Genomic DNA, 55982 nt, shown 5'->3' with positions numbered 1-55982 from the left:
GTTCGGAAGAACAAAGCGTGCGACAGCGCTCGTGACGCGGAACCCAGCATCGCCGCCCGTTTGCCTTGCGCCTCGAAGCCATCGCATATCGCGCACAACCTGAGCAATCCTTTTTCGGTAAGCCGTTCGGCTCCGACGATCGGCGGTAGCCTATCGCGGATCCCGAACGCGAGCAGGACACGATGTGCCAGAACGCTCTGCCTGTCAGCATCGCCGCTGCTCCTGTAGTCCACGACGAAGCCGGCGGACACCTGTCGTATCGCGACGACTCGGCCGGCGATTATCGGCACCGGGTAGCAATCGACCTGTCGACGCATCTTGACGATGAGTTCCTTGCCGCTGATGCCGCCTTCAAAACCAGCAAGGTTACGCACGATCGGGATCCGCGACGCTCTGCTCTGACCGGCATCGATAACCAGGGTCGAGCGCCTGAACCGGGCAAGATAGAGTGCAGCGGTCAACCCAGCCGGACCGCCGCCGATAACAACACAGTCAAAAGCCTGATCCATCATCGATTCCTTCTTGCACAACCGACATAGCCGAATCAACACGGTGCGCGGTTCATTAACAAGCCTTCGTGGCAGGGTTGAGCAATTCCGATTCCCAAAAGTCCCATGTTGGAACCCGACAATCAAAGTGATCGCGACAGTGCGTACGGGTCGCAAGCACCCGACCCGTCGAGCCACGCTGCCGATTCGACATGCCCGGAGTTAGCAAGCGGGTCTCGTGCGCGGCAGCCCAGGCAGCCGTCGACTTCGTCGAAAAGCCAATCTCGTCTTTCGTTTCAGTCTCAGGTCGAGGCACCGAAAGAGCGCTTCGTGGGAAGGACACCGACGTTCGCGCGGGCAGCGCCGCCGCCCGCTTGTGGGTGGGATGATCGCGACGCCAGATCAACCAGCAATCAGAACGGGTGCGCGGTTCGGTGGCCAAAGGCAACCCGCCGTCCGCCTGTCACAGCGTTCCGACCGACTGTGTTTCACACTGAACGGTGCACCGATGTTCGGACATTGTGTCGCGAGCCGGTCGGCCAACCGTCTGTGGATCGGTGGCCGTGCAACTTTCAGCACGCGTCTTGAATATAAGAGGCCGGGTTCACTTCTTGAAACAGCGGCAGGCTGACGCCGGTCGCCTTGTCATCCGCGAGCGCTCTGCTGCCCGGCAGACCCTCGGTGTTCGGATCGCGCGGTTTGTGGACGCCCGCGTTTGTACTTCCGCGTTGACGTTCCGCTTCCTCGCATTTCGTACATGCGCGCTGAGTCGTGACGCGCGGCAGTGCCCGTGACAATGAGCACGTACCTGTGGTGAAACCAGTCGAACATGCCGAAAGCCAACATCACTATTCGAACCATGACAGCGGAGCCGCTTCCCGAGCACGACCTGATAACCGCACTGATGCAGCGCCACGTCGCCGTTCTCGATGCCCGCGTCGCACCCGATGGCATCAACTTCGTTTGCGAGGCCGACGTCGGCGCGCTCAGGCGCTGCGCCGAGCATCTCGCGTCGCTTTCCTTCGTCGGCGGCGTCTCGCTTCAACTGTGTCAGGCCGCGGCATCGCCCGGCGGCAGCGGAACATGAATCCGGCGCTCGCGCAGCACTTCCTGCTCTACGGCGTGCTTCCGTTGTGGCTCGCCGCCGGCACCGCGGACGCGCTTTGTCACCGCTGGGCGAATCTTCCCGAGACTGCCGGCGTGCGCGAATCGCTGATGCATATCGCCCAGCTAACCGAAGGCGCCGGTGTCGTGCTGTGCGCGTTGTTCCTGCAAATCAACGCGTTCGCGATCGTTGCGATGGCCGCGCTCATCGTCGTCCACCATCTCACCGTGTATGCGGATCTGCGCTACGCATCCGCGACGCGCGTCATTACACCCGTCGAGCAAATGGTACATAGCGTTCTTGAGATGGCGCCGATCGTCGGGCTAGCCATCATTTGTCTCGCCCATCCCGATGTCTTCGCCAGACTGTTCGATAACGCCGCTGGTTACACGCCCGCATGGCGCGATCCTCCGTTGTCCTCGACGACCGTCACAGCCGTGCTGATGCTCTGCGCGATATTCGGCGCCGTGCCGTACGCGATGGAACTCGCAGCGTCTATCCGCGCTTCGCGCAAGCGGCAACGGCGGAAGACGGATGCCGCCAGCGAGTCCGTCATGCGCTAGGCACGCGCCATGCGCAGACCGAGTCGTGCAGCGAGAAACGACGACTTGGAGCAAGCATGCAGAACGCCGAAGGCAACCCGACCCAGGCCCAGCAGAACGAGATGGCGGCAAAAAGCCCCGCCAAGACACCAGCGACAGGCACCGCATCGCCCGATGCCGCCACGCAGGCAGCGGAGTTCGGCCGCGACCGCAATGCTGGCTCGGCCGAGCCCGGGCAGCGCAATGACCCGTCGCCGCTGCCCGACATCGACCATGCTTCGATCGCGCGGGATTCCGGCGATCCGGTGCAGCGGGCGAACAGCCGCATCGTCGGCGTGGATTCGCAAGGCATGGGCTCGACGGACGATACCGTGGACGCGGACGCCAAGTCGATCGAGGCGCGCCGCGATCTGTCGGGCTGGCACGACAACGTCATCACATCGAACGCGACGCTCGAAAACAACGTGCCGGCGCCGGCCGCAGGACTGGGCGGCATCGATAGCCGCGTGACGGGCAATCTCCCTTCCATCTTGCCGAAGCCGGGCTATCGGGTCGTCGTTACGGAAACGGTGTACGCCGAAGAGCGCAACGGTTCACGCGCATCGCACGTGTTCAGGCTGGAGCGCGAATAGCCCGGGCCGCACCCCGAGGAGCAAGCGATGAGTTTCTTGCAGCGTCTCTTTCATCGGCGCGAGCACGCCGTCAAGACCGATCTCTATGTGTCGGACTTCGAGCAGTTTCTGAATCGGCTCAAGCACGATCATCCCGAACTGGATCGCGAACAGATGCTCGGACGCGCGCTGCTGTGGGACAAGCTTCCACAGTTTCCGAACTCCGGCGATGTTGCCGGGAAGGAAGGCGAGCTGAGACAACCTTCGTATGTTTATTACAGCCGGACGGATTGAACTGCGTGCCTAGAGCGTCTTCGTGACCATCAGCCAGAAGATGCCGACGAACGCGACGAACGCCATCACGCCGAGCGCGATCCATGCGGACATGAGGCGCCAGTAGCGCCTCGACAGCCCGGCGTCGGATACGGCGCAGGCTTGCGCCTCGGCGGCGAGGCGCATCTGCAGCCACACGACGGGCAGCCAGCACGCGATCGCGAAAACGTAGAGGCCGATCGACCAGGCGAGCCAGGGACTCGAAACGGGAAAGCCCGTGAGCCGCATCATCAGATAGCCGGTGAGCGGCTGAACGATGGCGGTCGGCGTCGTGAAAAGCCAGTCGGCCAGCACCACGAGCCGCGACACGCGCGCGACGGTCCGTGCATCGCGTCCGATGCTCGCGGCGAGCAGATAGAACGCGGAGCCGATTCCGGTGCCGAACAGGATCGTCGACGAGATCACATGGATCCACTTGATCGTCAGATAAGTCACGTCGAGCCCTTTCCATCAATGTTCATCAGCAGTAAGAGTGCGGCGATCATCGGCAGATTCTTCGACAGCGGGCCATACGGATGCAGCCAGAACTCCGGCAAGCGCCAGGTAATCAGCACCGAATAGACGACGATCAACCCGATCTGCGCCCACCAGAGACGGCGTCGCGGTCCGAGCCGCGCGGGCCACGCGAAGCACAGCACGCCCAATAGCAGGTCCAGCAGCGCGGCCGAATACAGCAGGAAGAGGCGCGTGCCTTCGGGCGCGCCGACTCGCGCCAGCAAGTCGAGGCTCGCCGCTCGCGGATAGAGCCAGGCGGACACGATCGCGGTCCATATCCACACCGCGCCGATGGCGCCCGCCAGCAGCGGCGCGAGCCACGCGAGCTTCGCACGCAGGCCAAGCGTGGCGCGTTTCGACGGCTCGTCGCCGAGCGATCGGGGCGGCCTGCCGAGCCATCGCTGCATGCCATCCGCCGATGCCGCGTTGCCCCGTTCCAGCATCGCGAGTGCATCGGGGCTCATCAGCGCGCCGGGCAAGCGCGCGCATAACGCGGCAGCCGTCTTGACGAGCGGCATCGGCACCGGCATGAACAAGGGCGCACCGGCGGAGCAAAGCCGATTCAGCAGACGCAAGTATTCCTTCATCGTCACAGGTCTCGGACCGACAGCCGCCACCGTCTCGCTCGCGGGGGCTGCGCTTGCGCGCGTCAACGCGCCGCGCGTCACGAGTTCGACCACATCGTCCACATGAACCGGCTGCACGACCTGCGCGCCCGACCCCGGCAGCGGCACGACCGGCAACGTCGACCACGCGGCGAAGAACTGCGTGCTGCGTCCGTCTTCGGCGAACACGAGCGAAGGCTGCACGATCAACGACGAGATGGGCAACGCGCGCAACGCGTCGTCGGCGGCTTTCTTGGAGCGGTGATAAGGCGTCTGTGCGCCCGCATCCGCGCCAAGCGCCGATATCTGCACGATGCGGCCCACGCCTGCCATCACGGCCGCCTGGAACAGCGCGATCGGCGAACGCGTATGGATGCGCGAGAAGTCGTGTCCGGTCCGGTCCTCGAAGATGCCGGCGGCATTGATGACCACATCGACGCCTTCGAGCAGCGGCATCACGCTTGCTGGGTCGAGTTCATCGCTCAAATCGAGCGCCACGAAACGGCAGCCTCTCACGGCGCCTTCGCCGCCAGGCGCATGGCGCGCGGCGCACCTCACCGCGTGTCCTTGCGCAACCAGCGCCGCCGCGATGCGCGAGCCGAGGAGCCCCGTGGCGCCTGTCAGAAAAACGACCATGACTGAAGACATCGACCCTGTGACGGATATCCTGATTCCCGGCTCCGTTGCCGGACTGTTATCGACGGCGGCCCTTGCGATCTGTGGGCGTCTGCACGGCAAACGCGCAAGCGCGCCGATCAGCGCCGTCAGCCACTGGTTATGGCCGCAAGAAGCAAACCAGACCGCGCGGCCGGAATGGCGCCATCTGCTTGCCGGTCTCGCCATTCACCAGTCGATGTCGATCGGCTGGGCCGCCTGCAATGCGCTGGCTGTCGCGGCCGCGCGCACATCGCCGAGACTGCGCGGCGGTGCCGCGCCGACTCACGGACAACGCGTCGCACTCGCCGCAGCGACGACGCTTGCCGCAGCGGCCGGCGATTATATCGTCGTCCCCAAGCGCTTCACGCCCGGCTTCGAATATCACCTGCCCGCGGCGCACATCGCCGCTGTCTATTTGGCGTTCGGCGCGGGACTGGTTGTGCCCTTTCTGTCGAAGCGCCGCTGAATGCGCAGCCTCGCTCGCTGCAATCCGCGTCGTGGACTCGACGTATCCGCTCGCGCGTGCAACCGACGCGCATCGGCGGATGGAATCGTCGACGAATGTCGGCAAGATCATTCTGTCAGCGGCTACGGCAATCAGTCAGGCGTGATCTCGCCATCCTCTTCGCCCATCCAGTAGTGAATGCGCTCGGCGCGAACCTTGATGAGTACGATCCCCGGCGTTTCGAAGCCTTCCGAGAACCACTTCTCGATGTCTTCGTTCCAGTGATCCTTCATCGCCGGTTTCTCGCGAATGAGCTCCGCGCGGCCCTCGACGGCCACGAAAAGCGGCGGCGCGCCGTCCGGGTTCGCGCTGCTCGTGAAAGTCAGCGCCACGGTCGCATCGGCCTTGATCTCCTGCACCGTATGCGTTTCTTCGAGTGTGAAGAAGTAGCTGTCGCCGTCGTATTCGACATCGCGGTTATTGCTCATCGGCCGCGCGGCGATCTTGCCGTTCAGCGAGCGCGTCGAAAGCATCGCGAAGTCGATCTCCGCCATCTTGGTTGCGAGATCGTGCAAAGTCAGTTGGCTCATGGTGCTCTCCGTGGGTTGATCGCGTATCTTCCGCAACCCGCGTGCCGGTTCGCATCGGAGAGCCGCCGGATGGACCAAGCGTGTACAGCCGGACCGGTGATCACTATCGCCTTGCAGGTCTGCTCAGTCCGCCGAACGGTGATAGCGCGCCACGTAGCGCGCCTGGCCGATGACTTTCCCATGCATCTGATAGGCGACAAGCGCGGGACTTGAATCCGCTTTGACATCGAGGCTCGAAACGGTCAAAGCCGAAGCCGTCACGATGTATCGATGCGCTTTGCCCGGCGGCGGGCACGGTCCGCCATACGCCGAAGCACCGAAATCGGTCAGCGTCTCGATTGCACCTATCGGTAGCACTCGGGCATTGCCCGACGCGCCTTTTTCAATCGATGTTTGCGACGGCGGAATGTTTGCCACTTGCCAGTGCGTCCAGCCCAAACCGCCGGTGGGTGCATCCGGGTCGTAGATGGTGATGACGATGCTCTTCGTGCCGGCCGGAACATGCGACCACGAAATGCGCGGAGAGACGTTTTCGCCATGACAGCCGAATTGACCGTACACCTGTTCATTTTCGAACCGACCGCGATTCAGCCCATCGACCTTGACAGTGAAGGAATCTGCAACCGCAATGGCGGGTACTGTTGCAAGCAAAGCCGTGCAGCACACGGCTGGCAGGAGACCGTTGAGTTCCATATCGTGTCCGTTGTATAGAACCAGTAGAAGAAGGCCGCTCACTGACTATCATTGCCAGTGACGCGGATGTCCTCGAATCCAACTCGCAATGCGCCGCGAAGTATCGATCAATAGTCCCACTGCACCGGCACGAAGCGGTAACGCTCACCGCTCTTTGCAACATGACCGATCGACGGAAACGCGACGTGCGCAGCAGCGAGCAGCGTGCCGGTGTCAGCGGCGGCGTCGAGCAGCGCAATACGCACGTCCACACAGGCTTCGGGATCATGTTCGAAGCCATTCTGCCAATCGGGGTTGTCGAAGTTGACTTCGAAAATGGCGTCGCCGACGAACGTCAGCTTCTCCCCGTTCGATGCGACATCCACGACGCAGTGCCCCGGCGTGTGGCCACCCGTCACCCGCGCCGACACGCCCCGTGCGACTTCAACTGTCTGATCGAACTGCACGATGTTCTCGCTGTAGCGTTTCGCGAACTTCGCAGCAGCCTCGCGGAGCGCCGGAGGAACCGCTTCGGGCATCACCGTCTTGCTGAAGTCCGGATTCTTCCAGAACGCGATTTCAGCGGCGGACACATGAATGCGCACGTCGGGACGCAGCTTCGCCTTGACGCCATCGACGTTCAGCCCGCCGACGTGATCCATGTGCATATGCGTAATCACGATATCGGTGATGGCAGCCAGGTCGATACCGGCCGATTCCAGGCGCATTACCGACTGACCGGCGCGCGAGAAGTATTCGAACCCATCGCCTACGCCCGAGTCGATCAGGATCAGGCGTTCGCCGCTGCGCACGAGCGCGATATTCAACGCCCAGTCGAACGTGTCCCGTTGCAGGAAACGGCCATCGAACCATTCGTTGCGATCGGCTTCGCTCACGTTCGTGGACATGGTGGAGGTCGGCAGCGGCAGCACGCCGTCGCTGATCAGCACGACATCGATATCGCCTATGCGAACTGCGTATCGGGAAGACACGAGCTCGCCCGATCCTTCTTTGCCGAGCTTGGCGATAACGGGCTGCACATTGCGGGTTGTCTGGCTCATCTTCGATAGTCCTGGAAATTTGATGGCGTGAGCGCGCGTTGCGCTTCCTTTCGCTCGCGTTCGACCGAGCGTGTGACGGATTGTAGGAAGCGGTAGCGAAGGCCAGTAGGGTCGCGAGTGCATACACCGTGTTGCCTGAGTGGCGACAATGGACGGTCGCGACGGCCGTCATCCGGTGAGTCCAGACTGAACGGAAGATGCCGGAACCGGCATGTGAGGCGCTATCGAAGATGTGAGGCCGCGTCGCCGCGGCCATGTCACGCTCAGATCTTGAAGCTTTCCAGCGTCGCGGGATGAAAGAGTTCCTCGGGCTGCAGCAGCCGGCTGGACAAGCCTTCCTGATGATGCCGCTCAAGGAACCGCGACAACACGTGCCGGTTCGGCTCGAAGCCATACGACCAGAAATCGTGGCCCATGAGACGCCGCGCATTGCGCAACTGTTCTTCGACGAACGGCAGCGTCACCTTGGTCGCGGACGTATCGCTGAGTCTGGCGAGCGCCAGCGCCTTGCTCTTCTCGAACGCCTTCGCCACCGCGCCGGGCAGCCACGGATGCTGCTCGGCGAGCGTGCGCCGCACGCCCAGCAGATGCATGATCGGGAACAGTTTCGTGCGCGTGTACCAGTCGGCGGCGGCCTTTTGCGGATCGTCGAAAAGGTATTTGACGTTCGGATGCCCGTTCGCGAAGCACGACGGCGCGCGCGGGCCGATGAGCGCATCGATCTCGCCGGATGCGAGCATGCCCGAGATCGTCTGGTTCTCCGGTGCGTTTTCGAGCCTCACGTCGCCGGGCAGCTTGAGACTGATCTTTTCGAGCCGGCCGGCTTCCTCATAGCCGCCGCGAACCCACGTGACGTCCGACGGCTTCAGACCGTGATCTTCCTCGAGAAAGAGCCGCGCCCACACGTTCGCCGTCAGCTGATATTCCGGCACGCCGATGCGCTTGCCCTTCAAGTCGGCAGGCGATTCGATGCCGCGATCGTTGCGCACATAGATCGACGTATGCCGGAACGCGCGCGACGGAAAAATCGGCACGCCGATATACGGGCTCGTGCCCGCCGCCGTCTTCACGCTATAGCTCGACAGCGACAGTTCGCAGATATCGTAGTCGGCGTGGCGAAACGCGCGAAAGAAGATCTCTTCCGGATCCTGCAGCATGAAGATCGGATCGACGCCGTCGATCTGCGCTTCGCCATCGACCAGCGGCCGCATGCGATCGTAGTTCCCCACCGCGACCGACAGATTGAGCTTGCCCATATTCAACTTTCCTTTGTGATTGACGTTTCGCCGCCGATGAGCACGTCGCGCTGTTCGGCGCTCGAACGCAGCATCGCGAGGCAGATCTTCAGCGTGCCGCGCGCCCAGACGCCATCGTGCAGCGGAGCGGTCTCGCCGTGCACGGCGGCCATGAGTTCGTCGATGACTTCCGCGCGCGGCACCTCGGGCGCATCGAGCTCGATGCGCTCGCGCCGTTCGTCTCCATACACGACGATGCTATCGGGCATCGGCCGGAGATCGCCGCGCTCGCACGACACGATCAGCGGCCCGAAGTGCTGATGCCTGCGGGTATGGGCTGTCTTGGCGGCGGGCGCATAGGCGTTGCCGCCGTACGTGCCCGCAGCCTTGAGACGCGCCTCTTCTTCGCGCGACGCCACTTTCGCGAGCTTGCGCCGCGCGGCGCCATACTCGTCGGCGTTGCGCGTCTGACCCATTTCGCCGATCCAGCCGGTCCACTCGTCGGAATCGAAATGTCCATAGCCGTTGTAGGCAAGCGTCGCGAATGCGCCGTTCTCGAACCAGAGCGTCGCGGTGTACGCGCCTTCGGTCGGACGCGCCGTATCCCAGTTGCCGACGGCAGCCCGGATGCGCGTAGCACGGCTTCCGGCAAGCATTCGCACGATATCCACCTGATGCGCCGCCTGGCTGAAAACCGCGCCGCCGCCCTCTTCCGTTTTCAGTTCCTCCGGACGGCGCGGCCGGTAGAGATAGTCGGTGTAGTTGAGCGCCTGGATCATCTTCACGTCGCCGAACGCGCCCGATGCGATCAACTCGCGCGTTCGCAGATACGGCGTGTCGAAGCTATGGCAGTGACCGACGATGAGATGCACGTTCGCCTCGCGACATGCGGCGATCATGTCGTCGCACTCGGCGAGCGACAGCGCCATCGGCTTCTCGACGAGCACATGCTTGCCGTGCGCCGCCGCGATTCGCGTATGCGCCGCATGAAACTGATGCGGACTCGCGATGTAAAGCGCATCGATATCGGCGCGGCGCGCGAGCGCTTCGATGTCGTCGAAAGCGGGCGCGTCGAAATCCGCTTCGAACTGCGCGCGCGCCGTCTCGCGCGGATCGCACGCCCCGGCGAGTCGCACGCGCGCGTCGGCGAGAAACGTCGGCAGCATCAGCGAAAAGGCGCGGCCGAGGCCGACGATGCCGAGTCTGATCGTGGTCATCAGACCTGAACCTGATAGTTCGATTCGAGTTCCGGCGCTTCCTTGTCGACGGACTCCATCCAGACCGGATGCGCCGCGTATTGCTTCCAGTCCGTGTCCTTCGGCACCATCGCCTGGAACGAGCACACGCTGCGTGGAATGGCCTTCTCGCCGGTCCCGATGGCCGCCTCGCCGGACTTGAACGCCTCGAGCGCATCGAGCATGCGGCGGCGGAACTCGACCACGGCGACATCGCTCGCGCCGAGGCGCTCTTCGGTGCGATCCGCGATCGCGCCCATCGTCACCCACATGGCGATGTCCTGATTCGGGAAGCCCTTGATGCCGGTGAAGTTGCCGGCCTTCATGGCTTCGCGATCCTGCCAGAAACGGTTGTCGTGATTGCGCAGCGGCCGATAGTACTCGTCGAGATCGATGCCGACCTGCTGCCCCAGGAACTTGCGCCACGTCTCGGTTTCCGGCGTCTTGTCCGGATGGCCCCACGCCATGAAGTAGAACGCCGTGCTGTGGTCGTCGCAGGGCACGTTGATGTTCGCGACGTTGTAGAGGTTGTTCGGCGGGATCAGCGCGGTTGCCGGCGCGACGAACACGGTCGAGCGCACGTAGTCATGCGTAGCCGCGTTCTGTATCGGGCGGCGCAGCGCGGCATAGCGAAAGCCGTATTCGGTGCGATGCACCTGGAGGCGCGGCGCCTTGTCCGTCGATGGACGCAGCCAGTTCTTCGAGGTCGCTTCCGCGCCGCCCACACGCGCCGGCACGAAGTCCGACGAGTGCAGACTGGAGCTGTGCGCCGAATCGATCGCGCCTTCGAGAATCTGCGCCCAGTTGCACGGCAGGATCGCCTTGGCGATGCTCACGCGCGTGTCTTCGGTCGGCGCCCATGCCGGCGGCACGAACTCGGGAATGGCGTCCTGCGGGCCCATGTAAGCCCATACGAAGCCGCCCCACTCTTTCGTTTCATAGGCCTTGTGCTTGACCTTCTTCGTCATGTCGCTGCACGAAGGCTCCGAGACCATCTCGATCACATTGCCCTTCACGTCCATCTTCCAGCCGTGATAGAGACAGCGCAGACCGCAATCTTCGTTGCGTCCATAGACGAGCGACACCCGGCGATGCGGACAGTACTCGTCCATCACGCCGACATTGCCGTCGGTATCGCGGAAGACGACGAGATCCTCGCCGAACAGACGCGCCTTCACCGGCGCCCCGTCAGGTTCGCTGACTTCTTCGATGAGACACACCGGCGTCCAGTGACGGCGCATCAACTGACCCATCGGCGCATCGCCTTCGACGCGGCACAGCAATTCATTTTCTTCATGCGTGAGCATTTACGCTTCTCCTGACCAACCTATGCAGTGGGGAATGTTCTTCAGAGATCCAGCACCAGTTCTTCGCTCTTCGCACGCGATACGCAGATCATGATCTGATCGCGCTTCTCGTCCTCGCCGAGCACCATGTCGCGATGATCCGCTTCGCCCGCGCACAGCGTCGTGCGGCACGATCCGCAAGTGCCGCTTTCGCACGAGCTCGGCGCGCGGATGCCGTTGTCCCGCAAGATTTCGAGAATCGAGCGGTCCTTCGGAATCTCGAAAGAGCGGCCCGAGCGTTCCAGCTTCACGCTGAAAGGCGCGTTGTCGGCTGCGCGCGACTGATCGACGCCGAAGCTCTCGAAGTGCACGCTGCCGGTCGGCCAGTGCCCGGTCATGTCGCGCACGCCGTCCATCAACGCGCGCGGGCCGCAGCAATACACATGAGCGCCGCTCGCGGGCTTCTCGAACACGGGCCAGAAATCGAACGCTTGCGCGAGGTCGCCGTGGTCGTGATGAATGACCACATGCGGCTTCCATTCCGGGCCCGACAGTTCGTCGATGAAAGCGGTGGTCTCAGGGCTGCGCGAGACGTAGATGAGCTTGAAACGCGGGCCGTCGATGGCCTTCAGATAACGCATCATCGAGAGAATCGGCGTGATGCCGATGCCGCCCGCAACGAATACGAAACTGCGCGCGCGCTCGTTGAGCACGAATTCGTTGCGCGGCTCCGAGACGTCGATGCGATCGCCTTGCGCGAGGTCGTCCGCCATGCTGACCGAGCCGCCGCGACCCGCCGCGTCGCGCTTCACCGCGATCACATAGCGGTCCGTCTCGGCCGGATCATTGCACAGCGAATAGCTGCGATTCGCGCCGTTCGGCACGCGCACCGTCAGATGCGCGCCGGCCGTGAACGCAGGCAGCTCGCCGCCTGCGCCGTCACGCAACTCGAAACGGAAGATGCCTTCCGCCACCTGATCCTTCTTCGTCACCACGAGCGTCTTGAATGACAGTTCGTCGTTCATTGCACCGGCTCCCCTGCTTGTCGCCTCATTCGATCGAGCCTTCCCAGCGTCGATCACCATGACGTTTATATTAGATATCTAATCATTTATCGACAAGCGGGTTTTCCCTGAAGCGCGTCACCTCGTTACAAGAAAAAACGGCGCCTTCATGACGAAGGCGCCGCCGCTGCTGCGAGAATCGATGCTTACGAATGCTTTTCCGCGTGCTCGCGCAGCGTGTTGGCCGGCACGCCGATCAGCACGGCGAGTCCGCCCAGCATGACGATGGCCGCGATCGCCGATAGCCCGATGGCCAGACTGCCCGTCATCGTCTTGATCCAGCCGAGCGCGATGGGTCCGCAGAACGCGCCGACTTGCCCCAGGCAACTGATCGCGCCGATGCCCGCGGCGGCGGCGTCATCGGAGAGATAGGCCGGTGGAATCGACCAGATGATCGCGGCCGCGCCGAAGTACGAAATGGAGATCATGCCCAGACAGACGATGGCCGCTGTCGTATTGCCGGCCAGCACGGGCAGCAGGAAGCCGCCCAGCGCGCCCACCGCCGTACACAGGAAGAAATGCCAGCGGCGTTCCAGCGTCACGTCGGAACTGCGCGCGACCGCGAACATGCCGAGCGCGCCGATGATGTACGGCAGCGCGGACAGCAAACCGACGTTCAGCACGTCCGACACGCCCGCCTGACGGATGATGGTCGGCGTCCAGTAGTTGAGGATCGTGCCGCACAAAGGCACCGTGCCCCAGCCCGCCGCGAGGATATACACGCGCGGATCCTTGAGCGCCGCCAGCAACTGATGACGCGTATGTTTGGCGGGCTTTTTCTCGGCGCGGTCGGCGGCGAGCGCATCGAGGATGATCTTCTTCTGTTCCTCGTCGAGCCAGCGAGCGTCTTGCGGGCGATCGACGAGATAGAAGAACGCGACGATGCCCATCAGCAGCGCAGGCAGGCCTTCGAGAAAGAAGAGCCACTGCCAGTTCTTGTAGCCGAGCACGTCGACGAAGTTATGCAGGATCCAGCCCGAGAGCGGCCCGCCGATGATGCCCGCCGCGGCAATCGCCAGCAGGAAGCGCGATGTGATCCGCGCGCGCCGCGCGCCCGGATACCAGTACGTCAGATAGAGAATGATGCCGGGCCAGAACCCGGCCTCCGCCGCGCCGAGCAGGATGCGCGCGATATAAAACTGCGCCGGCGTGGTCATGAAGGCCATCGCGGTCGAGATGCCGCCCCACAGGATCATGATGCGGGAAATCGTGAGGCGTGCGCCGATCTTCTTGAGCCACAGCGTGCTCGGCACTTCCAGCAGGATATAGCCGATGAAGAACAGACTCACGCCGAGACCGTAAGCGGCGTCGGACAGACCGAGATCCTGCTTCAGATGCAGTTGCGCGAAGCTGACGTTCACGCGATCCAGATAATTGAGCACCCAGCAGACGAAGATGAACGACATCAGCCGCCAGGTGACCTTGTGATACGTGGCCTCTACACGCGCTGCCGCCGCGTCCGATTCCGATATGAATTGCGTGACTGTGGATTTGGCCACAAAGCGTCTCCGATTCCCATGCTCATGAGGACGATGCCCTGGCGCAGAAAGATGCCTCCCGCGACCCGGACATACTTATTTTTATTCGATATCTAATCATTATGGTAAGGAGACCGGCGCGCGCGGACAAGTTCGGGTTTGCACGGAGTTCTGCGCGCTTTGCAACGGATGCGGGCGCGACGGCTGCGCGGCTATGATGTCGGGAAGACCAACTGCATTCGGGAACGAACCGCCATGACACGAAAGAAGGCTGTGGAGGGCGCGCCCCGCGAGACCGCGGAGATGCTGCGCCATTGGCACGAATCGGTGCCCAACGATCGCCTCGCGCACCTTGTAAAGGACGCCACGCGCTCGATGGTGCGCGCACTGCAGATGCGGCTCGCCGAGCACTCGGTGTCGTTCGGGCACTGGACTTTCCTGCGCATTCTGTGGGAGAAAGACGGCCTGACGCAGCGCGAATTGAGCGAACAGGCCGGCGTGATGGCGCCGACGACCTTCGCCGCCGTCACTGCGATGGAGAAGCTGGGACTCGTCGAGCGTCAGCAGCGGCCGGACAACAAGAAGAACACGCATGTGTTCCTCACCGCCGAAGGGCGCGCGTTGAAAGACCAGCTCGTTCCGCTTGCCGAGGAAGTTAACGAGATCAGCGTGACGGGTTTGACTGACCGCGAAATCAAGACAGCGCGCAAGGTGCTGCTCACGATCATCGAGAATCTCGCGGATGATGAGTCGGGCTCGACCAATCCCATGCGACGCGTCTTATCGACGCGCGAACTGGGCAAGCTGATCGCCGAGCGCGGCGAGAGTTTTGAAGACGCGTGATGCGCCATAGCGCCTCCGCGCCGATCGCGTCATGCGACCTCGAACGGATCGATTGGGCGGTCATCCATCACGATTTCCGCATCGAGTTTTTGGGTGCTGATCGAGAAGCGCGCCTGGTGCGGGAATGACGTGCAAAGGGCGTTTTGGACGCTTGCTAATGGCCGGTCCCTTGCCGGTCACGATGGATTCGGCGGCGTCCGAGTGTTGCCGTCATCAGCCTCCGTCAACGGCAAATCCTGTTTCGGTTCGGCGGGCTTCGTATCGGGTTGCTTCGTCTTGTCGGTATCGACAACGTCAGTGCCGGGTTCGTTCTGCGGAATGGTCATGATCGGCTCCAATCGGTACGTGAATGTGAGCGCCTCGAGGCGCGCAACATCGACTGCAGCACGAAGAATGCCCAACGGCCGGAACACCGTTTGCTGTTCTTGAGAATCAAGACAACGATGGAGCCGATCATGTGCGCCGCACGAACGGAAAACAGCAAGCCGCCTCAGAATCCGATCGATTTCGACGGGCTCACCGATCTCGGTCCGGCACAGCCCAAGAACCCGCCCCACCGCGCTAACGAAGACGCTGAATTACGCGATCCTCCAAGTCCGGCCGGCGTGCCGTCCACTGGCGCGAATGAAGGACAACGTTGACGGCCGGCTCACGGAGGCTGGTCATGGTCCATCGTCGAATGCAAACGGCGGGCGCACCTGCTCGGGTGGGCGCACTCGATGCAGGTTCAGCGCGACATCCGCGGCATCGGCACGGCCCTCACGCGCGCACCGAGGCGGATGGTGAGTCCCAGCGACGGCCAGCCAGACGCATCGCGTAGTCGATTAAACGCGAGTCAGCATCCGGCCACCAGCCGCGCTCCATGCTCAGCGCCCTGCCGTCTACGCCGCCGTTCATGTAGAAACTACGCTCGAGCGCTTCTCGCAGAAGCCGAAAAAATCCTCTTGTGTCGCTTGCGAGCGACCAAGCAGAGCGCTCGCGCCATCATAGGGTTCTCTCGAAGATCGCGCCGAATCCGGATGTGTCCTTACCTGTCGGCGCGGCGCTGGCTAAAGGCGGCGCAATTTGAGCCAGCTTGTCTGCGAGCGCGGCTTCTGAAAACGGCTTCACGATATAGCCGCTCGCACCGGCGTTGATCGCGGCGAGCACGTTCTCGCGCCGCTTTTCGGCGGTCACCATCAATACCGGCAGTTCGGCCAGATCGGACTTGCGGATCTCCTGCAGGAGAGTCAGCCCGTCCATATTGGGCATGTTCCAATCAGTTATGACGAGATCGAACTGTTGCGTGCGCAACTTTTCGAGCGCTGACACTCCGTCCTCTGCTTCGTCGATGGTCGTATAACCGATCGCTCTCAGCATTTTCCGGATCAGATTGCGCATGGTGGCCATGTCATCGACCACCAACAAACGCGTGTGAGCATTTACCACCCTTTCCTTCTCCTTCATTTAAAGAAGCGCTCGCAAGTATTGGCTATCGCCCCTGCAAGATGCTTCGCACTATTGATTCACTACAACGGCCGCCTTTCGAGACGACGGTGTTGAGCGAGCCCAAGGACGTCCGATCGAGACAACGCGTCGAATTCGACGCAAGCCTTCGCCGCCGACTCAGGCCAAGGCATCGGCCGCCCGCCACGCTCAGAACGTCGACCAGTCGCCGTCAGCCGCCGCCGCGACTGCAACCGGCTTCTGCCCGCCCGAAGGCTTCGGCACGCGCGGCGTCGTCCCGCTCTTTTCGGCGAGTGCGGGTCGCGGCGTCTGAGGAGCGCGATGACTGATTGGCTTGACGGCGAGCGTCTGACCGGTGCGAAACACGCCTACGGCGGCGGTCAGTTGCTTCGCCTGATCCTCCATCGAACCTGCCGCGGCCGCTGCCTCTTCAACGAGCGCGGCGTTCTGCTGCGTCACCTCGTCCATCTGCGAGATAGCTTGATTCACTTGCTCGATGCCACGGCTTTGCTCGTTGGATGCGGAGGCGATCTCGCCCATGATGTCGGTGACTCGCTGGATCGCCGTGCCCACACGCTTCATCGTCTCGCCTGCCTGTGCGACGAGTACGGTCCCTTCTTGGACTCTTCCGCCTGACGTTTCGATGAGATCCTTGATCTCCCTGGCGGCCGTCGATGACCGCTGCGCAAGGTTGCGCACTTCGCTCGCAACGACGGCAAAGCCGCGGCCCTGCTCGCCGGCGCGTGCTGCTTCGACTGCAGCGTTGAGCGCCAGGATGTTGGTCTGGAATGCGATGCCTTCGATAATCCCGATGATTTCGGCGATCTTTTCGGAGCTCTGCTCGATGCCATCCATCGTCTGAATCACCTGACCGATGATGGCGCTTCCCTCGTTGGCGACCGCATTCGCGTTGTCCGCCAGTCCGCTCGCTTGCTGGGCGTTCTCCGAGTTTTGCTTAACCGTCGCCGTCAGTTCCTCCATGCTCGCGGCGGTTTCTTGCAGCGATGCCGCTTGCTGCTCTGTGCGACTCGAGAGGTCGGTATTGCCAGCCGCAATCTCAACAGCTCCAGATGATACGGATTCCGAACTTGTACGGATCGTGATAACCATGTCTTGCAGACCACGGCGCATGCTTTCGACTGCCGCGAGAAGGCTGCGGTCATCACCGTCCTTCAAGGGCGTTGGCGAACCGAGGTCGCCGCCTGCAATCTCCCGAACAACGCGCGCGGCAAACTCTGGTTCCCCGCCGAGGGCTCCGGTGACGCTGCGTATGATTTTCCACGCCAACGCAGCAATGACCAAGAGCGCTACGCCTATCAAGCCGGCAGTCTGAAGCGTCGTATGCAGGATGGTGGCGCTGATATCGTCGGTGAAGAATCCGGTGCCGATCCACCAGCCCCAAGGCTTGAACTCGACAATGCCGTTCATCTTGCCTGTCATGACGCCGGTCGATGGGTGGGCGGTGACCACCATCACCACGGGGATGTGCTCCTTGGCGAGCATCTCGCGATAGAACTCTGTGTCTGGCCGTCCGTCCGGCGCCTTGCCCAGCAGGATTTTGCCGATGTTCTCCTGTTTGCGATGAACGAGCGAGGTCCCATCCGGAAGGCGGGCCCAGAAGTAACTCTGATCGGAATGATTCATCCTGTTCAAAGCGGTCTTCGTTGCGGACTGCGCTTGCTCCGTAGTCATCGCACCGGCAACTTCCTGATTGTGATAATACTCAGCGAGGTGCTCGGCCATTTTCAACAGGTTGACTATCTCCGCCTGTTTCGCATCGAGCATTGCGCGTCGCTCGCTATAGACGCTGTATCCTCCGACTACGAGCAAAGCGATAAGCGCTGTGACGGCTAACAGTGTCAGCCGAGTAGAAACTTTCATTGCAGATTCCGTGTGCATGGTTGTGGTCGCGGCAATTCGCGGCGTCCTCCCTGCTAACGGCACTAACCGCAAGCACTTGAGTCGAGGATTGCGCCGGACATCCGGTTTTCGTCTGGCCGACCGCGGGACGCGCTGCGGACACGCTGCCGCGGTACGCGAGCGTTCCCCCGTCGGACGTGTTCAAAGGTCGACTTGACCCCTTTCAAGCCAAACTTCGTCTGCTCGGCCGGTATCGTGATGCCCAACCCCCGCTTGCGAACGCGTGGGCGGCACACCGAATGCTTCGAGTCTTTCCGCCGCGACGCCGTCGTCGCGGGGCCGCGTCAGACGGGTTCGGCGCTCGAGTCAGCCTTGCGAACGCGCGAGTCGTCCGGGCCGTGCTTCGTCGGCTGCCAATGAAGGCGGCACGCAAAGGAAAAGCGTTGCCGTTTTTCGGCCGGTGATTCTGATCTTGCCGAGCGCGAAAGGACTCAGATGATGCTACGTAACAGGCGTAAATCTGCCGACACGGAAACGCATGGTGCCGAGCGCGGACTCGACCGCTTCGAGGGATTCAGCGACGCGGTGTTCGCGATCGCGCTGACCCTGCTGATCGTCGAGATCAAGGTTCCCGGATCCCCGGAGGGCACGCATGACTACAGCGACCTGGCAAGCGCCATGGCGGAGCAGTGGCGCGAATATCTCGCGCTCGTTCTCTGCTATGTCGTGATCGGAGCCTACTGGCTGCAACACCATTATTCGGGTCGCATTTATGCAAAGAGCGATCACTGGTTCGGCGTAATCAACCTCCTGTTCCTGCTGGCGATCGTCGTCATTCCTTATCCGATCCGCGTGTGGTGCTTTCACCTCGGCACGGGCTTCGAGCCCGTCGCATCAGTAACCCTCGTTGCCGGTCTTGCCCTGACCGCCTGCACCTGGATGGCGAAGTGGTTCTATGCAATGCCAGGCCGCCGGCTGATGGACGAACGGCTCGCGCCGGATTTCCTCCAGCAGATGACGCGCCGCTACGGCGCTGCGACGCTGGTTCAGATCGCTGCAGTTCCCGTCGCGATCGCGGCGTGCCGCATCGGCGTGGCCATTGCACTGCTGTCCATCGCCTTCTTTCTGCTGCCACAGCCCACGCCGCGCTACAACCCCAGAGAGGAGCCGAGCGAGGCTGAGAAATTAGGCAAATAAAGGGGGCGCGCTGCCTCGAGCGGGATCGGCCAAATTCGGCCGTTTGCTCAATCCCGCTCGTCATTCCAGCAGAGTTCGACGGCTGCACGGGCGCCGGCCTCGATGCTTCGCCTCAAGCCGGCGAAGCATCGAGCGCCTCGTCCTGCCGCGCCCTGTTCCACAGCACCAATTCCTCGGCTGGGATCGCCGGTGCGAACAGGAAACCCTGCAACTCATCGCAGCCGATCTTGCGCAACACTTGCGCTTGATGGCCGGTTTCCACCCCTTCGGCCACCACGCGCAAACCAAGCTCATGCCCGAGATCGACGATCGCCTTGACGATGGCAAGATCGGCAGATGCGTCGAGCATGTCTCGCACGAACGCGCGGTCGATCTTCAGACGGTCGAGCGGAAACCGGTTCAGATAGCTGAGACTCGAGTAGCCGGTGCCGAAGTCGTCGAGCGAGAGCTTGACGCCTAGCCCGCGAATGGCGTGAATGGCTTGCGCGTAGTGTTCGGCGCCATCCATGAGAACCGTCTCGGTGATTTCGAGTTCCAGGCAATGCGGCGGCACGCCATGCGCGAGCAGACTCGTGCCAAGCGCCGCAACGAGCTCCGGCTCGCGTAGCTGGAGCGCCGAAATGTTGACGGACGCGCGTATTTCGAGGCCCTCTTCGTCGCGCCAGGCGGCAAGCTGCCGGCACGCTTCCTCGATCACCCACGCGCCAATGGCAACGATGAGGCGCGTGTCCTCCGCCACCGGGATAAACACAGCCGGACCGATTTCACCCAGTACCGCGCTCTTCCAGCGCAGCAGTCCTTCGACGCTCGCGAGCGCACCGGACCGCGCTTCGAGGCACGGCTGCCACTCGAGCCGCAACTCGCCGAACTCGATAGCCGTGCGCAAACACGTTTCCAGCGTGAGCCGATGCCTCGCCTGTTCGGCCATGTCGGCCGAGAAAAACTTGACCTGATTTCGTCCGGCAGACTTGGCCTGATACATCGCGGCGTCGGCGTTCTGCATCAACGTATCGATGTCTTCGCCATCATCCGGGTACAGTGCGACGCCGATGCTGCTCGCAACCTGCAGTGTCAGCCCGCTCACTTCATGCGCTTCGCGAAGCAGCGGGAGCAGCCGCTGTTCGATGCTGCGCGCCACTTCGCTCGCGTGACCGACTCCGTTGAGCAGCACCGTGAACTCGTCTCCGCCCAGGCGGCTCACGGTGTCGTGGGTGCCGACCGCATTGAGCAGGCGTCGCGACACGGACCGCAACAGGCCATCACCGATGTGATGTCCGAGCGAATCGTTGATGTTCTTGAAGCGGTCCAGATCGATGAACAGCACCGCGACGCGCTGCCGCGTTCGCTGCGCTGCTGCGATGGCAACGCCGAGTTTCGCGGCAAAGAGTGCACGGTTGGGCAGTTCGGTGAGCACGTCATGCTGCGCGAGAAACTGAATGCGCGCTTCGCTCTTCTTGCGGTCCGTGATGTCGATCAGCGTGCAGATGTAATGCGATACGGTGCCGCGCTTGTCGTGTACCGCGCTGATCATGAGCCACGCCGGATAATCACCGCCCTCGCGGCGGCTTATTTGCGCTTCGCCGTGCCAGGTGCTGCTGCGCCCGACGCGTTGCAAGAGGTTACCCAGCGGACCGTTTTCGTCTTCCTGCGCCTGCGTGTCGATGAAGGCCGGCGGCTTGCCCGCCACGTCGTCCATCCGATAACCGGTTGCGCGAAAGAACGAAGGATTCGCAGTGAGCAGACGCGCCTCGGCGTTCAGGATGACGATCGCCTCGGACGATGCCTCGAACACCTTGCCCCACAGTTCCAGCCGCTGCTCCATGAGCTTGATCTGATTGATCGGCGTGAAGGCGGTGAGAATGGCGTCGCGTCCCTGGAAGTCGAGACGGCGCGCCGACAGCATCGCCCAGCTCGGCTGCGAGGTCGCTTTCCAGTGAACTTCGAATTCGTCGATGGCTTCGCGGTCGGAAAGTTGCTGAAAGAAGCGCGCGCGGGTCGCGGAGTCGAGACCCTGAGCCCACGGGTCGGTGCTGCTCCCATTGAGCCAGAAGAGTCCAGGCGCATTGGCGTGCAATACCTCGTGGCCGGGAATGGCGGTGACGACCATCGGCACGGGCGTGGCTTCCACGAGCGCTGATTGCGCGGCCGACGCGCGGGCGGTCGCCGCCAATTCCTTCTGCACGACGCGTTCGCGATCCAGTTGCGCAAGCATTTCGTTGAAGCCGCGCACGAGTTGGCCGATCTCGTCCTGACTGTCCCAGTCGGCGCGCTTCGTGTGATCGCCGGTGCGGCGCACCACATCCATCACGCGCGCGAGTTTGCGTAGCGGCGACGAAATCTGCTGCGCGACGCAATAAACCAGTGTCAGGATGGCGCAGAGCAGGAAAAGCGCCGTGCCCAAATGCAGCCACATGCGCGAAAACAGGGCTTGCACGCGTGCATGCAGCAGGCCGTCTAGCTGCTCGCCGGTATCGCGCCAGAGGCCGTCTACGCTTTGAACGAGCGCTTGCTGCGCGCTGTCGACGATCATCAGCACAGCTGCATCCGGCGCCACGTTGTCGTCCACCACCACGCGCGCCGCATGCCTGAATGCCTCGACGGCAATGCGCATTCGATCGAACGACGGGCTGAGTGTGCGCTCGAATTGACGATTGGCCGCCCCCGCCTCGGCGTAGTCCGACCGCAAACCTTGCATGACCCCGTCGAGTTGCCCTTCGAGGACCAGATAACGCGAACGCACTTCCTCTCGCGAGCGCGCGTGAGCGCCGTCGTGCAGATGGCGCCCGATGCTGTTCACCGCGGTCAGCAGCGCGGGATAGCGCAAGATCGAGAGCGACATCGCGTAGTAGCTGTCGAGATCCGGGTCGAGAATCAGGTTCGACTGATTACCGATGCGCGTTATCAGATCGCGGGAGGCGGTCAGCGCCTGGTCCGTCGACGCGATCCCGACCTCGCGTTCGTGCGCCATCGTCTGCAGAGCGGTCCGCAGCGCGTTGCTGGGCTCCGCGCTTCCCATTTGCGCGCCGTATTGCTGCTCGGCACGAACGAGCCTGTCGATCTCGGCATCGAGCTGCGCCGCCGTCGGCGGTTTGCCCGCGCCCGCCATCGCGATGGACGTGATGCCATGTTCGACCTCGTGAACATACGCGTTGCCGACAATCTCCTTGTTCGAAAAATCGATCGCCAGATACTTTTCGTGAATCAGAATCCCGCTGATGTAGATCACCGCGCTGAGATCGAGCAGGTAGATGAGCAGCAACTTGTGCCCCACGCGCAAACGCGCGAGCAGCTTGAAGAAAGGATTCCGTTTCATGGGCGAGACGTTTGGAAACGTGCAAGAAGAGTCATGCAGGCGGGCGCTCACAGGGCAGCGAATGGCCGCCGGCGATCGTGTTCGCCCACCTATCTATTACGCCTCTTACGGCTCGCCAAAATTAACCTTTAATTAAAGTCTTAGTGCGCCGCTTTAGCCCCGAAGAAGTGCATGGCCATGCACGCGTTTAGTGCCGGAAAAGTCACGCTCAGCGCATCATCCCGCGTGGCGAGTCTCTTCAGACCGCACTGAGCGACTCTTGCTTGTTCATCGATCTGAACCGGTTGCGGTAATCGACCGGACTGATCTGCAGACGGCGCAGGAAGGTGCGGCGGAATTTGTCGGTGTCCTCGAAGCCGCATCGGTGTGCGATGACTCTCAGCGGCAAGTCCGTGGCTTCCAGGTAGCGCCGCGCGGCATCGATGCGCGCATTGGCGAGGTAAGTCATCGGCGTGATGCCGCAATCCTTGGCGAAGATGCGCGAGAGATTGCGCGCGCTCATATGCACGCGTTCCGCGAGCGACGCGACCGTATGATCCACATGCAGGTTATCCAGCATGAATTGCTGGACTTCGATAGTCTGCGAACCCGGCGAAGCCTGCGTTTCCAGCAGCGGGCTGAACTGCGACTGCCCGCCCGAGCGCCGCAGATAGACGATCAGATACTTGGCGACATCGAGCGCCATTTGCCGGCCGAAGTCGTCTTCGATCATCGCGAGCGAGAGGTCGATGCCCGCCGTGACACCGGCCGTCGTGTAGATGCTGCCGTCGCGAACGAAGATATGATCCGGCTCGATGCGCGCCTTCGGAAAAGTGCTGGCGAGCCGGGGCACGTCCATCCAGTGAGTCGTCACCAGTTTGTTGTCGAGCAGCCCCGCCGAGCCGAGGGCGAACAACCCGTTGCAGATAGCGGACACGCGGCGGCACTGCCGATGCTGCGCGCGCAGCCAGTTGCTCAGCGCCGGATCGTCGAAGGCGTCGAAGATGCCGAGCCCGCCCGGCACGATGATGGTGTCGAACTCCGGGCACGGATCGAAGATCGTACGATCCGGCACGGTAGTCAGGCCGCTCGACGATTGCACCGTGCCCCGCGTCGTGCCGACCATCATCATTTCGTACTCGCACTCGCCTGAACTCAGCACCTTGACTTCGGCGAACGCATCCTTCGGCCCGGCGATGTCGAGCAGCTGAAATCCAGGAAAGACGAGCATTCCGACCTTGATGCGTTTCATCGCGGATATCCGGATCCTCTGAGAACAGACTTGCTCATGGGCATGCCTCGACGCACGCGCGCAGCGCCGGGCAACGCCATGCGCTCCGCCGCCACGCCGAACGCAGCGCCGATGACCGTCCAGATGATCGCCTGCATGCCGATCGACGCCACCCGGAATTGCCACAGCAACGTGGCGGGAAACTCGGCGGGCACTTCGTCGATAGCCGGCAACAGCGCGAGCATCGCGGCGGCCATGATCGCGAAAGCCAGCAGACCGGCGAGCGTCGCGTTCGCATCACCCCATTTGCGCGACAGGGCTTGGCGCAAAGCTATCGACAGCAGTGTAATGGCGACGGAAATCCCCATGCATAAAAAATAAAGCGCGGTGCGCACGCCGATGGTTTCCGCCGCGCCCACCGAAGGCGGATTCGCCGGATATTTCAGCGCCGGCAGCACCACCAGGGCGGCGAAAGCCGCGAGCGCAAGCCATGCTGCAAGCGGCCGCGCGCCCATGCTTCCCGCGCGTCCCCACGCATAGGCGAAGCACAACGCGAAGAGCCCACCGAATGCAGCGCCGTACGCGAGTACGCCCGTCAGCAAGCCCACGCCCGCTTGCGTTTCACGACTGACGATTTCAGGCTCGGGCGCATCGCCGGCGTGAGCGTGCTCGTGCGCTTCATGGGCCTCGAAAGCGATCGCGCGTTCGACTTGCGGCTCGCCCGCCACCCGCGCGAAGCAGAACGCCAGCAGTCCCGCGATGAGGCCCGCGAGCATGCCGCGCATCAACAGTTTGCCGACCATCGTCGTCTCCTCGTCAGTGGCAGGGGAAGCCCAACAGATGGCGTCCGTCATGCACGAACTCGTGAATGGCGGTGCCCTGAAAGACCGCGGTAGCACCCTGCTCCGCGCCGACGAAATACAGCGCCAGCAGCATCAGCAATCCGCCGAAGATCGTCCACGGCAGCAGTTCGCGCAGTGGAATCGGTTCGAACGTGTCAGTGGAATGCAGGACAGCTTGATTCATGAAGTACCTCCAAAAGAGTCGGAAAAATGTTAACGGCTGCGCGCCGCGACGATCGCTTCGATCTCGCGGCGCGACAGCACGCCGCTCGTCTCGACCACGTTCAGCAGCGCTTCGAGAAAACGCTCGTAGTAGTCCCAGCGCGGCTGATTCGCGCATTCGATTGCTTCCCACTTCGCGATGGACGCGATCAGGCTCTGGCGAAAGTCCTCCCACTCGAAACATCCCGCCTTCGATAGCGAGAGCGCGAGGCCGAACACATCGCGCTCCCAGCGATTGGTGAACAGCAGCTTGCCGTCGAGACGCGGCGGAGAATCTGGTGCGCCGAGCATCGACGCGGCAGCGTATTCTTCGAAACGCGTGAACATGGCACGTTCCTCAGGCTGCGGGCGCTTCGACGAGTGCGACGCCCATCATCGACTCGGGCGTAACGAGCGCGGCGAGTTCTTCCTCACTCAGATGCTCCGTGTTCGCGGGGCGCTCGGGCACCACGAACCAGCGAATCTGCGCGCTGCTGTCCCACACCTTCACCTCCTTCGTGGCGGGCACCTGTACGCCGAATTCCTGCAGGACGGCGCGCGGTTCGCGCACGCCGCGCGCGCGAAATACAGGGTCCTTGTACCAATACGGCGGCAGGCCGAGCACCGGCCACGGATAACACGAACACAGCGTGCAGATGATGAGGTTATGCACGTTCGCGTCGTTTGCGACCGCCGCCATATGCTCGCCTTCCGCGCCCGCCATGCCGAGCGGAAGCGAGAGTTCGGCGATCGCCTTCGGTGTGTCTTCGACGAGACGTCTCGCGTAGTCGGGATCGACCCATGCGCGCGCGACGATCTTCGCGCCGTTGAACGGGCCGGCCATCGTCTCGAAGTGCTTGAGCACGACATCGACGGAGTCGGTGGCAATCACGCCTTTTTCGATCAGCAAGGCTTCCAGCGCACGCACTTTGGCGGCGCTCGATGCTTCGCGGTCGCCGGTAAATTCGAAGAGTTGGCTCATGGGTTCGCTCGGGGTTGGCTTATGTTCGAGTTCAATCGGCGGCCTGCACGTAGGCTTCGTACAGGTCGGCGTAAATGGTCGTGTTCGGCTCGCTTTTGCCGGCGCCCCAGATCGACGCGGCGTCGAAGGCAACGCGATACACAGGCATCGGCGCGCCGATACCGTCCACGCCCGTCGAGACGAAATAGGAGAACGCGCCGGGATAGACGAGATCCACCACGCCGGTCTTGTTGCGCAAATACCCCGGCAAGCGCGTGTGGTCCACCGCTTCGGGATCGGCGATACGCACGGCATCGCCCGCTCGAAAGCGCGCCGCGCCGTCGAGCGCGTGATAGCCCGAGTCGCCGTGCTGCAGATAGGCGTCGATCTGCGCCGCGAGTTCGGCATTGGGGCGATCGGGTAAAGGCGCGTCCGGGTGCGCGCTGTAGTGGGCGGTTTTCTCAGCGAGTTCCTCCGCCGACACATACCCCTGATCGACGAAAAACTGCGCAATGCCGCCGAGCCATTTCTCGTAGTAGCGATACTTGAAGTACTCGAACGGCTGCATGTCTTCGGCGCCGGTGCGCAGCGAGGCCCAGGTCCAGTTGCTCTTGAAGGCGGTGGGCAGCGTATCGACCGGATAGCGATGCGGCGTGTCCGACAGATGCGCGCTCTCCGCCATCATCACCGTATGAATGCCGAAGATGCGCTTCTCCCACGGCTCGACGAATACGCGCTTTTCAGTGCTGACCGGCCCCAAATTTTCGATGCCGCCGAGATGATGTTGCAGCTTCATGTTGTGCTCCGCTTGAATGGAAACGGTCTTATCCGAGCCGATGCTCGCGTCTGAATTGCAGGGCTTCGCCGACCACTTCCGAGACGAAGCCGAACACTGCGCCGGTAACGAGCGCGGCGGCCGCGACCAGCGCAGGATTGCCGATGCCCGCCGTGGTGATCGCCTTGCCCGTTGCGACCATCGTGCCGACCGTCGAGGCGAAGCCCCAGACGATCGCGGGCAACACATCGAGCAATTTGATCTTCGACGCCTGAACCATCGCCGCGCTGCCGATGCCAACCAGCACGGCCACCGCGATCGCGCCGCCGCTCGTCGTCGCAATGCAGAGCAAGGTAAGCGAAGCGATGACGAGTCCCGTGAGATTCGACGCCACGCTCTTGACGAAGCCCGCGCGCCCGCCGCCGAGCACGAAGAACGACGCCCACGCGATGAACGTCACCCAAACCGGAACCGGAAAGATCGTGCCGGTGAGCCATGTATCGACGACCGCCAATACGCCGATGCTCACCGTGTATGCCTCTGGCTTTTTCATGCGTAGCTCCTTGAAGAAGAAATGAATGAAGGCTTCAGTTCATGCAACTCAGAAGGCCGTCGCGCATTCGCGCGGCGTCGATGTTGCGGCCGATCATCACGAAACGGCTCTCTCGTGTTTCGTCGCGCATCCACGCACGGCCGAACGTGGTGTCGAGCAACATATGCACGCTATGGAAATGCAGGCGTCGCGGTTCGTCGTGCATGTTGAGCACGCCTTTCATGCGCAGAAGTTGTGTGCCTTGCGTTTGCACGAGCTGATTGATCCAGCGGTTGAAACGCGTCGCATCGATGCCGCCGGGCACCACGATCGCGCACGATGCGATGCTGTCGTCGTGTTCGTGATCGTGGCCGTCTTCGTCGAGCAGATTCGGCTCGATGGCGAGCAGGTTGTCGACCGAAAAGCTCCGCGTGCCGAAAAGCGCATGGGCGTCGATCCTCGAACGCTGCGCGTACTCGATGCGTGCAGTGGGATTGAGCCGGCGAATCCCGGCGACGAGCGCATCGACGGCATCGGTCGAAACGAGATCGGTCTTGTTGATGACGATGCGGTCCGCGAACACCACTTGCTCCCGCGCGATGTCGTCATGTAGCTGGGATTGCGCGTGCATTGCATCGACCACGGCGACGACCGATTCCAGTTCCACGAGCTCGCGCACGTCGGGATCGGCGAGAAAGGTCTGCAGCACCGGCGCGGGATCGGCGAGGCCCGACGTTTCGATGATGAGACGCGCGAGGCGATCGCCGAAGCGTATCAACATGTCGCGCACGCTGGCGACGAGATCGGTGCGGACCGTGCAGCAGACGCAGCCGTTGTTGATCTCGATCACGGCGCGTTCATCGGCGACGATCAACTGGCCGTCTATACCGACTTCGCCGAATTCGTTCACGACGATGCCGATCTGCATCGGCCGCGTGGATTCGAGCAGGTGATTCACGAGCGTGGTCTTGCCGGCTCCAAGGAAACCGGTAATGACAGTGGCAGGCACTTTGGCGGGTCGCATGAGGGTTATCCTTCGCGTGCGTCGATTAGGAACGCCTACCCTTTAGCGGCTTCCGTTCCGATTTCCCGCGCTTGGCCGCCATCGGGCGATACTTGGCGCGGCGTGCATGAGCGCATGTCCGTTCTGTTCCGAAGCGACACGGACGGACAAAAACGCACGTAAGGCGACGAAACACATTGGTGCGCGACGCGCATCGCCGAAGTGCAGGCGATGCCCTCTTCTCGCCCGCCGATACGAACGGACGCGACCCGGCATTCCCTTGGCGAGGGTTTCGTGAACGTTATGGATGGATGGACAGGCCGCTCGCTTCAGTCATGCAAGCGATGCGCGCGTGCGCGCGGATTGACAGGCTATGGATCGATGTCTTGATTCGCGTCGATCAACGCTTCTTGTAGTTCTTGAACACTTCCTTGCGGATCGAACCGTGTACGCCCCAATTCGCGTCGACCACCTGCGTCACGCCGAAGTCCGCCGCTACCGACATCAGCGCAATGGCTTCGTCTTCGCTCAAGCCGTGCACCGTCATCAGCAAGCGGCGCAGCTTGCGAAAGGCATCGCGCATGGCTTTGTCGAGGCTCGCATGCTGCGCCACTTCCACTTGCGCGTTCGTCCCGAGTTCGGCCAGATAGTTGGGGAACGTGAAGCCGTACACCGACCATTGCTGATCCGTTTCGAGCAGCGGATGCGTGAGCCCTTCGAGGAGCGTGCCTTCGAGATCCGCTTTCTTGTGCAGGATGAATTCGAAGTCCCCCGTCAAGGATGTTTCAATAGCGGTGCCGCCCAGTTCGCTGTCGCCCTGCGCGGCATGCGGGTCGCCCACCGAGAAAAGCGCGCCTTCGACCGCCACCGGGTAATACATGGTCGCGCCCCGGCCGATGCGCCAGTCGTCGATGTTGCCGCCCGTGTAGCTCGGCGGAATCGAACTGACATAGTCCGCTTCGGCGGGCGCGACGCCCATGGTGCCGAAATGCAGTCGCGCCGGCACGCGGATATCCGGCAAGATGTTTTCGCGCTTCGTCACGAGCCGGTGATCCACCTGCACGCCGGGATAATCGATCGTCGCGTGCACGATGCCATCCGGGTCGGTCTGCGGCGTCCACACATAGTTGTAGACCGCGCGCGCATACGGCTCGCCGGAAGTATCGAGTTCGAAGATGGTCACCACTTCGCGCGGCTTCGGCTCCTCGATCAGATCGTGATACTGAAAGCCCCACGACGCGGCCACGTTCGAGCCGAAGCACTTGCCCGCATGACACGCGCTGCAACTCGGCCGCGGCCTGACGTCGAGGATGCGCACTTCGAGCACGTCCCCGGGTTCGGCGCCTTCGATTGCCACCGGACCGGTGAGCAGATGCACGCCCACGCCTTCGCCAGCGCCGAGGCGGAACGGTCCTTCGGTCGGACCCGCGCCGCGCCGCGAAACGGCCTTGTGCTCGCGCGTCCATTCGAACACGCTCTGCGCGCCCGGATCGCCCGCGATCATGCGCTCGTGGTCGTCGTTCGCGTGATGCGTCAGCGTTTCGATGGTGGCGCGGTCGCCCGACTTGAGCGTGAGGCGCGGTTCTACCCGTTTGCTGAAGTATCCCCAATGCACGGTGGATGATGAAACGGGCAGCGTGTAATGCTTCATTGATTCGTCCTCGGCGAGTGGCTGTGTTATCGATGCGATTCAGTGCACGGTTTCGAGCGTGCTCCCCGCGCCCATCACGTTGAGAAAGCGCGCCGTCAACGGATGATGCGGCCGCGTCAAGACCTGATGCGCGGGTCCGTCCTCCACGACGCGCCCGCCGCTCAGGAACACGACGCGGTCGGCCACTTCATCGGCGAAGCGCAACTGATGCGTCGAAATGATCATCGTCAGGCCATCGTCGAGCGCGAGGCGGCGGATCACTTCGAGCACTTCGCCCACGAGTTCCGGATCGAGCGCGGAAGTCGGCTCGTCGAGCAGCAGCACGCGCGGATTCGGCGCGAGCGCACGCGCAATCGCCACGCGTTGTTGCTGGCCGCCCGACAGATGACGCGGCAACGCATCGGCGCGATGCGCGAGGCCCACGCGTTCGAGCAGGGCATCCGCGCGTCGGTTGGCATCGGCGAGCGTCGCGCCGTGCACCCAGACGAGCGGCAATGCAATGTTCTCGCGCGCCGTCAGATGGCCGAAAAGATTGAACTGCTGGAACACCATGGCGACGCCGAGACTCGCGCGCTCCTTCGCAAGCTCGCGCGGATTCATGCGCCGCCCGTCGTCACGAAAGCCCAGGCGCCGTCCGCCCACGCGTATCTCGCCTTGTTCCCACTGTTCCAGATGATTGATGCAGCGAAGCAGCGTGCTCTTGCCCGAGCCGCTCGGTCCGAGCAACGCGACGACTTCGCCCGAGCGGATGTCGAGATCGAAGCCATTGAGCACCGGCTGCTCGCCGTAGCGCTTGTGTACGCCATTGATCTGCACGGCGGTGCCGTTGCGAGACAGCGCGTCGTAGCGGCGTGCGCGGTCGCCGGGTGTCACGCGAGCCGGGACGAAGACCGGCGGCAGATCGGTCGGGCCTGCGGGCTTCGTCGATACGGGCGTGCTCCGGCGTCGTCCCCAGAAGCCGCCGCGCGAGCTGGCGCGGTCCAGATCGAGCGCGCGTTCGATCATCAGCTGAATGGCGGCGATCGCGCCCGTCAGACACAAATACAAGAGACCCGACGCAAAGAAGATCGAAAAGAAGTCGAACGTCGACGAAGCAAGCTGCGTGCTGCGCAAGGTCAGCTCGCCCACCGAGATGACCGAAGCCAGCGAAGAGTTCTTCAACGCGCTGACGGTTTCGTTTCCGAGCGCGGGAATCATCGAGCGAAGGGCCTGCGGCGCGATGATCCGGCGCATCAGCACGGAAGGCGTCATGCCGAGCGCCTGCCCCGCGAGCGTCTGTCCGCGATCCACGCCGAGCACGCCGGAGCGGAATATCTCCGCGATGAACGGCGCTTCGTTCGCGGCGAGCGCGAGGCCCGCCGCGCCGATGGCGCTCAGCTTGATGCCGATATGCGGCAGGGCGTCGTAGGCGAACACGAGTTGCAGAATCAGCGGCGTGCCGCGAAAAATCACCGTATAGCCGCGCGCGATGGCCGCGAGCGGTCCGATTCGGCTCAGTTGCATGGCGGCAAGGACGAGTCCCAGCACGAGCCCGCCCGCGAGTCCGAGCAAGGTGACGGTGATCGTGAAGCGGATGCCGTCGAGCAGATAAGGCAGGCCGAGATAGTGAAGGAACAGGTCCATATGCCGATGCTTCCGCGCTTACTTGGCAACGACGAGTTGCGGCGTCGCGAGATTCTCGACGCCGAGGCCCCACTTCTTCAGCAGTTCGGACTGCGCGCCGCTCTTCTGAATGGCGACGAGCGCGGCCATCACGGCATCGCGGAAATCGGGCTTGTCCTTCGGCACGCCGATGCCCACGAAGTACGGCAAGGTCACGGCGGTCGCTTTCTCCAGCTTGTCCGGATACGCCTTCACCGCCTGGTCGACCGTGTTCACGTCGTTGATGTACGTATCCGCGCGGCCCGCGAGAATGGCCTGGATGCAGTTGGCGTTGTTGTCGTAGAGCTGCACGGTGGCTTCGGGCTTGCCGGCCGCCTTGCATTGCGGCGCCAGTGCCTGAATCAGCGGCACTTCCACATAGCCCGTGTTTTCGGCGGCGGTCGTGCCGCACATCGACGTGTTGATGCCGGTGATCTTCTTCGGATTGCCCTTGGCGACGAGTACGCCGTCGAACACCTTCGAGTACGTGATGAAGTCGGCGGCCTTGGCGCGCTCCTCGGTCGCGTAGATATCGGAGATGACGATATCGGCCTGACCGCTCTGCAAGGTCGTGAGCAGCGCGGCGAAGGTCACGGGCTTGTAGGCCATCGTGAAGCCGAGGCATTGCGCGATCAACTCGCCCAGATCGATATCGAAGCCGATGTACTTGCTCGGATCGTTCGGGTCGAGCGCTTCATAGCCCGGCGTATGCGGATTGATCGCATTGGTGAGTGTCTTGCCCTTGAACTGCGGGTACTTCGCCTGCAACGCGCTGCATTCGGCGGGCGCGGCGGCGTGCGCCTGTCCCGCGAAGGCGAACAACACCGCGCACAGCGCGCCAAGTCCTGCGCGAGATAAACGGCCCACGAGATTCCTTTGCATCGATACGCTCCTGACGGCTGATGACGATTGACTTGCGATGCCCAGAGCGTAGGCGACCGAAATCCCGCGAACTTGACTGGCTGCGCACAACTGCTGGTATTGGCGTGCACGCTCGTCCAAGAACGCATGAGGCCGCGCGTCGGGTGATGCGCGCAAGTGCAGACGTGCGCCGCGATGGCGCATGTATGCACTGTCTTCGATACGCGATGCACCCGCCGCCGTAAGCATCGCGATGGCGCGAAGGTTGCTTTTGAAAAGCGCTTGCTGCTTCGCCTATCGTGGAGTTTTCGTTGAACCTGTCGCGCTTCACCACCGAGTCGTATCCCGAGTTCGAGCGCCGGCATGAATGGAACGCGGCGCTCGCACGTCTCGGATGGCGCGGCAAGATCGAAGGCGGCGAACGCGGTTTGCACGGCACGCTGACATCGCGCGTATCGGCGGGCGGGATCGAGTTCACGACCATCGCCTCGGCCGCGCAGACGCTGCAGATGAGCGCGGATCACGCGGACAGTCTCATGCTCGCGCTGCTGATCGATGGCGACGCCACGCTCGTCGCCGATGGTCTGCGCGAGCGCGTGAGCCCGCATGACATCGTCTATGCCGCGCCGGGCCAGAGCGCGTCGCTGGTTTTCGCGGGACGCTTTCGCGCGTTCATCGTGCGGGCGCCCAGGAGCGCCATCAACGCGCGTCTCATTTCGCCGCTCTCGCTGCGCGTGGCCTTGTTGCCGGGCGCGACGGGCATCGGCCACATCTTCTCGGGCTTTCTGCGTTCGGTCGTGGAAAGCCTCGAAACGCTGAGCGCGGAGGAGTTGCGTCCCACCGAACTCGCGCTCGCCGAAATGCTCGTGGCCTGTCTCGCCGGACAGGAACGCAAAGGTTCGTTCAACGGGCTGACGCCGCCGCAGTCGGCGTTGTTCGCGCGACTGTGCCGCTTCATCGAAACGCATCTCGCCGATTCGACCCTGAGCGTGGCCTCGCTCGCCAAAGACGAACGCGTGTCGCCGCGTTACGTGCAGAAGCTGTTCGAACTCGCCGGACAGAGTTTCTCGACGTATGTGCGCTCGCGCCGCCTCGAACGCTGCCGCGCGGAACTGGCCGATCCGCTCTCGGAGAAAGTCTCCATATCCGACATCTGCTTTCGCTGGGGCTTCAACGATCCGGCCCACTTCAGCCGCGTGTTCCGCGAGCGTTATGGCGCATCGCCGCGCACGTTCCGGCACGAAGCGAACCTGGAACTCGCGCGCCATCTCGTGCATTCGCTATCGCGCGGGCTGCCGGTGAACGCCGCGAGTCTGATCGCGCAGGCGCGCAGTGAAGAGACGGGCGACACGCTCGTCGCCGTGCGCGACGAAAGCGATGCCGTGCAAGCGCGGCCCGCGCGGACGGGCGGCAGGCCGCGGCATCATTTGCTGCGCGCAACGGCGAACACGGTGCACTGGGGCTATTTCAGCCACGATCTCAAGCCCGTGCTCGAAGTCGCGAGCGGCGATACGGTGACGGTCGAAGCGCTCACGCAGCATGCGTCGGATGACTGGGACCGCATGATCGCGGGCGATCCCGGCGCGGAGAGCGTGTTCCACTGGACAGCCGAACGCAAGAACGTGGACCGTCGCGGCGCGGGCCCGATGAACGCCTCCATCTATGGACGCGGCGCGGGCGAAGGCTTCGGCGTGCATATCTGCACCGGGCCGATTGCGGTGACAGGCGCGGAACCGGGCGATGTCCTGGAAGTGCGCATCGTCGATATTCATCCTCGCCGCTGCCGGAACCCGAAGTTCCACGGCCGCGCGTTCGGCAGCAACGTCGCGGCGTGGTGGGGCTTTCATTATCGCGAGCTGCTCACCGAACCGAAGCCGCGCGAAGTCGTGACCATCTACGAGATCCACACGGACGAAGCGCGCGACGACAGCGCCTATGCGCGCGCCGTCTACAACTACCGCTGGACGCCGCAGCGCGATCCTTTCGGCGTGCTGCATCCGATCATCGATTATCCGGGCGTGCCGGTGGATCACGCGAGCGTCGTCGAGAATCACGACGTGCTGAAGAACGTGACCATTCCCGTGCGACCGCACTTCGGCGTGATCGGCGTGGCGCCGCAGCAGAACGGTCTGATCGATTCGATTCCGCCTTCGGCCTTCGGCGGCAATCTCGACAACTGGCGCGTCGGTCCCGGTGCGAGCGTGTTTCTGCCGGTCGGCGTGGCCGGGGCGCTCTTGTCGATCGGCGACCCGCACGCGTCGCAAGGCGATTCCGAGTTGTGCGGCACGGCCATCGAATGCTCGCTCACCGGCGACTTCGAACTGATCCTGCACAAGAAGCACACGCTTGCCTCGCAGTCGTTCGCGGACCTCACGTATCCGCTCGTCGAAACCGCCGATGAATGGGTGCTGCACGGCTTCAGCCATCCCGACTATCTGGCCGAGTTCGGCACCAGCGCGCAAAGCGAGGTCTATCAGAAGTCCACGCTGGATCAGGCCATGCGCGATGCCTTCATCAAGACGCGGCGGTTTCTGATGTCCACCAAGGGACTCACCGAAGACGAAGCCATCTCGCTGATGTCGGTGGCGGTGGACTTCGGCGTCACGCAAGTCGTCGATGGCAACTGGGGCGTGCACGCGATCATCCGCAAGGCGTTGTTCACGGATTGAGCGCGGTCCCGCGCTTCGTGCAGGCCGGGCTTCTGCCCGCGTTCATCTGACCTCTACACGGTTACGCCCCGCCGCCTTCGCGTGATACAACGCCCGGTCCGCGCGGCGCATGAGCGCATCCACGTCGCGCTCGCCGGGCTCGCGTGTCACCACGCCGATGCTCACGGTGAAAGGAATCGCCTTGACGCGCCAGACATGCTCGACATCCTGCCGCTCCAGACGCTGGCGCAAGGCGTCCGCGATCCGCGGCGCGGCACTCGCGTCCGCGCCCGGCAGCGCCGCGACGAACTCCTCGCCGCCCCAGCGCGCGAACAGCATGGATTCGAGCGGGATCGACTTTCCGACATTCGCGAGCACGCGCAGCACTTCATCGCCGATATCGTGGCCGTAGTTATCGTTGATCGCCTTGAAGAAATCGATGTCGAGAATGAAGACGGACAGGATCTCGTCGGTCGCGAGCAGCTTTTCGACGAAGTCGATGAACTCGCGTCGGTTCGGCAGACCGGTGAGCGCATCGGTGACGGCCTGTTGCTTCAGCAGTTCCATGAGCCGCGCGCGCTCGGTGATGTCGCGAATGACCGCGGTGAACTCGACCACGCCGCCCACGTCGATCTTGGAGATGGCGATTTCCACCGGAATGATGGTGCCGTCGCGATGCCGCCCGAAAACGCTGTTGCTTTCGTCCATGCGCGGCGCGGTCATCGCGCGCAGGTTCGTCATCGGCGAATTCGCGAACTGCCGCACGTTGTCCGCGTGATGCGCACGCGCGCGCTCCGGCAGCAACATCTCGATGCGCCTCCCGAGCGCTTCTGCCGATGTGTAGCCGAACAGATTTTCGGCGGCCCGATTGAACAGCGTGATCTCGTGCCGCTCGTCGATGCTCACGATCGCGTCGTACGCCGAGTCCACGACCGCGCGAAAGCGCGACGCGTCGAATTCGACTTCGCGCGGGAGCGGCTTCTTCGGCGTATCGTCGATGCACGAAATCATGACTTCGTGCACGGCTTCAAGCGCGCCCGGCCCCCTGAGCGGTTCGAGCGTGAGACGCCACGAACGCGCGCCGTCGATGAATCGATGCGTGTGCGTCTGGCCGTCGAAGCACGCCTTCAACTTTTCGATGAGGATCGGATGCGCCTCGGCCGGCATCATGGCATCGACCGCGAGGGGAAGTGCGGGCGTGTCCGCTCGCGAGGCGTCCGTCATGCGCATGAACGCGTCGTTGCAGGTGCTGACGATCAGACCGCCGCGCGCATCGCGGCCCACGATAGCCACGCCGATCGTTGCGCCTTCCGTAATCTCCCGCGATGTGTTGGGCAACCCCGACATACTCCTATCCTGCCGCGCCGTCGTCCGGCACCGATAATCATCCACTTGCGTCGCTGACGCCACCATGCGTTTGTTATCGGCAGCGTGGGCAAAGGCTTGAGGGCGAAGCGTCCGAGCGCGATTCACCGCAGCGCAGCTTGTTGCGGCCGGCTCGAAGACGAACGCAACGGCGAGACCCTCGTATCAGCGCATCGGCTGACGCTCCTACCCGTCGATCAACGCCGCCAATTCCTCCGGAGCGCCGGAGGGAAACGATGCTTTGAGGTGATTCAGGAAAGCGGACACGCGCGCGCTCAGAAAGCGCCTTGAAGGGTAAAGCGCCCACAGCGCGATGTCGGACCCGTCCAGCTGGCCCCACTGTGAAAGTCGACCGGCGGCGATATCGCGGCTGACGAGCGACAGCGGCAGGCACGCGATCCCAACGCCAAGCCGGACCGTGTCGCGCACCATGACGAGCGATGACAGTCTGGCGAATGGCTCGACGAATATGCGCTTTCTCCCCTCGGCGCCGGTGACATCCCAGAACGACGTTTGATCGGCCGCTCCACGGATGACTGCCGGCACGCGCGCTTTTCCCTCGGGCGGCTCCAGTCCGGGCTTCGCCACGACGACGAGCCGGTCGTGCAGGATGATCCGTCCAACCAGATTCTCGTCGGGAGCCGGGTTGACCCGTATAACCAGGTCATAACCTTCTTCGATCATGTCGACCGGGCGATCTTCCGTCGTGACTTCCAATCGAACCTCCGGCCACTTCAGCGCGAACGAGGCGACCAGTTTTCCCATGGCGATTTGCGAGAAAAGCGCGGGTGCGCTGATTCGCAAGCGGCCGCGAGGCTGCTCGCTGCTCGATGCTATCGCTGCGGCACTGGCGCTGAGCTCGGCGAGAAGCGCACCGGTGCGCTCATAGAGTGCCAGTCCTTCCTGCGTGAGCTTTACGCCTCGCGGTCCCCGTTCGAGAAGCCGGATTTGAAGGTCGCTTTCGAGTTCGCTCACCCTTCGCGAAAGCGTCGCCTTCGGACGACCCGCGGCGCGAGCCGCCTCGCCGAAGCTTCCGTAACGAGCGACGAGGTTGAAATCAGCAAGTGCAAGAAGATCCATTCGCGCTATTCCAGCGTTCCATTGGTGAGACACGTCGTCTCTTTATAGCATCTTCCGGACCAGATTTGGATCACGTACCTTTGAGCCATCCCAACCACGCTCAAGGAGCAACACCATGACTATTCTCGTTACCGGCGCCACCGGCCGTGTCGGCCGCCAGGTCGTCGACCAGCTCGTGCGTCGCAATGCCGACGTGCGCGTACTCGTGCGGGATCCGTCGAAGGCCGACTTTCCCAGCGCCGTGAGTGTCGTGCAGGGCGAAATGCTCGACATCGACTCACTTCGCCGCGCGTTCGCCGGCGTGCGCACATTGTTCTTGCTCAACGCGGTCTCGGGCGATGAATTCACGCAGGCGCTGATCGCGCTGAATATCGCCCGCGAGTCCGGCGTCGAACGCGTCGTGTATCTGTCGGTGATGCACGCAGAGCGCTTCGTCAATGTGCCGCATTTCGCCGTCAAGTCCGGTGCGGAGCATATGATCGAGGCGATGGGCTTCAGCGCCACTATCCTGCGGCCCGCGTACTTCATGGATAACGAACTGATGATCAAGGACGTGGTCATCGAGCACGGCGTCTACCCGATGCCTATCGGAACGAAGGGCGTCGCAATGGTGAACACCCGCGACATTGCGGAGGTCGCGGCCCTCGAACTGATCCGTCGGGACGAGGCGGCCGCTCACCTTCCACTGGAGGTCATCAACCTTGTCGGGCCTGACACGCTGACCGGCCCCCAACTCGCCGCCATCTGGACCGACGTGCTCGGTCGTCCCGTTGGCTACGGTGGCGACGACCCGACTGGCTTCGAGCAGAATCTGGCGAGCTTCATGCCAAAGTGGATGGCGTACGAGATGCGCCTGATGGCCGAGCGTTACGTCAGCGACGGGATGGTGCCCGAACTCGGCGATGCCGAGCGCCTTGTCGGCATTTTGGGCCGTCCCCTGCACGCCTATCGCGACTTCGCGGCCGATCTGGCAGAGGGGCAATCGCAGCGCACCATTTGATTGCCGTGAAAAGCCCGCTCGCTCAGTCCAGTTGACGAATCGACCGTTCGACGCGAATGCCGTGCCGCTTCATCTTTGCGTAGAGCGCGGGCTTCGACACTTGCAGGAGCTTCGCGCAATGCGTCACATTGAGGTGGCACGCCTTCAACGCACTTTCGATGGCGAGGCGCTCCGCCTCCTTCAGCGACACCGGCTCGCCATGATGCTCGGCCGACCCATCGCGCGCCGGCGAAACCGATGCGCCGCCCAAAAACGCCGATACATCCGCGACAGGCTCGCCTTCGTTGAAGTTGACGATCTTCTCGACGAGATTCTCGATTTCGCGCACATTGCCCGGCCAGTCATGCGCTTCGAGTTGCCGCAGTGCCCGCTCCGCGATCTCGGGCCTCGGCTTGCGCATGCGCGCGCAATATCGATCGAGGAAGAACGCGGCCATCGCGCGAATGTCCTCGCGACGCTCGCGCAGCGGCGCGATCATAATCTCGATGACGTTGCAGCGATAGTACAGATCCTCGCGAAACGTCTTCGCGAGCACCATCGAAGCGAGATCGCGATTGCTCGCGCAGATGATGCGCACGTCGACGGGAATGCCGCGCGTGTCGCCGATGCGCGTGACTTCGCGCTCCTGCAGCACGCGCAAGAGTTTCGCCTGCACGTCGATGGGCAACTCCGAGATTTCGTCGAGGAACACCGTGCCGCCGTCCGCCGATTCGAACTTGCCCGGACGGCCTTCCCGCGCCGCCCCGGTAAAGCTGCCGGGCGCGTGGCCGAAGAGCTCGCTTTCGATCAGCGCATGGGGCAGCGCCGCGCAATTGATCGCGATGAACGGCAGCGCGGCGCGCGCGCTCGCATTGTGGATCGCCTGCGCGAACACTTCCTTGCCGACGCCGCTTTCGCCGGACAACAACACGTTCGACGCGCCGCGCGCCGCCTTCTTCGCTGCATCGACCGCGCGCTTGAGGCCCGCGTTGGAGCCGATCACGTTGTCGAAGGTAAAGCGCGCGTGATTGCCCGCGTAGCGCCCCGCCATCTTGCGCACGCGCCGCATCTCGCGAAACGTGTTCACCACCGACACGACTTCGCCGCAACGATTCTTGATCGGGATAGCGGTATCGAGCAGGTGCAAGTGGCGCGCGGGCGAATCGATGATGAGCTCGCGATCGACGTAACCCACACCTGTCCGATAGATCGGCCCGACGATCGGCTCGAAATCGATCACTTCGTTGAGCGTCTTGCCGATGCTCGTCCGCGGATCGATGCCCAGAATGCGTCCCGCGACCGAATTGACGTGGCGCAACACTTGGCCCTGTCCGATGACCATCAGCCCATCGCCGATATGATCGATGATCGCGCGCTGTTCCTCAACGAGCGTGTCGTAGGCGGCCAGGTCGAACGCGCTTTGCAGCAGCACGTCGAGCGTCGCGCCGAGCAGCGTGATCCAGGGCGCGGGGGTCGCTTCATTCGTCGCTTCATTCGCCGCTTCATCCGCCGCCTTCCGCCAGCGCAACGCGACGAGAAAAACCCGGCGGCCATGCGCATCGACACGCAGCGCGAACGCCTGCGCGATCGATGCATCGGCGTCCTGCAGCGCCAGCGTCACGCAGCGGCCGTCCGATGAAACGGTGGCGGCTTCGGCGAGCGCGGCGAGCCCCGCCGAAGGACAGCGCGCGAGGAAGGCATCGAGCGCGGCGTCGCCAATGTGCGCGAGCGGTTCGAGCACATGGCCACTGCGATCGAGCGTGAAGATGCACGCGCCGGCCTCGCGCGCGGCCAGGCGGCGCGCATCGCGCCATCTGGGCGACGCGAGCGCGCTCTCGAGTGTGGCGATGCTGGGATCGAGCGCGACGGTGGCCATATCTACCTGCGATGCGGTGGGTCAACGGCTTCGAATGTAACAGGACAAAATCCCGCCGCCCCGCGCATCGCGGCATCGCGCGCTCAGTCCTTCTGTGCGATCGCCGTGAGCGCCCCGCTGTTCAGCCGGTACACCGTGACAGGCGCATCGATCCAGTCGCCGTTGGAATCGAACTTGACGGGGCCCAGAATGCTGTCGAACGACTGATCGCGCAGCGCCTTCACGAATACCTCCGGTTTCGCCGATCCCGCCTTGCGCATCGCATCCGCGACGACGAGCGTCGCCGCATAGAACGCGGGCGCGTAGGTATCGACATCGGCGCTGAACGCATTCCTGAACTTCGCGCGGAAGGTCTTGCCCTCGGGCAGCGTGTCGAGCGGCGCGCCGCCTTGCGCGCAGAACATGCGCTTGTCCGCGACGCCCGCCGAGAGCTTGTCGAATTCGGGCGAACAGATGCCGTCGCCGCCGACGAGCGTCGCGCTCAGGCCGAGCTCGCTCATTTGCCGCGCGAGCGTCGCGGCCTGCGCGTAATAGCCGCCGTAGAACACGACCTGCGGATTGCGCGATTTGATCTGCGTGAGAATGGCCTTGAAGTCGGTCGCCTTGTCGGTGCTGTACTCGCGCGCGACGATCTGCAAGCCTTCCTTCTGCGCTGTCTTGATGAACACGTCCGCGACGCCCGTGCCGTAGGCGGTGCGGTCGTCGATGACGGCGGCGCGTTGCGCGCCCAGCACCTTCGACGCATAGACCGCCATGCGCCCGCCCATCACGTTGTCGTTGGTGGCGAGGCGGAACACGTACGGATAGCCGAGATGCGTGAGATCCGGGTTCGAAGAGGCGCCCGTCATCATCACGACTTTGGCGTCGTTGTAAATGCGCGCCGCCGGAATGCTCACGCCCGAGTTGTAATGGCCGATGACCGCCGACACGCCATCGTCGACGAGCTTCTGAGCGACGTTCACGCCGACCTTCGGATCGCCCTGATCGTCCATCGAAATCAGCTCGAATTTCACCGGCTTGCCGGCGATTGCGAAGCCCTTCGCGTTCAATTCGTCGATGGCGAGCCGCACGCCCCGCTCGTCGTCCTTGCCGCTCGACGCCGCACTGCCGGTCAGCGGGCCGGCCACGCCGATCTTCACGACTTCCTGCGCATGCGCCGCGCCGCATAGCATCGCCGCGCATGCAATGAACGTGATTGCCGTCTTCATCGGTTTCATCGTGGTTCTCCCGTCGCAGTGAGTGTCAGATTCTCAAGAAGGTCCCGTACCGGCGACAAGGTGTCGAACTCGAAATCCGGGCGCGGCTGCCACGCGCCGAGCGTGTCCGCGCCGCGATTGATCCATGCGACCGCCATGCCGAGCGGCTTCGCGCCGTCGATGTCGGCCCAGCTCGCGAGCGAGCAGTGCAACACGTCATGCGCCGGCAGCGCGAGGCGGTCGAGCGCCAGCCTGAAGATCGCCTCGGACGGCTTGTACGCCTGCGCCATCTCGGCCGTCGTCACATGCTCGAAGTAGCGGGTGAGCTGCGTGCGCCGCCACAGGTCGCTGTCCATGTTGGTGATCGGCATCAGCGGATAGCGCGACGCCGCCCAGTCGAGAAACGGCTCGGCGTCCTCATGCGCGGGCGACGCCTCGACGAGATGCGCGAGAAACAGGTCGGTCAGCTCGTCCAGCGCGTGGCCCTTGCGCGCGCCGGGCCAGCGCGCATCGAGCACGGCGGCGAGCGCCTCGCCCGCCACGTCGCGGTAACGCGCATACGCCTGCCCGCGATACAGCCGCACATTGCGAATATCCCAGTCGAGATAGATGTCGAACATCGCGTCGCCGGTCTCGATCGACAGACGCCGCAACACTTCCGCGATGCCGAGCGTGCCGCCGCGATCCACATCGACGAGCGTGCCGAAGTAATCGAACGTCAGGGCTTTGGGGTTCATTGCGCGCGCTCCTTCCTCGTGGCGAACTGCTTGACGCGTTCGGCGGCGTCGGGATCGGCGAAGGCGTCGATCGTCGCGTCGAACTCGAGTTCGAGACTCCGTGCGAGCGATTCGCTCAATTGCGTGGTGACGAGGCGCTTCAGCCGCGCGATGGATCCCGGCGATTGCTCCGCGATGCGCGAGGCCAGCGCGATCGACGTATCGAGCATGGCGTCGCGTGGCACGACGCGATTGACGAGTCCCATCGACATCAGCGATTGCGCGCTTTGCCGCTCGCCGAGCAGCCACAATTCCATTGCGCGTTGATAGCCGAGCGCCTGCGGCAGCAAATGCGTGACGCCGCCCGTGACGAACTGGCCCCACGCCATCTCCGGAAAGAACGCGACGAGATCGTCGGACGCCACGACCATGTCGCAATTGAGCATCCATTCGAAGCCGCCGCCGACGGCAAAGCCATGCACCGCGCCGACGACGGGCTTCGCGTTGAACATCAGATCGCGCGTGATGCGCTGAATGCGCTCGATATGCAGACGAATGCTTGCGTCAGTCGCGCTCTGCTCGCCGAACTCCTTGAGATCGTCGCCCGCGCAGAACGCGCGGCCCGCGCCCGTCAGCACGATGACGCGGCACGAGGCGTCGTCGTTCGCTTCTTGCAGCGCCTCGTGCAGATCGTCGAGCAGCGCGCCGCCGATCGCGTTCATGCGCTCCGGGCGGTCGAGCGTCACCACCCGAAGCGGTCCTTCCGTGCGTGTCCTGACGTAGCTCATGCGGGCTCCCTGTCGATCCAGCGTGTCTTGCCTTCGGTGCGCGGAAAGTGCTCGAACGGGACGATGGTCACAGCCGCGCTCGCGCCGATGCGTTCGCGCACGGCCGCCTCGATGCGCGCGGCGGCATCGTTCCAGCGTGCGACGGGCAAGCCGTTCGCGGCCTCGACCGTCATCGCGATGCGGTCGTATGGCCCCGGCCCTTTCAGCACGATGCGAAACATGCCCGACGCCCATTGCGGCAACGCCTCGACCGCGAGCCGCACCGCGCCCGGGAACACGTTGACGCCACGCACGTTGAACATGTCGTCGGTGCGGCCCGTCACGCGAAAGCGCCAGGCGCTGCGGCCATCGGGGCCGGCGTCGGTGGCCGTCACCGTGACGACGTCGCGCGTGCGATAACGCACGAGCGGCTGGCACTGCTTGCGCAGATGCGTGCAGACGAGTTCGCCCGTCGTGCCGGCTTCGATCGGCAGACGCGCGAGCGTGTGCGGATCGATGATCTCGGCGAACACCACGTCCGCCGCGTGATACAGCAGATCGGTCGTCCAGTCCGTTTGCCCGCCGAGAATGCTCAGCACTTCCGAAAGGCCGAAGTTCGCATTGCGCACCGCGAAGCCCCACTTCTCCTCCATCGCGGCGCGCAACTCCGGATTGTCGAGACCGGCCTCGCCGCCGAAAAGCCCGAGCTTCAGCCCGAGATCGCGCGGCGCGGGGCCGCCGGTCTCGTGCAGCACCTGCTCGATCAGCGCCGGATAAGACGGCGTGCACGAAATCGCGTCGATGCCGAGATTCAGGATCGAATCGATCAGAAGCCGCGTGTTGCCGACGCCGAACGGCACGACGGTCGCGCCGGCGGCTTCGAGAATCGTGTGATCGGTGAAGCCGCCCGTCCACATGCAGTAGTTGAGGCAGTGCACGACGCGATGCTCCGGGCGCAGTCCCGCCGCCCACATCGAGCGCGCGCCGACGCGGGCGATATCCGCGGCATCGCGCGCGCTGTTGGCGAGGATCAGCGGCCGTCCCGTCGTCCCCGACGTACGATGCAGCCGCGCGATGCCGCTCTCCGTGCACGCGACGTAATCGCCATACGGCGACGCGTTCTCCTGGCTTACGCGCAAGTCGTCCTTCTCGGTGAAGGGCATGTCCTGCAGCGTGTCGAGCGTGATGTCGTCGCGGCCGGCCCAGCGCTCGAGCTTCGTGCGATAGAACGCGGACATCGCGCGCAGATACGGCCAGTGAGACGCCCATAACGCATCCTGATGACGCCGCACTTCGTCGAGCGGGAGCGTCTCGAACGCTTCGTCGAAGTAGACGCCGTGCGCCGGCGAGTGAACTGCTACGTTCATGTGTGGTCCTTTGTCGTGTTGGCGTTATTCGGCGCGGCGGCGTTTGGCGGCGCGTGCTTCGATCGCGGACCGCTCGACGATCGCCCGCGCGTGGCTCGCGGTGCCGATCGGCCCGCCCGCATCGGTGGCGACGATGTCGAACCAGTACAGCGCGCCGTCGATGTCGCGGAAGGTCGCGGTCGCGGATACTTCGGCGCCGAGCGGCGTCGGCGCGAGATGGTTGAGATGCGTCGTCACGCCGACGGACAGTTGCCCGTCGCCGATGGCGTCGCGCAGCACATCGGCAGAAGCGCGCTCGATCAGCGACAGGAGCGCGGGCGTGGACAGCACGTCGGGGTAGCGCTCGTCCGCGTCGCGCGCGTGGGCGGATGCGAGATCCGCGGATGTGACGGTGTGGGTGAGCGTGGCGGCTCGGCCTCGTTCGATCATGTGCGGCTCCGGGTTGTGTAGCCGCCAATAAGGCAAGGTCCGGGCCATATGGGCCGAAGCCCCGTCGGGCGGGGCTTCGGGCGATTTTGCAAGACGTTGGAACGGCGGACCGTTAAGATTCTTGACGTTTCGATTCGCTACGGACGTCTTGGCGGCTGATGCGGCAGTCGCTGCACGGTGACGAGCGTGCGCTGGCCTCGACATCCATCACGGATGAAACCGGGGCGAGTTCCGCATGAAGTCAGACCTCAGCAACAACCCGTCCGAAGGCCTCCCGCACGGCGTCGCAAAACGCGTCGGCCACAACGGGAACGGGCCGGGAGGCATTCGTCACGATATAAAAATGATCGTGCACGGCAGGCGCGAAACGCTTCACCGCCACACGTTGCCGTGCGTAGGCCGCCGTCACCGGGTCGATGAGCGCGACTCCCGCTCGATTGGCGACCAGCGCCACGATCGCTTGCGATAACTGCGCCTCGATCACGAGATTGCGTGTCACGCCCGCTTCCACGAAGACGCGGTCGATCGCGGCGCGGGCGTCGAAGCTGTGCGGAAACGAAACGAAGGGCTCGCCGCGCAGGTCGTCGGGACTCAACGATGCACGGCGCGCCAGGCGATGCCCGCGCGGCACGATACATCGCATCACCGCGTTCGGAAGCCGCTCGCTCTTCACGGCCGGATGCGGGATAGCCTCGGCGGTCAGGCCCACGTCGCACTGGCCGGATGCAACCTTGTCGACCACCGTCGTCGCACTGTGCGCGAGCAGACTCACGTCGATGCCCGGATGCTGCTCGACGAAACGCGCGATCACCGCCGGCAGCAGATCGAGCGCGACGGCGGGCGACCCTGCCACGCGCAGCGAACCGCGTCGCATCGCGCGAATCTGGTGGGCCGCCTGCGTGATCCGGTCCAGTCCGACGAACGCGCGCTCCACTTCCTCGAACAGCACGCGCGCTTCGGCCGTGGGCGCAAGCCTCCCCTGCTGCCGTTCGAACAGCACGAAGCCGACGCGGCTTTCGAGATCGGCGATAAGACGGCTCACCGCGGGCTGCGAGATATGCAGCGACTCGGCGGCGCGCGTGACGGTGTGTCGAAGCATGACCGCGCGAAACGCTTCGATCTGCCGGATTTTGAGCTCGGACATTTCCATAACATTGAATTATAGATGACCGATCATTCGGCATTTGACGGGCGTTTTTTAGCCGCCGAAAGTTGCGTCTCGATACATCAATGCAGGCACAAAGCGCAATTCATGCACGTCGATCTCGCCCATAACACATGCCGCCGGTTCGATCTCGTGGTCGCGGGCGGCGGACTCGTCGGCATGGCGATCGCCTACGGGCTCGCGCGTGCGGGCCAGCGCGTTGCCGTGTGCGACGGAGCCGACTCCGCGCATCGCGCGGCGCGCGGCAATTTCGGCCTTGTCTGGGTGCAGGGCAAAGGCGGACGATGCCTGCCGTATGCGCAATGGTCGCGCGAGTCGTCGGAGCGCTGGAGCGCTTTCGCCGCGCAATTGAAGCGCGAAACGGGCATCGACGCCGGATTCGAACGGCCCGGCGGCATAGAGTTGTGCGAGACGGCCGAGCAGCTCGAATCCGGCCGGCAGCTGCTCCAATCGATTCATGCGCAGGACGCATCGCTCGACTACGAAGTGCTCGACATCGACGCGCTCAAGGCGCGTGTGCCTTCGGCATCGGACGAACTTGCGGGCGCGCTCTATTCGCCGCACGATGGCCACGCGAGCCCGCTCTACACGCTGCGCGCCATGCAGCAGGCCTTTGCGTCGCACGGCGGCACGTATCTTCCGCATAGCGAGGTGCGCGAGATTCGCCCTCGCGCGGGCCGCTTCGAGATCGACACGACGCACGGCATGCTGCAAGCCGGACGCGTCGTGCTCGCCGCGGGTCTCGACAACAAGCGCCTCGCGCCGATGGTCGGCATGAACGCGCCGATCACGCCTCTGCGCGGTCAGATCATGGTGACCGAGCGGCTCGCGCCGTTTCTCGACTATCCGACGCTGGTCGTGCGGCAGACGCGCGAAGGCTCCGTGCTCCTCGGCGACTCCGCCGAGCAGGTCGGCTTCGACGACGGCCAGACACGCGCCGTCATGGCCGATATCGCCCGGCGCGCACGCACCGCGTTTCCGGCACTCGCGCATGCGCGCATCGTGCGGGCATGGGGCGCGTTGCGCATCATGACGCCGGACGGACTGCCGGTCTACGAGGAATCGGCGGCGCATCCCGGCGCGTTCCTCGCCATTTGTCATAGCGGCGTGACGCTCGCCGCCGCGCACGCGGACGTCATCGCACCGTGGATCGCGGGCGGCGCACGGCCCGCGATTCTTCATCCTTTCGTCGCCACGCGCTTTTCGAATTAGACATGCCCACGCACTTCGAATCCCTCGCCACGCTGTCGACGCCGCTGGTGTGCATCGACATCGACGGCGCGCATCGGCAGGTGCCGACGCATTACACGGTCGCGGCGGCGCTGCTGGAAAGCGGCACGCTGGCGTGCCGGAACACGCCGGTCAGCGGCGCACCGCGCGGACCGTTCTGCATGATGGGCGTGTGCTTCGACTGTCTGGTCGAAATCGACGGCGTGCCGAACGTGCAGGCGTGCATGACGCGCGTGCGCGAAGGCATGCGTGTGCGTCCGATGCCCGGCAAGGCGAGACTCGCATGACACGGCATCCGGCACAGTCGAAGTGCGATCTGCTGATCATCGGCGCCGGGCCTGCGGGCATGTCGGCGGCGATCGTCGCGCGCCGCGCGGGCCTCGAGGTGTTAGTCGCGGACGAAGGCGAAGCGCCCGGCGGACAGATCTATCGCAACGCGTCGCGGTCTCCGCTCGCGGATGCATCCGTGCTCGGCGACGACTATCTCGCCGGACGCGCGCTGATCGACGCTTTCGAGGCCAGCGGCGCGACCCATCTCGCGCGCTGCGTCGTATGGCAGATCGAGTCCGGAAACGGCCGCGCCGTCGCCATGCTCACGCGCCGCGCGCACGACGGCGAGCCCGGCGGCACGCTCGACGTTTCGGCGCGCGCGGTGCTCGTCGCGACCGGCGCGCAGGAGCGTCCGTGGCCCGTGCGCGGCTGGACCTTGCCGGGCGTGATGGGCGTCGGCGCGGCGCAGACGCTGCTGAAGTCGTCCGGATTGGCGCCCTCGCAAGACGCCGTGCTCGCCGGCTGCGGACCGCTCTTGTGGCTGTTCGCATCGCAATTGCTGAATGCGGGACGCCGTGTGCGGGCCATCATCGACACGACACCGCGCGATGCCTGGCGCGCCGCGCTGCCTCATGCGCTCCCCGCACTCGCCGGCGCCGACTATCTGCTCAAGGGTCTGCGCATGATGCGCGCGGTCAAGCGCGCGGGCATCCCGGTGCATCGCCGTGCTGGCGCTTTTTCGATCGAAGGCGAAGGACGGGCCGAACGCGTGCGTTTCGTCGATGAACAAGGCGCGTCCCGATCGATCGGCACGTCGCTCGTGCTGCTGCATCAGGGCGTGATTCCGTCGACGCAACTGTCGCGCGCGCTCGCTTGCGAGCACGAATGGGATGCGCCGTCGGCCTGCTGGCGGCCTCGCACCGATGCGCGCGGGCGCAGCAGCGTGAAGAACGTGTGGATCGCGGGCGATGGCGCGGGCATCGGCGGGGCGAAGGCCGCCGCGCACGCGGGCACGCTTGCGGCGCTCGATATCGCGCGCGAACTCGGCGCGCTCGATGCGCCAGCCCGCGATGCACGCAGCCGTCCTGCGCGGCTTGCGATGAAACGCCATCTCGCCGTGCGTCCGCTGCTCGATGCGCTCTACGCGCCGCCCGCCGCGCTGCGCCGTCCCGCCGACGACGTAATCGTGTGCCGGTGCGAGGAAGTCACCGCGGGCGAGATTCGCGCGATCGCGGCGTTGGGCTGCCAGGGACCCAATCAGATGAAGGCATTCTCACGCTGCGGCATGGGCCCGTGTCAGGGCCGATGGTGCGGCACGACGGTCGGCGAACTGATCGCACAGGTGCAGGAGCGCGCGGTCGCCGATGTCGGTTACTACCGCATCCGCGCGCCGATCAAGCCGGTCACGGTCGATGAAATCGCCGAGTCCATCGCGCTCGACGACGACTTCGCACGCGGCGAATTTCCCAGTTGAATCCATCCACGACAGACGAAACGACACCCCACACACGGAGCCCCCAATGAAGACCACCCGCGCAAAGACGATGTTGACCGCCGCCGCGCTCGCCCTGATGGCCGTCAGCACGATGGCATCGGCCAAGGAATGGAGCACGATCCGCGTCGGCGTCGACCCGACCTATCCGCCGTTCGAATCGGTCGCGAAGGACGGTCAGGTCGTGGGCTTCGACGTCGACCTCGGCAATGCACTGTGCGCGAAACTCAAGGCGAAGTGCGTCTGGGTGCAAAGCAGCTTCGACGGCCTGATCCCCGGCCTGCAGGCGCGCAAGTTCGACGTGATCCTGTCATCGATGGCAGCGAACGCGAAGCGCCGCGAGCAGATCGATTTCACGGACCGGCTGTACCGCAACCAGACGCGCCTCATCGCCAAGGAGAGCGCGCATCTGCTGCCCGACGCGTCGAAGCTCGCGGGCAAGCGGGTGGCCGTCGAACAAGGCACGGTGCAGGAAACCTATGCGCGGGAAAAGTGGGCATCGTCCGGCGTCGAAGTGGTCGCGTATCCGAGCTACGACCAGGCGTATGCCGATCTGACGGCGGGCCGCGTCGATGCGGTGCTGATGGATGCCGTGCAGGGCAAGCTGGGTTTTCTGGCGACGCCCGCGGGCAAGGGTTTCGCATTCGCGGGCGATGTGGTCTATGACGCGAAGATCATGGGCGACGGCGACGCCGCCGGCGTGCGCAAATCGGATCCGGAACTGCGTGAGGCGTTGAATGGCGCCCTCGCCGAAATGCTGCGCGACGGAACCTATCGCAAGATTGAAGCACGGTACTTCGATTTCGACATGTACGGGAAGTAATGTCCGTAGCTTGGCGCGTACACAGGGTCGCTCGTGAGGGCGGCCTCGAACACACGCTACCCGGCCGCGGCGGCGTCCTCGCCTATTCGAAGCGGCGCGGCCAAAAACGTCCAGCAGTGCGCCGAAGAGGCGACTGTCCGTGGTCTTGCCGCGCCGTTGCTTGACGGCTTTTACGCCGCTTTATTTAGCGATGCCCACGCGTTCGCAGTCCGCGATCGCGCCGTTGCTGCCTTGCGTGTACTGCAGCGTGTAGCCGTTCTTGAGACCGCGATTGGACGCCAGCACGATCTGGCCGAGCGTGGTCGTCGTGGCCGCGCGCGTCGAACGTTGCTCGATGATCAGATCGGCGAGTTCGGGGTTCGCGCGCGCCGCGTCCGCATCGATGATGCGTCGCGCGTTCGACACGCTGCCGCGATACCAGCCGTAGAACGGGCGATACGCCGGACCCGCGTAATGGCTGTCGATGATCATGTACGGATCGAGACGCTTCAGCGCGGCCTCGACGTCGTCGTCGTTGAGGATGTACGCTAGATCGCCGCCCAGACGCGAACCCGGCTCGCCGATGTGCGCCGGATCGTAGCGCCAGCCGTCCGGCCCGTTGCGCAACTGCGACCACGTCTTGCCCGTCCACGTGACGACGTGCGACAACGCGATCGTCGACGTCGCCGTTTCGGGCACCGTCACGCCGTTGACCTTCTTCGGCGCCTGCGTGATATAGAGCAGATCGCCCGGCAACAGCAGCTTCGACGTCGCATCGAAATTGCCGTGGTTGATGTCGAGCAACACGCCCATTTGCTTGACGCCCGCCCATTTCGGCGTCGTCGTGGCGCCCGCGGGCGTCATGCACGCCTGCGTCGTGATGCCGGTTTCGACTTCGCGATTGTCCGTGGTCAAGCCCGCGAAGTTGTAGACCCACGCGGTGAAGTCGGAGCAGTCGACGCCGTGCCACTGAATCTGCGCCGGCTCGAGCGCGGCCGCGTTCGTTTCGCCCTTGCGCTGCACGACCTGCGAGCCGTCGACGCCGCTGCGCTGCGCCGTGCACGTCATGCCGTACTTCTGCGCCGGATCGGTCTTTCCGCCCGACGTGCTGCCCTTGGACGAGTTGCGATATTTCGGATCGGCGTCCGACGAATCGTCAAACGGCAGCCAGCCCGGAATATGGTGGTGGCAATAGTTGATGTTCTGATCGACCCAGTAATTCTCGACCGCGATCACCAGTTCACGCTGGAACGTGCCGATATCCGCGCACCCGGCGGGCGCCTGGATCGCGCCGTACTGGCCGGCGAGCGGCCCCCAGCTGCTCGGCGTCTTGAGCGTCGACCAGTTGGTCTTCGTCAGCTTGCCGGTGAGCTTCGCCTGCACGTCGTTTCGGCGGCCATCGAAGAGCGCGAGGTTATCGGTCAGAAGCGCGACGCGGTCGCCGCACGTGCTCGCGCTGCCCTTCGCGGTCTGCACCGCGCCTGGCATCACCGGCTCGATCTGTGCGACCGACGTGATGCCCGAGCGGTTGCGCGGATTCGACATATACGTCGCCGCGCCCGTCGTGATCGAGCAGTTGCCGCCGCCCGGCGCGCTCACCGTGCCGTCTTCCGCGATGTTGCCCGCGCCCGCGTGACACGACGTCAGCGTGTCGCCGTTGGCCGCCTGCGCGACGATGTCCTGCGTGCTCGCCTCGATGCTGCTGCCGTCGGCCGTGCGGCTTTCGGACTCCGCGCCGAGGGCGAGCGCCATCTTCGCGCCGTCCGTGACCGTCGACGCCGTGCCGGCCGCGACGAGTGCCGGCATGGTTTGCTGCACGTCGATATCGCCGGCGAACGCGTTCACGCGCGACATAGCCGCCGCGATATTGCCCGCGATAAGACCGCCCGCGGCGCGCGCATCGGCGACGATCGCGTTCGAATACGCGGAGACGACCATCTGCGAGGGCGCGCTCAGATAGACCGCGGCGAGTTCGCCGGTGAGCGTCGTCGCCGTGCCGTTCGCTTCTTCCTCGAAGCTGCCGCCCTTCACGCGCACGAGCAGCGGATAGCGCAGCGTGCCCGTCAGCTTGAACGTGCCGTCGCTGCCGGTCGTGGCGATGGCGGAAGCCTTGTCGGCGACGGTGCCGTCGGCCGCGATCTCGTGCACGGTCACCGATGCGTTCGCGACCGGGCCCATGTATACGCCGCCCGACGTCGACGGAGTCGATCCGCCGCACGCGGACAGACACAGGGAAAACGCCGCGCTCGCCGCGGCGGTAAAAGGAATGGGCTTCACGATGACCTTACCGATAAGGATGCGGGCGCGGCGATGAACCGCGCTTGATGTGTCCGATGCGGCTTTCGGGAAGCCGACCATCGACGTCATCAGCGTAAGGCAAGCGTCAGCACCGCGATCCGGCGATCAGACTCGAAAACGGCCGGTTGTTCAGCGGATTCGAAAGGCTAAAGAAGAGCGGATCGTGGCCGCGCGGCGCATCCGTGACGTCACGCTCGACCGCCGTGCCATGACAGGGTCTCGCTGATTGCTCTCGGCCACTAGCGGTCGTTTATCGCCACGCTGAGGTTCAGACCGGATCAGGGTCGCCGTTTGCTTCGCCCATCAGCGGATTTACCAGCGGGCTTGCGCGACCCCGCCGCTGGCTTGCCGGCGGATTTGCCGCGTGGCTTCTGCACGCCGAAAGGATTGCTGCCAGGCGAGATCATGCCTTTGTCCGCGTCCGCAACGCGGGACGTCGCGGCCGGCGCGACTTTGGGCTTCTTCGGCTTTTTGGGTTTCTTGATGATCTGGCCCGTCGCGCTGGTTTGCGGCACGCGGTGTTCGGCCTCGAAACCCGGCTCTTCTTCACGCGGCAGCGTTTGCCGGATCAGCGCTTCGATCGCGGCCAGTTGCGGCGCTTCATCGGCACACACCAAGGACACCGCCACACCGCTGGCGCCCGCGCGTCCGGTACGGCCAATACGGTGCACATAGTCCTGCGCGACGATCGGCAGATCGACGTTGATCACCAGCGGCAAGTCATCGATATCCAGCCCGCGCGCGGCTACGTCGGTGGCGACCAGCATGCTCACTTCGCCCGTCTTGAAGCGCTCGAGCGCACGCAAGCGCGCGGGTTGCGGCTTGTCGCCGTGAATGGTGTCGACGGCGTATCCCGCTTCATCCAGCATCGCCGCCAGATAATCCACGCCATTGCGGGTTTTGACGAACACCAGCGCGTGTTCCCAGTTGTTCTCGGCCACGAGATGCATGAAGAGATCAGGCTTGTTTCTCTTGTCCACCGGCACGACCCACTGCCTGATCTTGCTGGCCGTCGCATTGGGCGGACTGACGCTGATATTGACCGGCCCGCGCAGAATGCCCGCCGCCATCGCGCGGATATCGTCGGTGAAGGTGGCGGAGAACAGCAGCGTCTGGCGCTCGGTCGGCAACGCCGCAAAGACAGCGTTCAGTTCGCGCGCAAAGCCGAGATCGAGCATGCGGTCGGCTTCGTCCAGCACGAGCGTCTGCACTTGATCGAACTGCACCGCGTTCTGCCGATTGAGATCCAGCAAACGGCCCGGCGTGGCGACGAGCACATCGACGCCCTTGCGCAACTTCATCATCTGCGGATTGATGCTCACACCGCCGTAGGCGGCCAGATATCGCAAGTCGAGGCCTTTGCCGTATTCGATGAAGCTCTGCAGCACCTGTTCTGCCAGCTCACGCGTAGGCACCAGCACCAGAACGCGCGCCCGGTTGCTGGACACCGGCGGACCGTGCTGCACCAGCCGTTGCAACAGCGGCAGCGCAAAACCCGCCGTCTTGCCAGTGCCGGTCTGCGCCGCAGCCATGACGTCCTTGCCGCCGAGCACGGCAGGAATCGCCTTCGCCTGCACCGGCGTAGGTGTCCGATATTCGAGGTCCTGCAGATTACGTAATAACGGACCGATCAGGCCAAGCGAGGCGAAGGACATGCACGTATTCCGGGCTAAAACCGCAATTTTAGCTTTACGAAGCGCGCATCGGCGGCGCGCGCCATCGAAAGCGGCGCGAAAGCTCGGGTTCCAGATTCGCATCGATGAACCCGCCGCGCTTGCGAGATCGAGGAGACACCGCGATGACCCGCTTCATCGATTGCGATGATGGATGAAAAGGCCCGCGTTTAGAATGCGCTCTTCGCTATCGGCGCAACGGCTATTCGAACAAACGCTGTCACTGCAGCGACAAGGACAATCGAGACCGTGCTCAGAAAGAAGGTAATTCCGCTCGCTTTCGCGATTCTTCTCCATGCGTTGCCCGCGAGCGCCCAGCAGACGACGAACCGCGACGAGTTTTACTGGCTCGGCGAAATCAACAAGGCTACCGCGGTCATCAATGGTCAGGAAGGGTTGCTGGACAAGGCGTTGGTGCCCGGCATCGCGGCAGGCCTCGCCAAAGTGATTCACGACGGCAATCAACCTGGCGGCAAGCGCCCTTCCACCGTCATCACATTCGAGCTGCTGCTGATTCAAGCCGCAGGAATGGATGCGACGCTGCTGCACGCCGGGCGCTCCAGCCAGGACATGCATGCCACGTATCGCGCCGCCATCTTGCGCGACGATATGCTGCGCCTCGCCGAACAGTTGAACAAGACATCCGCGACGCTCGTGACGCTGGCGCAAAAGCACGAGCGCACCATCGTGCCGAATTACACCAATGGCGTCGCCGCCCAGCCGAACAGCTACGGGCATTATCTGCTCGGTTACGCTGCCGCCCTCGATCGCGACGCGCAGCGCATCCGCGAAGCGTACGCACGCATCGATCTGTGCCCGATGGGAACCACGGTGCTGAACGGCACGAGCTGGCCGCTGGACCGCGTTCGCATGGCGCAATATCTGGGCTTCGCCGACATCGTCGACAACGCCTACGACGCGCATCAGATCGCCGCGGTCGATCATCCGGTAGAAGTCGGCTCGATCGTGACGAGCATCGCGCTTCATGCGGGCAGTTTCATCGAGGACGTCATGACGCAATATGCGCAGCCGCGTCCGTGGATTCTGCTTCAGGAAGGCGGCAACAACACCTACGTTTCCAGCGCGATGCCTCAGAAGCGCAATCCGGGCCTGCTGAATTCGACACGCGCGGATGCATCGACTGCCATCACGCTCGCGATGGGACCGGTCATTCGCGCACACAATCTGCCGCCCGGCATGCCGGACGCGAAGGAAGTCAGGGACAACAAGGAAATGGTGAACAGCGCTATCACCGTCCTGCGCAAATGGGACGACATTCTCAAGGCTTTGGTGATCGATCAGGGCCGGGCGCTGGAGGAACTGAACAGCGACTGGACCGCATCGCAGGAAGTCGCCGACGTGCTGATGCGCAAATACAAGCTGCCTTTCCGATTGGGCCACCACTTCGCGTCGGAGGTCGTGGAATACGCGCGAGCGAACGATATCAAGCCCAGCGATTTCCCCTACGATCAGGCGCAGCGCATCTACGCCGAAACGACCAAAGGCTACGGCAACGGCGTGCTGCCGATGAGCGAAGAGGAATTTCGTTCGACGCTGAATCCGGCGGCTATCGTCGATAACCGGCGTACCGTCGGCGGGCCTCAACCGGCCGAGATGGCACGCATGCTGACTGCGGCAAGAGCGAAGATCGCGCAGCAGGACGCATGGGTGGCCGAGAAGCGCAAGACGATCGATTCATCGTTGGCCGGACTCGATCGTGACTTCGACAAGCTCTTGAGCAGCCGGTGATCGTCCGGGTGTCGCAACGGGCTGCTCGACCCAGGCGAATGAACGCTCAGAGTGCCGTCAGACGGCGGTCCGGCGCATCGTCGAGATTCGCGCGGGCCGTCGCGGCTCGCGCGATTTCAAGCCGGTTGCCGCCGCGCGATTTTGCGCTGTAGAGCGCGCGATCCGCGGCAGCGAGCACTTTTTCCAGCGTGTCTTCATCGGTGCCGATGCGCGCCATGCCGATACTCACCGTCGCCTCGATCTCCACGCCGCCCGCCGTGCGCGTGACGGTCTGCGCGAAGCGGCGAACGACGGCTTCGGCCAGGTCTTTCGCGCGGGCGCTTTCGTGCCCCGGCAACAGCGCGGCAAACTCTTCGCCGCCGATGCGCGCCAGGATCACATCGCGTCCGAGCACGCTGCGCAGAATCTTCGCGAACGACTTCAGTACGTCATCGCCGGCTTCGTGGCCGAAGCGGTCATTGATCGCCTTGAAGCGGTCGAGGTCGAGCGCGAGACACGACGCCGGCGGAAAGGCGTCGCTTTCGCGGATGACGCGTGCGCCTTCTTCGAAGAACCATCGGCGGTTGCCGAGACCCGTGAGGTAATCGGTCTGCGATTCGCGTCGCAGATCGGCGTGGGCTTCGTCGCGCGCCAGGCGCAGGA

53 protein-coding genes and 1 pseudogene (2 of these 54 running past the window's edge) are annotated in these 55982 nt (G+C 63.9%); 16 read left to right on the top strand and 38 right to left on the bottom strand.

The features are described 5' to 3' along the window. Positions 1–512, bottom strand: partial view of an NAD(P)/FAD-dependent oxidoreductase gene (locus tag NCS67_RS31530; RefSeq protein ID WP_250437911.1) — the 5' portion only. 412 nt of this gene lie to the left of the window's left edge; only the first 512 of its 924 coding nucleotides appear in the window; it begins with the start codon at positions 510–512; its stop codon lies off the left edge, out of view. Between the two features lie 805 nt (positions 513–1317). Between NCS67_RS31530 and NCS67_RS31525 the strand changes: the two genes are divergently transcribed. Genes NCS67_RS31525 through NCS67_RS31510 form a run of 4 tightly spaced genes read left to right on the top strand, consistent with a single transcriptional unit; the run spans position 1318 to position 3040 of the window. Further along, positions 1318–1575 carry a hypothetical protein gene (locus tag NCS67_RS31525; protein ID WP_250437910.1) on the top strand — a complete coding sequence of 86 codons (258 nt, stop codon included), beginning with the start codon at positions 1318–1320 and terminating at the stop codon, positions 1573–1575. Continuing rightward, on the top strand, positions 1572–2156 hold the full coding sequence (locus NCS67_RS31520; protein ID WP_250437909.1) for a diguanylate cyclase: 585 nt from the start codon (positions 1572–1574) through the stop codon (positions 2154–2156). Before NCS67_RS31525 ends, NCS67_RS31520 begins: the two co-directional genes overlap by 4 nt. Before the next feature lie 56 nt (positions 2157–2212). After that, positions 2213–2767 carry a DUF3005 domain-containing protein gene (locus NCS67_RS31515; protein ID WP_008345556.1) on the top strand — a complete coding sequence of 185 codons (555 nt, stop codon included), beginning with the start codon at positions 2213–2215 and terminating at the stop codon, positions 2765–2767. 27 nt (positions 2768–2794) lie between these two features. Next, entirely contained in the window at positions 2795–3040 is a 246-nt protein-coding gene (locus NCS67_RS31510; RefSeq protein ID WP_250437908.1) for a DUF3460 family protein, read from the top strand. Positions 3041–3049: 9 nt separating this feature from the next. Here the strand turns inward: NCS67_RS31510 and NCS67_RS31505 are convergent, their stop codons facing one another. Beyond that, the gene (locus NCS67_RS31505; RefSeq protein ID WP_175982122.1) at positions 3050–3514 is read right to left on the bottom strand and encodes a DUF2269 family protein; all 465 of its coding nucleotides are present in this window, start codon (positions 3512–3514) and stop codon (positions 3050–3052) included. Then, positions 3511–4815, bottom strand: a complete 1305-nt coding sequence (locus NCS67_RS31500) for an NAD(P)H-binding protein (RefSeq protein ID WP_250437907.1) — start codon at positions 4813–4815, stop codon at positions 3511–3513. The genes NCS67_RS31505 and NCS67_RS31500 overlap by 4 nt, the downstream gene beginning before the upstream one ends. On the opposite strand from NCS67_RS31500, the gene NCS67_RS31495 reads away from it, so the two are divergent. Both NCS67_RS31495 and NCS67_RS31490 read left to right on the top strand, forming a co-directional pair. Continuing rightward, a complete protein-coding gene (locus NCS67_RS31495; protein ID WP_175982124.1) occupies positions 4814–5302 on the top strand; it encodes a hypothetical protein in 489 nt (162 codons plus the stop codon). The genes NCS67_RS31500 and NCS67_RS31495 overlap by 2 nt on opposite strands. Before the next feature lie 28 nt (positions 5303–5330). Further along, positions 5331–5447, top strand: a pseudogene (locus NCS67_RS31490) (zinc-binding dehydrogenase); the annotation flags it as partial. On the opposite strand, the gene NCS67_RS31485 reads toward NCS67_RS31490, so the two are convergent. From NCS67_RS31485 to NCS67_RS31450, 8 genes are all read right to left on the bottom strand, one after another. Beyond that, complete coding sequence (locus tag NCS67_RS31485) at positions 5434–5871, bottom strand: pyridoxamine 5'-phosphate oxidase family protein (protein WP_175982125.1); 438 nt, start codon at positions 5869–5871, stop codon at positions 5434–5436. The pseudogene NCS67_RS31490 and the gene NCS67_RS31485 sit on opposite strands and share 14 nt — an antisense overlap. A gap of 123 nt (positions 5872–5994) precedes the next feature. Then, a complete protein-coding gene (locus tag NCS67_RS31480) occupies positions 5995–6564 on the bottom strand; it encodes a YbhB/YbcL family Raf kinase inhibitor-like protein (RefSeq protein WP_008345576.1) in 570 nt (189 codons plus the stop codon). A 107-nt stretch (positions 6565–6671) separates the two neighbouring features. Next, positions 6672–7604, bottom strand: a complete 933-nt coding sequence (locus NCS67_RS31475) for an MBL fold metallo-hydrolase (RefSeq protein ID WP_250437906.1) — start codon at positions 7602–7604, stop codon at positions 6672–6674. A 263-nt stretch (positions 7605–7867) separates the two neighbouring features. Continuing rightward, the gene (locus tag NCS67_RS31470; protein ID WP_250437905.1) at positions 7868–8860 is read right to left on the bottom strand and encodes an ABC transporter substrate-binding protein; all 993 of its coding nucleotides are present in this window, start codon (positions 8858–8860) and stop codon (positions 7868–7870) included. A gap of 2 nt (positions 8861–8862) precedes the next feature. Next, complete coding sequence (locus NCS67_RS31465) at positions 8863–10056, bottom strand: Gfo/Idh/MocA family protein (protein WP_250437904.1); 1194 nt, start codon at positions 10054–10056, stop codon at positions 8863–8865. Next, on the bottom strand, positions 10056–11381 hold the full coding sequence (locus NCS67_RS31460; RefSeq protein ID WP_175982127.1) for a Rieske 2Fe-2S domain-containing protein: 1326 nt from the start codon (positions 11379–11381) through the stop codon (positions 10056–10058). The genes NCS67_RS31465 and NCS67_RS31460 overlap by 1 nt, the downstream gene beginning before the upstream one ends. 41 nt (positions 11382–11422) lie before the next feature. Next, a complete protein-coding gene (locus NCS67_RS31455; protein ID WP_250437903.1) occupies positions 11423–12385 on the bottom strand; it encodes a PDR/VanB family oxidoreductase in 963 nt (320 codons plus the stop codon). Between the two features lie 185 nt (positions 12386–12570). Then, positions 12571–13923: an MFS transporter gene (locus tag NCS67_RS31450; RefSeq protein WP_008345585.1), complete on the bottom strand. Its 1353-nt coding sequence runs from the start codon at positions 13921–13923 to the stop codon at positions 12571–12573. Between the two features lie 234 nt (positions 13924–14157). On the opposite strand from NCS67_RS31450, the gene NCS67_RS31445 reads away from it, so the two are divergent. Then, the gene (locus NCS67_RS31445; RefSeq protein ID WP_033535651.1) at positions 14158–14745 is read left to right on the top strand and encodes a MarR family winged helix-turn-helix transcriptional regulator; all 588 of its coding nucleotides are present in this window, start codon (positions 14158–14160) and stop codon (positions 14743–14745) included. A gap of 176 nt (positions 14746–14921) precedes the next feature. On the opposite strand, the gene NCS67_RS31440 is transcribed toward NCS67_RS31445, so the two are convergent. Beyond that, the gene (locus NCS67_RS31440; RefSeq protein ID WP_250437902.1) at positions 14922–15071 is read right to left on the bottom strand and encodes a hypothetical protein; all 150 of its coding nucleotides are present in this window, start codon (positions 15069–15071) and stop codon (positions 14922–14924) included. A gap of 117 nt (positions 15072–15188) precedes the next feature. On the opposite strand from NCS67_RS31440, the gene NCS67_RS31435 reads away from it, so the two are divergent. Next, entirely contained in the window at positions 15189–15386 is a 198-nt protein-coding gene (locus NCS67_RS31435) for a hypothetical protein (protein ID WP_250437901.1), read from the top strand. A gap of 343 nt (positions 15387–15729) precedes the next feature. Here the strand turns inward: NCS67_RS31435 and NCS67_RS31430 are convergent, their stop codons facing one another. Both NCS67_RS31430 and NCS67_RS31425 read right to left on the bottom strand, forming a co-directional pair. Then, the gene (locus tag NCS67_RS31430; protein ID WP_144403563.1) at positions 15730–16173 is read right to left on the bottom strand and encodes a response regulator; all 444 of its coding nucleotides are present in this window, start codon (positions 16171–16173) and stop codon (positions 15730–15732) included. A 207-nt stretch (positions 16174–16380) separates the two neighbouring features. Further along, positions 16381–18072: a methyl-accepting chemotaxis protein gene (locus tag NCS67_RS31425; RefSeq protein WP_250437900.1), complete on the bottom strand. Its 1692-nt coding sequence runs from the start codon at positions 18070–18072 to the stop codon at positions 16381–16383. A 474-nt stretch (positions 18073–18546) separates the two neighbouring features. Here NCS67_RS31425 and NCS67_RS31420 point away from each other — a divergent pair, with 474 nt between their 5' ends. Beyond that, positions 18547–19248: a TMEM175 family protein gene (locus NCS67_RS31420; RefSeq protein WP_008345595.1), complete on the top strand. Its 702-nt coding sequence runs from the start codon at positions 18547–18549 to the stop codon at positions 19246–19248. Positions 19249–19360: 112 nt separating this feature from the next. Here the strand turns inward: NCS67_RS31420 and NCS67_RS31415 are convergent, their stop codons facing one another. The 12 genes from NCS67_RS31415 to NCS67_RS31360 form a co-directional block, all read right to left on the bottom strand. Then, positions 19361–22561 carry a bifunctional diguanylate cyclase/phosphodiesterase gene (locus tag NCS67_RS31415; RefSeq protein ID WP_250437899.1) on the bottom strand — a complete coding sequence of 1067 codons (3201 nt, stop codon included), beginning with the start codon at positions 22559–22561 and terminating at the stop codon, positions 19361–19363. A gap of 238 nt (positions 22562–22799) precedes the next feature. Then, positions 22800–23792, bottom strand: coding sequence for a GlxA family transcriptional regulator (locus NCS67_RS31410; protein ID WP_008345598.1), 993 nt, complete (start codon positions 23790–23792; stop codon positions 22800–22802). After that, positions 23789–24574 (bottom strand): CbtA family protein, encoded by a 786-nt coding sequence (locus tag NCS67_RS31405; RefSeq protein ID WP_250437898.1) that lies wholly within the window; start codon positions 24572–24574, stop codon positions 23789–23791. Before NCS67_RS31405 ends, NCS67_RS31410 begins: the two co-directional genes overlap by 4 nt. A gap of 13 nt (positions 24575–24587) precedes the next feature. Next, complete coding sequence (locus NCS67_RS31400) at positions 24588–24797, bottom strand: CbtB domain-containing protein (RefSeq protein WP_008345603.1); 210 nt, start codon at positions 24795–24797, stop codon at positions 24588–24590. Positions 24798–24826: 29 nt separating this feature from the next. Continuing rightward, complete coding sequence (locus NCS67_RS31395; RefSeq protein ID WP_061119069.1) at positions 24827–25162, bottom strand: nitrile hydratase accessory protein; 336 nt, start codon at positions 25160–25162, stop codon at positions 24827–24829. 10 nt (positions 25163–25172) lie between these two features. Then, on the bottom strand, positions 25173–25796 hold the full coding sequence (nthA, locus tag NCS67_RS31390; RefSeq protein ID WP_250437897.1) for a nitrile hydratase subunit alpha: 624 nt from the start codon (positions 25794–25796) through the stop codon (positions 25173–25175). Positions 25797–25827: 31 nt separating this feature from the next. Continuing rightward, positions 25828–26571, bottom strand: coding sequence for a nitrile hydratase subunit beta (gene nthB, locus NCS67_RS31385; RefSeq protein ID WP_175982133.1), 744 nt, complete (start codon positions 26569–26571; stop codon positions 25828–25830). A 28-nt stretch (positions 26572–26599) separates the two neighbouring features. Beyond that, a complete protein-coding gene (locus NCS67_RS31380) occupies positions 26600–27103 on the bottom strand; it encodes a DUF1097 domain-containing protein (protein ID WP_008345611.1) in 504 nt (167 codons plus the stop codon). A 34-nt stretch (positions 27104–27137) separates the two neighbouring features. After that, complete coding sequence (locus NCS67_RS31375) at positions 27138–28106, bottom strand: CobW family GTP-binding protein (protein WP_250437896.1); 969 nt, start codon at positions 28104–28106, stop codon at positions 27138–27140. 379 nt (positions 28107–28485) lie between these two features. Continuing rightward, the gene (locus NCS67_RS31370; protein WP_008345615.1) at positions 28486–29736 is read right to left on the bottom strand and encodes an acetamidase/formamidase family protein; all 1251 of its coding nucleotides are present in this window, start codon (positions 29734–29736) and stop codon (positions 28486–28488) included. A 39-nt stretch (positions 29737–29775) separates the two neighbouring features. Continuing rightward, positions 29776–31359, bottom strand: a complete 1584-nt coding sequence (locus tag NCS67_RS31365; protein ID WP_250437895.1) for an amino acid ABC transporter permease/ATP-binding protein — start codon at positions 31357–31359, stop codon at positions 29776–29778. A gap of 18 nt (positions 31360–31377) precedes the next feature. Further along, on the bottom strand, positions 31378–32259 hold the full coding sequence (locus tag NCS67_RS31360) for an ABC transporter substrate-binding protein (protein WP_175982137.1): 882 nt from the start codon (positions 32257–32259) through the stop codon (positions 31378–31380). A 290-nt stretch (positions 32260–32549) separates the two neighbouring features. Here NCS67_RS31360 and NCS67_RS31355 point away from each other — a divergent pair, with 290 nt between their 5' ends. Continuing rightward, positions 32550–34907, top strand: a complete 2358-nt coding sequence (locus NCS67_RS31355; RefSeq protein ID WP_008345621.1) for an acetamidase/formamidase family protein — start codon at positions 32550–32552, stop codon at positions 34905–34907. A 42-nt stretch (positions 34908–34949) separates the two neighbouring features. On the opposite strand, the gene NCS67_RS31350 is transcribed toward NCS67_RS31355, so the two are convergent. Both NCS67_RS31350 and NCS67_RS31345 read right to left on the bottom strand, forming a co-directional pair. Further along, the gene (locus tag NCS67_RS31350; RefSeq protein WP_250437894.1) at positions 34950–36233 is read right to left on the bottom strand and encodes a sensor domain-containing diguanylate cyclase; all 1284 of its coding nucleotides are present in this window, start codon (positions 36231–36233) and stop codon (positions 34950–34952) included. Positions 36234–36437: 204 nt separating this feature from the next. Beyond that, a complete protein-coding gene (locus NCS67_RS31345; RefSeq protein WP_250437893.1) occupies positions 36438–37331 on the bottom strand; it encodes a LysR family transcriptional regulator in 894 nt (297 codons plus the stop codon). A 115-nt stretch (positions 37332–37446) separates the two neighbouring features. Between NCS67_RS31345 and NCS67_RS31340 the strand changes: the two genes are divergently transcribed. After that, on the top strand, positions 37447–38331 hold the full coding sequence (locus tag NCS67_RS31340) for an SDR family oxidoreductase (protein WP_250437892.1): 885 nt from the start codon (positions 37447–37449) through the stop codon (positions 38329–38331). Between the two features lie 22 nt (positions 38332–38353). Here NCS67_RS31340 and NCS67_RS31335 read toward each other — a convergent pair whose 3' ends face one another. The 7 genes from NCS67_RS31335 to NCS67_RS31305 all read right to left on the bottom strand — a co-directional run bounded on the left by NCS67_RS31335 (position 38354) and on the right by NCS67_RS31305 (position 45811). After that, positions 38354–40186 (bottom strand): sigma-54 interaction domain-containing protein, encoded by a 1833-nt coding sequence (locus NCS67_RS31335; RefSeq protein ID WP_250437891.1) that lies wholly within the window; start codon positions 40184–40186, stop codon positions 38354–38356. An 83-nt stretch (positions 40187–40269) separates the two neighbouring features. Then, positions 40270–41403: a branched-chain amino acid ABC transporter substrate-binding protein gene (locus tag NCS67_RS31330; RefSeq protein ID WP_008345630.1), complete on the bottom strand. Its 1134-nt coding sequence runs from the start codon at positions 41401–41403 to the stop codon at positions 40270–40272. Next, positions 41400–42119, bottom strand: coding sequence for an HAD family hydrolase (locus NCS67_RS31325; protein ID WP_250437890.1), 720 nt, complete (start codon positions 42117–42119; stop codon positions 41400–41402). Before NCS67_RS31325 ends, NCS67_RS31330 begins: the two co-directional genes overlap by 4 nt. Then, positions 42116–42886 carry an enoyl-CoA hydratase/isomerase family protein gene (locus tag NCS67_RS31320; RefSeq protein WP_250437889.1) on the bottom strand — a complete coding sequence of 257 codons (771 nt, stop codon included), beginning with the start codon at positions 42884–42886 and terminating at the stop codon, positions 42116–42118. Before NCS67_RS31320 ends, NCS67_RS31325 begins: the two co-directional genes overlap by 4 nt. Continuing rightward, positions 42883–44232, bottom strand: a complete 1350-nt coding sequence (locus NCS67_RS31315) for a phenylacetate--CoA ligase family protein (protein ID WP_250437888.1) — start codon at positions 44230–44232, stop codon at positions 42883–42885. The genes NCS67_RS31320 and NCS67_RS31315 overlap by 4 nt, the downstream gene beginning before the upstream one ends. A gap of 24 nt (positions 44233–44256) precedes the next feature. Beyond that, positions 44257–44661, bottom strand: a complete 405-nt coding sequence (locus NCS67_RS31310) for a thioesterase family protein (protein WP_008345636.1) — start codon at positions 44659–44661, stop codon at positions 44257–44259. 241 nt (positions 44662–44902) lie between these two features. Beyond that, on the bottom strand, positions 44903–45811 hold the full coding sequence (locus NCS67_RS31305) for a LysR substrate-binding domain-containing protein (protein ID WP_175982147.1): 909 nt from the start codon (positions 45809–45811) through the stop codon (positions 44903–44905). 102 nt (positions 45812–45913) lie between these two features. On the opposite strand from NCS67_RS31305, the gene NCS67_RS31300 reads away from it, so the two are divergent. Genes NCS67_RS31300 through NCS67_RS31285 form a run of 4 tightly spaced genes read left to right on the top strand, consistent with a single transcriptional unit; the run spans position 45914 to position 49641 of the window. Beyond that, positions 45914–47038 (top strand): NAD(P)/FAD-dependent oxidoreductase, encoded by a 1125-nt coding sequence (locus NCS67_RS31300; RefSeq protein WP_250437887.1) that lies wholly within the window; start codon positions 45914–45916, stop codon positions 47036–47038. Between the two features lie 2 nt (positions 47039–47040). Beyond that, the gene (locus NCS67_RS31295) at positions 47041–47343 is read left to right on the top strand and encodes a (2Fe-2S)-binding protein (protein ID WP_250437886.1); all 303 of its coding nucleotides are present in this window, start codon (positions 47041–47043) and stop codon (positions 47341–47343) included. Then, complete coding sequence (locus NCS67_RS31290; RefSeq protein WP_250437885.1) at positions 47340–48800, top strand: NAD(P)/FAD-dependent oxidoreductase; 1461 nt, start codon at positions 47340–47342, stop codon at positions 48798–48800. Before NCS67_RS31295 ends, NCS67_RS31290 begins: the two co-directional genes overlap by 4 nt. Before the next feature lie 46 nt (positions 48801–48846). Beyond that, on the top strand, positions 48847–49641 hold the full coding sequence (locus NCS67_RS31285; protein WP_175982149.1) for an ABC transporter substrate-binding protein: 795 nt from the start codon (positions 48847–48849) through the stop codon (positions 49639–49641). Positions 49642–49821: 180 nt separating this feature from the next. On the opposite strand, the gene NCS67_RS31280 is transcribed toward NCS67_RS31285, so the two are convergent. Both NCS67_RS31280 and NCS67_RS31275 read right to left on the bottom strand, forming a co-directional pair. After that, entirely contained in the window at positions 49822–51918 is a 2097-nt protein-coding gene (locus NCS67_RS31280) for a hypothetical protein (RefSeq protein ID WP_502801891.1), read from the bottom strand. A 278-nt stretch (positions 51919–52196) separates the two neighbouring features. Further along, entirely contained in the window at positions 52197–53573 is a 1377-nt protein-coding gene (locus tag NCS67_RS31275; RefSeq protein WP_175982151.1) for a DEAD/DEAH box helicase, read from the bottom strand. 267 nt (positions 53574–53840) lie between these two features. On the opposite strand from NCS67_RS31275, the gene NCS67_RS31270 reads away from it, so the two are divergent. Then, positions 53841–55340 carry an argininosuccinate lyase gene (locus tag NCS67_RS31270; protein WP_250437883.1) on the top strand — a complete coding sequence of 500 codons (1500 nt, stop codon included), beginning with the start codon at positions 53841–53843 and terminating at the stop codon, positions 55338–55340. A gap of 46 nt (positions 55341–55386) precedes the next feature. On the opposite strand, the gene NCS67_RS31265 is transcribed toward NCS67_RS31270, so the two are convergent. Further along, positions 55387–55982, bottom strand: the final stretch of a protein-coding gene (locus NCS67_RS31265) for a GGDEF domain-containing protein (protein ID WP_008345652.1). The gene runs 622 nt beyond the window's last position; 596 of the gene's 1218 nt are visible here — the last part of the coding sequence; the start codon falls outside the window, past its right edge; it ends in the stop codon at positions 55387–55389.

This window comes from Caballeronia sp. ATUFL_F2_KS9A, from assembly GCF_023630765.1.
In the GTDB taxonomy this organism is placed as follows: Bacteria; Pseudomonadota; Gammaproteobacteria; order Burkholderiales; family Burkholderiaceae; genus Caballeronia; species Caballeronia zhejiangensis.
Note: the sequence above shows the minus strand (reverse complement) of the source record. Positions and strands in the feature narration are given on the sequence as shown.

Excerpts from the sequence above, each read along its gene's own strand:
- NCS67_RS31360 (WP_175982137.1), bottom strand. The coding sequence starts at position 32,259 with ATGCAAAGGAATCTCGTGGGCCGTTTATCTCGCGCAGGACTTGGCGCG.
- NCS67_RS31290 (WP_250437885.1), top strand. The coding sequence starts at position 47,340 with ATGACACGGCATCCGGCACAGTCGAAGTGCGATCTGCTGATCATCGGC.
- NCS67_RS31435 (WP_250437901.1), top strand. The coding sequence starts at position 15,189 with ATGGAGCCGATCATGTGCGCCGCACGAACGGAAAACAGCAAGCCGCCT.
- NCS67_RS31340 (WP_250437892.1), top strand. The coding sequence starts at position 37,447 with ATGACTATTCTCGTTACCGGCGCCACCGGCCGTGTCGGCCGCCAGGTC.
- NCS67_RS31415 (WP_250437899.1), bottom strand. The coding sequence starts at position 22,561 with ATGAAACGGAATCCTTTCTTCAAGCTGCTCGCGCGTTTGCGCGTGGGG.
- nthA (WP_250437897.1), bottom strand. The coding sequence starts at position 25,796 with ATGAGCCAACTCTTCGAATTTACCGGCGACCGCGAAGCATCGAGCGCC.
- NCS67_RS31445 (WP_033535651.1), top strand. The coding sequence starts at position 14,158 with ATGACACGAAAGAAGGCTGTGGAGGGCGCGCCCCGCGAGACCGCGGAG.
- NCS67_RS31455 (WP_250437903.1), bottom strand. The coding sequence starts at position 12,385 with ATGAACGACGAACTGTCATTCAAGACGCTCGTGGTGACGAAGAAGGAT.
- NCS67_RS31315 (WP_250437888.1), bottom strand. The coding sequence starts at position 44,232 with ATGAACGTAGCAGTTCACTCGCCGGCGCACGGCGTCTACTTCGACGAA.
- NCS67_RS31325 (WP_250437890.1), bottom strand. The coding sequence starts at position 42,119 with ATGAACCCCAAAGCCCTGACGTTCGATTACTTCGGCACGCTCGTCGAT.
- NCS67_RS31525 (WP_250437910.1), top strand. The coding sequence starts at position 1,318 with ATGCCGAAAGCCAACATCACTATTCGAACCATGACAGCGGAGCCGCTT.
- NCS67_RS31480 (WP_008345576.1), bottom strand. The coding sequence starts at position 6,564 with ATGGAACTCAACGGTCTCCTGCCAGCCGTGTGCTGCACGGCTTTGCTT.
- NCS67_RS31305 (WP_175982147.1), bottom strand. The coding sequence starts at position 45,811 with ATGGAAATGTCCGAGCTCAAAATCCGGCAGATCGAAGCGTTTCGCGCG.
- NCS67_RS31470 (WP_250437905.1), bottom strand. The coding sequence starts at position 8,860 with ATGGGCAAGCTCAATCTGTCGGTCGCGGTGGGGAACTACGATCGCATG.
- NCS67_RS31400 (WP_008345603.1), bottom strand. The coding sequence starts at position 24,797 with ATGAATCAAGCTGTCCTGCATTCCACTGACACGTTCGAACCGATTCCA.
- NCS67_RS31395 (WP_061119069.1), bottom strand. The coding sequence starts at position 25,162 with ATGTTCACGCGTTTCGAAGAATACGCTGCCGCGTCGATGCTCGGCGCA.
- NCS67_RS31365 (WP_250437895.1), bottom strand. The coding sequence starts at position 31,359 with ATGGACCTGTTCCTTCACTATCTCGGCCTGCCTTATCTGCTCGACGGC.
- NCS67_RS31465 (WP_250437904.1), bottom strand. The coding sequence starts at position 10,056 with ATGACCACGATCAGACTCGGCATCGTCGGCCTCGGCCGCGCCTTTTCG.
- NCS67_RS31330 (WP_008345630.1), bottom strand. The coding sequence starts at position 41,403 with ATGAAACCGATGAAGACGGCAATCACGTTCATTGCATGCGCGGCGATG.
- NCS67_RS31410 (WP_008345598.1), bottom strand. The coding sequence starts at position 23,792 with ATGAAACGCATCAAGGTCGGAATGCTCGTCTTTCCTGGATTTCAGCTG.
- NCS67_RS31375 (WP_250437896.1), bottom strand. The coding sequence starts at position 28,106 with ATGCGACCCGCCAAAGTGCCTGCCACTGTCATTACCGGTTTCCTTGGA.
- NCS67_RS31475 (WP_250437906.1), bottom strand. The coding sequence starts at position 7,604 with ATGAGCCAGACAACCCGCAATGTGCAGCCCGTTATCGCCAAGCTCGGC.
- NCS67_RS31440 (WP_250437902.1), bottom strand. The coding sequence starts at position 15,071 with ATGACCATTCCGCAGAACGAACCCGGCACTGACGTTGTCGATACCGAC.
- NCS67_RS31510 (WP_250437908.1), top strand. The coding sequence starts at position 2,795 with ATGAGTTTCTTGCAGCGTCTCTTTCATCGGCGCGAGCACGCCGTCAAG.
- NCS67_RS31320 (WP_250437889.1), bottom strand. The coding sequence starts at position 42,886 with ATGAGCTACGTCAGGACACGCACGGAAGGACCGCTTCGGGTGGTGACG.
- nthB (WP_175982133.1), bottom strand. The coding sequence starts at position 26,571 with ATGAAGCTGCAACATCATCTCGGCGGCATCGAAAATTTGGGGCCGGTC.
- NCS67_RS31345 (WP_250437893.1), bottom strand. The coding sequence starts at position 37,331 with ATGGATCTTCTTGCACTTGCTGATTTCAACCTCGTCGCTCGTTACGGA.
- NCS67_RS31515 (WP_008345556.1), top strand. The coding sequence starts at position 2,213 with ATGCAGAACGCCGAAGGCAACCCGACCCAGGCCCAGCAGAACGAGATG.
- NCS67_RS31335 (WP_250437891.1), bottom strand. The coding sequence starts at position 40,186 with ATGGCCACCGTCGCGCTCGATCCCAGCATCGCCACACTCGAGAGCGCG.
- NCS67_RS31275 (WP_175982151.1), bottom strand. The coding sequence starts at position 53,573 with ATGTCCTTCGCCTCGCTTGGCCTGATCGGTCCGTTATTACGTAATCTG.
- NCS67_RS31500 (WP_250437907.1), bottom strand. The coding sequence starts at position 4,815 with ATGGTCGTTTTTCTGACAGGCGCCACGGGGCTCCTCGGCTCGCGCATC.
- NCS67_RS31495 (WP_175982124.1), top strand. The coding sequence starts at position 4,814 with ATGACTGAAGACATCGACCCTGTGACGGATATCCTGATTCCCGGCTCC.
- NCS67_RS31310 (WP_008345636.1), bottom strand. The coding sequence starts at position 44,661 with ATGATCGAACGAGGCCGAGCCGCCACGCTCACCCACACCGTCACATCC.
- NCS67_RS31485 (WP_175982125.1), bottom strand. The coding sequence starts at position 5,871 with ATGAGCCAACTGACTTTGCACGATCTCGCAACCAAGATGGCGGAGATC.
- NCS67_RS31460 (WP_175982127.1), bottom strand. The coding sequence starts at position 11,381 with ATGCTCACGCATGAAGAAAATGAATTGCTGTGCCGCGTCGAAGGCGAT.
- NCS67_RS31520 (WP_250437909.1), top strand. The coding sequence starts at position 1,572 with ATGAATCCGGCGCTCGCGCAGCACTTCCTGCTCTACGGCGTGCTTCCG.
- NCS67_RS31350 (WP_250437894.1), bottom strand. The coding sequence starts at position 36,233 with ATGTCGGGGTTGCCCAACACATCGCGGGAGATTACGGAAGGCGCAACG.
- NCS67_RS31295 (WP_250437886.1), top strand. The coding sequence starts at position 47,041 with ATGCCCACGCACTTCGAATCCCTCGCCACGCTGTCGACGCCGCTGGTG.
- NCS67_RS31425 (WP_250437900.1), bottom strand. The coding sequence starts at position 18,072 with ATGAAAGTTTCTACTCGGCTGACACTGTTAGCCGTCACAGCGCTTATC.
- NCS67_RS31285 (WP_175982149.1), top strand. The coding sequence starts at position 48,847 with ATGAAGACCACCCGCGCAAAGACGATGTTGACCGCCGCCGCGCTCGCC.
- NCS67_RS31420 (WP_008345595.1), top strand. The coding sequence starts at position 18,547 with ATGATGCTACGTAACAGGCGTAAATCTGCCGACACGGAAACGCATGGT.
- NCS67_RS31405 (WP_250437898.1), bottom strand. The coding sequence starts at position 24,574 with ATGGTCGGCAAACTGTTGATGCGCGGCATGCTCGCGGGCCTCATCGCG.
- NCS67_RS31380 (WP_008345611.1), bottom strand. The coding sequence starts at position 27,103 with ATGAAAAAGCCAGAGGCATACACGGTGAGCATCGGCGTATTGGCGGTC.
- NCS67_RS31300 (WP_250437887.1), top strand. The coding sequence starts at position 45,914 with ATGCACGTCGATCTCGCCCATAACACATGCCGCCGGTTCGATCTCGTG.
- NCS67_RS31370 (WP_008345615.1), bottom strand. The coding sequence starts at position 29,736 with ATGAAGCATTACACGCTGCCCGTTTCATCATCCACCGTGCATTGGGGA.